A 57,671-nucleotide genomic window follows, 5' to 3' on the forward strand; every position below is an offset into this window, starting at 1 on the left:
TGCCACCAGAACCACTGCCACCAGAACCGTTGCCACCAGAACCACTGCCACCAGAACCATTGCCACCAGAACCGTTGCCACCAGAACCGTTGCCACCAGAACCATTGCCGTCAGAACCACTATCGTCCTGAGAACCATTGTTTCCTGGAGGTTTATTATTATCTTTTGAATTACCTTCTGCTAAATTATCGTTATTTTGTACAATAGCGTTTGTTATTGGATTGAAGTTTTCAGTTGCAGCATTACCAATATTTAAGCCGCTAAAAAAGGATAAAGAAAGTGTTGATGCTAAAATGAAGATTTTTGTCATTGTTTTCCTCCTGAAGAAAAAATTATTGTTCCATCTAAAATACACCCCTTTGTAATATTTCATAGGAAAAAGAGTTTTATGCAAAAAAACTATATATAGAAAAAGGGAGGGCACTGAACAAGTCCACTTCATAAGAAAAAGGAGGTGTATTTCTAAAGGGAGAAAAGAGTTAATGTGAATATAGTAGAGTGATGGAGAATTTACACTCATAATAGTAGAGGAAGTGGTAACGGATGAAAGAGTATATTGCATTTGATATTGGTGGTACGCAAATTAAATATGGAATTGTTTCAGAAATAGGGGTAGTACTAATACATAAAAAGGTCCCAACAGAAATTCACTTGGGCGGGGAACAAATTGTTCAAAAGCTTATATATTTATCAAAAAAGTTAATGACTGAACATACTATTTCCGGAATTGGTATTAGTACAGCGGGAATTGTTGATATTGATAAAGGAGTTATAACGGGAGGTGTGGATCATATTCCGCGTTATGCTAATATTTCTATTGTTGAGAGACTACAAGAAGTATTAAAAGTTCCTGTATCTATTGAAAATGATGTTAATTGTGCGGCCTTAGGCGAGAAATGGAAAGGTACAGGGAGGGGAGAAAACGATTTTATTATGCTTACGCTTGGAACGGGCATTGGTGGAGCAATTGTTATAAATGGGGAGTTATACCGTGGACATTCGTTTGGCGCTGGGGAATGGGGGAGCATGTTAATAGAAGGGAATACTTTTGAGGAGGTTGCCTCAATTTCGGGATTAATTCATCTCGTACGAAGATATAAAGGTGAAAAGGAGTGGGATGGTAAAACAATTTTCGAATTATATGATAAGGGTGATAGCAGTGTTATTCAAGCCGTGAAGATTTTCTTTAAACATTTGGCGATTGGAATTAGTAACCTTGCTTATATTTTTAATCCGAAAATGATTATTATTGGTGGGGGAATTACTGAAAGAGGAGATGATTTTTTAAATGAAGTGAAGGAAGAGATAGGAACATACTTAAATCAAGATATTTATAGTAATTGTGAGATTAAACTTGCGCAAAGCGGCAATTGTGCAGGAATGATTGGTTCTATTTACCACTTATTACATCAGTATAAATAAATATAGTATCTATTTTCATATAATTGAGAATTTATCCTTTTTCTCATTAGATAAATAATGCTACAATATAAGAGGAGAATACAATGTTTTCCGATTTGGAAAATGCTTTGTAGAAAGGAAGAAACTTCATGCCTATTATTTTAGAAAAAGGACAAAAGATTGATTTAACAAAAGGACAACCGAGAGTAGCGAAACTGCAGGTTGGCTTAGGCTGGGATCCAATTGGGCAATCAGGTGGGTTTCTGTCTTCTTTATTTGGAAGTAAACCAAGTGTAGATTGTGATGCATCTGTTGTTATGTTAGAAGGGGATCGTTTTTTAAACAAAAATGATCTAGTTTACTTCGGCAACAAACTTTCTACTTGTGGTAGTATCATTCATTCAGGAGATAATTTAACAGGTGAAGGCGCTGGTGACGACGAAACAATTTTCGTAGAATTACATAAAGTTCCGAGCCGTATTAATCGTTTAGTATTCGTTGTAAATATTTATGACTGTGTAAATCGTCGTCAAGATTTTGGGATGATTCGCAATGCATATATTCGTATTCAAAACCCACAAACAGGTGAAGAATTAGCACGTTATAACTTGTCAGATAATTACGCTGGCAAAATGACTTTAATTGCAGGGGAAATGTATCGAGACGGAAACGAATGGAAGTTTTCAGCAGTTGGAGAAGGAACACAAGATAAAAACTTAAGTGAGATTGTATCACGTTACCAATAAGATAAACCAAGGAGGAATTGTATATGGCATCAATTTCATTGAAAAAAGGACAAAAGGTAGACTTAACAAAAACAAATCCAGGTCTTTCGAAAGTTCTTGTAGGACTTGGTTGGGATACGAATCGTTATGACGGACAGAGCGATTTCGATTTAGATGTTAGTATCTTCTTAGTAGGTGCTAACGGTAAAGTTTCAGGAGCAGAGGATTTCGTTTTCTATAATAATCCAAAAGGTGCGAATGGTGCTGTAGAGCATTTAGGAGATAACCGTACAGGTGCAGGTGAAGGCGACGATGAAACAATTAAAATAGACTTAAAAAATGTTCCTGCACATATCGAGCGTATTTGCTTCACAATCACAATTTATGATGGAGAAGGCCGTAGCCAAAACTTCGGACAAGTTTCTAACTCTTTCGTACGCATTATGGATGAAGAAAAGAATGCAGAATTAATTCGTTACGATTTAGGAGAAGATTTCTCTATTGAAACTGCAGTAGTAGTAAGTGAATTATACCGTCACGCAGGTGAATGGAAATTCAATGCAATCGGAAGTGGATTCCAAGGTGGATTAGGTTCTCTATGTAATAACTTTGGTTTAGATGTAGAGTAATAGATTTATATATCCATCGGTGAAACGCGTATTTACTGATGGATATATTTTTTGAAATTAAAATATAGAGGTGAAAATATATGGTTATTCAATTGCAAAAAGGACAGAAAATAGATTTAGCTAAAACAAGCCCAGGTTTATCAAGAGCAGTAATTGGTCTTGGATGGGATATTAAATCTTATGATGGTGGATCTGATTTCGATTTAGATGCATCTGCCTTTTTATTAGATGCGAACGGGAAATGTACGAAGGAAACTGATTTTATTTTCTATAATAATTTACAGTCTCCTTGTGAATCAGTTTTACATACAGGAGATAACCGTACAGGTGCAGGTGACGGTGATGATGAGCAACTTGTTGTCGATTTGAAAAAGGTTCCAGCAGATGTTCATAAAATTGCTATTACAGTTACAATTTATGATGGAGAAGGCCGTAATCAAAACTTTGGACAGGTTGCAAATGCATTCGTGCGTTTAGCAAATGAAGAAACAAACGAAGAAGTTCTTCGTTTTGATTTAGGGGAAGATTTCTCCATTGAAACAGCAGTTGTCTTTTGTGAATTATATCGTCATAATGGACAGTGGAAGTTTAGTGCAGTAGGAAGTGGATTCCAAGGTGGATTAGGTGCGCTTGTAAGAGCGTATGGCTTGGATGCATAAGAAGGGAAACGGTATTCGTTTCCTTTTTTTGACCTTTCTATAAATCTAGCAAAGAATAGGGGATAAAGGTAAGATGAGTATTTTGCAAGGAATCCTTGATACGTATGCTCAGTTTTTCGACTTGGACATGTGGATTAAAGTGTTACAAGATCCAGTATCTTGGGGGTTAATAGGTACACTTGTTGTACTTGAAGGGTTATTATCTGCTGACAATGCACTTGTGTTAGCGGTAATGGTAAAACATCTTCCAGAAGAAAAACGAAAAAAAGCATTATTCTATGGACTTATTGGAGCTTATGTATTCCGTTTTATTGCAATTGGAATCGGAATGTTCTTAATTAAATTATGGTGGGTAAAAGTGTTAGGTGCACTTTACTTAGCTTGGCTTTCAGTTAAATACTTCATTGATAAAAGAAAAGGTAATGCAGAAGAAGAGGAAGCTCATGGTATGAACCAAAATGGTATTCTCTTCAGAATGTTCGGTGTCTTCTGGGGGACAGTTGCGATGGTTGAATTAATGGATATCGCATTCTCTGTAGATAGTGTACTTGCTGCATTTGGTGTATCGAATGAAGTTTGGATTTTACTATTAGGTGGAATGCTCGGTATTTTAATGATGCGCGGTATTGCTGGCGTATTCTTAAAATTGTTAGAGCGTATTCCAGAACTTGAAACGACAGCATATATTTTAATCTTAATTATTGCAGCAAAAATGCTACTGTCTGTCATTCATATTGAAGTAAGTCATACGCTGTTCTTTATTATTTTAGTTATAGCGTTTGGAGCAACATTTATACTTCACTACATGAAGAATTCTGGACAAGCTAAAGAAGAAGTTGCAGCTACTAAAAATGAACATAAATAATTGAAATGGGTTTGCTCGTTATGCGAGCGCCCATTTTTTATAACTAAAAATAGTTTATAATAGAAGAGAGACTTTATAAAAAACGTAAATGTTTTTGGAGGTGAACTGTTGTGTTTTCACGTTTTACACTTCAACCATGTGCATTAAAAGATGAATCAGATTTAAAGCAATTTGAAGCGCATTTAGAAAAACGCCCACAATATGAACTGACAGAGAATGAGATGAAATTTAGTTATATAGCAAGTCGCATTCTTGGTGTTCCGAATGATGTAGATGAATATTTCAATGAACTATTTGATTATAATGAAGCAAAAGGGATCGAGGTTTTGCATGAACAAAATTTAAATAAGGTGATTGATCCCGAAAAACTGCGCCATATTCAAGAAGTTTTTGCATTACATCAAGAAGCGCCGAATGGACTTACAGTAAATAGGCTTGTAGCACATTTGTCTGGAAAACAACTATTACCGCAAGTAGACAATCCTGATTTACAGCATTATATACATACGACGTTTATTTCTGTATTGAAATTGTATGAGAAACAACATAATCAATCTTTAAAAACAGAAGGATTCCGGCGTTTCTTAATCGATATGATTAAATTAAGTGAAAATTACGTAGCGAAGTGGTTCTCTACGATTAATTATAAGAAACAAATGCCGCGTATCGTTTGGTACGGTGATGCGACGGAGAGTCGTATATATTTCTTATACTTTCTTATTATGCTCGGCTGCGATGTGCTTTATTATCACCCAGAAGGAAAAGATGGATTTGAGAGTGTAGATGAGGAAGGAAAGACCTTTGTCGTATCTCATTCAGGCCGTATTTCATTGGAACCATTTCCTGATCGGCGTCGTGAACGCGTCGCAACGGTAGCTTATCAAGCTTCAAAAGAAATCGAGCAAGTACTTCACCACGATAATTCATTATTATACAAACCGTGGCAATTCCGTTCGTATACACCTGTAGCCCGTACGCTCAAAACGACGTACGATGAACTCTTTTTAATTACGAAAGAAAAGGCATTTGTACGTCCAACATTCTTTGTTGAAAATAAGCATATTTATATTCCTTCTTTATTTGCAAAAATATCAGGTGTTTCAAAGAATGATAAAGAATATTTTCAGCGATTAAAGGCTGTTACATCATTTGATAACAGTTTCTTGATTAATACATTCCCGTTTACGAAAGAACAAAAAGCGAATTTCCAATATCATTATCGAGATGCATTGGACCGCGCAGGGAAGTTACATCCAGATTTAATTATGAACAGCCATTGGTGGCCACATAAGCGATTACCAGAAGGATTACAACATGGTATTGCAGAAGCAATCATCCATACGTGTGAAAGTGAAATGTGTAAACCAATTGCGAAAGAGACGAAACAAGATGTAGCACTGTATGTTTTCGCACAACTCTCTCAAATACCACCGAACATTTTAGAGCAGCTTGAGAAATTTGATTATTCGCAAGAAGTACCGAAAATTGTTATATTTAATAATGAGAAGAGCGGAGAATTAAGTCGTTCTGATGCTGTGTTATTACTATTTTTAAATCAAATTGGAGTAGATGTATTCCACTTTAATCCAACGGGGAGAAACGATATTGAACCGTATATTGAATCAGGAGCATTTGATTCACATTGGCTTGAAGAAGTTAATTTCGATCTTGAATTTCATGGTTCATCAGCCTATAAAAATTTATCACAAACAATAAAAGGACTATTTCGTCCATTTTTATAAGGAAAGGGAGAATACCATATGAATAACCCAGTCGTACTAGATTCGAAAACAGAATTGAATGAGCAAACCGCACAAGATGTTCGCTTGCAACTTAGACAAGATGCAGAAGTGCAACGTATTTATAACGCAGTAGACATTAAAGATCAATTAGAATTAATTGAACTCGGAAAAGAACCTTCTATGGAAATTTCACGTTTCGCTGATCAAATTTTACATACAATGTCTTTATCGAAAGTAGAAGACTCTGGTGAATTATTAAAACAGCTTGGTAAAATTATGGACAGATTTGATAGTAAAGACTTTGCGGAAGAGAAAAGTGGTTTCTTCTCACGTATGTTCAAAAAAGCAGATAAAATGATTGAACAAATCTTTAGTAAGTATCAGACGATGGGTCGCGAAATGGATAAAGTATACGTAGAAATTACGAAGTATCAAGATGAAATGAAAAAATCAATTGGTACGTTAGATGGTTTATATGAGCAAAACTTAAAGTATTATTTAGACTTAGAAAAATACGTAGTAGCAGGGGAAATGTTATTAGAGCGTTTAAATACAGAGTTAGTTCCGATGTACGAAGAGCGCATACGTAATAATGATCAGTTAGCGGGTATTGAATTAGAATCGCTTAAAAACTCTGTTGAAATTTTAGAACAACGTATTGATGATTTAGAAAAAGCACGTATGGTTGCTCTATTAACGGCACCACAAATTCGTATGATTCAACGCGGTAACAATAAATTAATCGGTAAAATCAATACAGCATTTATTACAACGATTCCTATCTTTAAAAATGGTATCATTCAAGCGGTAAATGCGAAACGTCAAAAGCTTGTTGCGGACTCTATGGCTGAACTTGATCGCCGTACAAATGAATTACTTAAGAAAAATGCACAAAATATCGCAACTCAAAGTGTGGAAGTAGCGAGATTATCAGGTTCTTCTAGTATTAAGATGGAAACACTTGAGGAAACTTGGAACATTATTTCAAGAGGTATGCAAGAAACACAACAAATTGAAGAGCAAAATAAACGTGAGCGTGAAGAAAGCCGCAAGCGCATGGCTACATTAACAGAGAACATCAAAAAAGAATTACAAGGATAAAGAAAAGGCAATGAGGAACAGTCCTCATTGCCTTTTAGTTTCTCTTAACTAATTTAATGATTTCATTCACAACAAGCGGAATGATACTTAACAAGAGAACAAATCCCCAATCTCGCATTGTTAATGCATGCACACCAAATATATTGGCAAGATGTGGGATGGAGATAATACACACTTGCATAAGAACACCGATTAGAAGTGAGAAGACTAAATATTTATTTGTAAATATCCCAATTGAAAAAATTGATTTCGTTCTTGAACGTAAGTTAAATGAATGAACGAGTTGAGAGAAACTAAGAACGACAAATGCCATCGTTTGAGCGTGTAATAGCGCGTCTTCATCAATTTGCTCTGGGAAGAGAGGAAATAAATTTGTATCTCCTGTATAGAGCTTTGCCCCAACGATAAAGGCTGTTAAAGTAAGAAGTCCAATTACAACCCCATTGAAAATAAGAAAAGGAACGCTGCCGCTAAATAAGCTTTCTTTCGCATGTCGTGGTTTTTCCTTCATCACATCTGGATCTTCAGGATCAACACCGAGTGATAATGCAGGTAGTGTATCTGTAATTAAATTTACCCATAAAATGTGGATAGGGCGTAGTGGTGTTGCCCAGCCGAGTAAAATAGCTAAAAAGAGAGCTATAATTTCGCCGAAATTACAAGAAAGTAGGAAGAGAATAGACTTTTTAATATTACGATAAATATTTCTTCCTTCTTCAACAGCTTTCACAATAGATGAGAAGTTATCATCTGTTAAAACTACATCTGCTGCGCCTTTTGCGACATCTGTTCCTGTAATTCCCATTGCTACTCCAACATCTGCTTGCTTTAAAGAAGGAGCATCATTTACACCGTCACCAGTCATGGAAACGATATTTCCTTCAGCACGTAATGCTTTTACAATCTTCACTTTATGTTCTGGAGAGACCCTAGCGAATACATTTAAGTGATTAATTTTACTTGCTAGTTCTGTATCTGAAATGGTATCTAATTCAGTTCCAATCATAATTTCAGATTTTTCTTCAGCAATACCAAGTTCTTTGGCAATTGCAAAGGCGGTATCCTTATGATCACCAGTAATCATAACTGTGCGAATACCAGCTTTTTGACATTCTGTAATTGAATCTTTTACTTCTGTGCGTGGTGGATCAATCATACCGACAAGACCGATAAAGATAAGATTTTCTTCGAGGTGATTTATATTCACATCGTTTGAATCGTATCTTTTATATGCGAATGAAAGTACTCTTAAGGCTTCTTGTGACATTGACCCGGCAGCTTCTAATATTTGATTTTTATCAGAATCTGTTAAGATCTCAATTTTATTATTTATAAAGATATGGGTACAGTGAGGTAAAAGTTTATCAATTGCACCTTTCGTCATGCTATAGTAGCTTTCATCGTACGTATGTACAGTTGACATCATTTTACGATCAGACTCGAAAGGTAATTCGTTAACACGTTCATGTTTATTTTCTAAATGATCTTTTTGAATGTTAAAAGAGCTTCCGGCAACAAGAAGGGCAATTTCTGTAGGATCCCCTGTTTGTGAGTCGGTACTGTAAGAGGCATCGTTGCATAAAACCATATTTTCTAATAATAGACGGTGTACATCATTATTTATATTCAAATTTTCTAGCTGGTCGTATGTGCGATCACTATAAAAGTGAGTAACGGTCATTTTATTTTGAGTTAATGTACCTGTTTTATCTGAACAAATAATTGTGACAGAACCGAGAGCTTCAACAGCTGGTAGTTTACGAATGATAACGTTTTGTTTAATCATACGCTGAACACCAATGGCAAGAACGATGGAAACGATAGCTGGTAAGCCTTCTGGAATGGCTGCAACAGCTAAACTAATTGCAGTCATAAACATTTCCAAAGTATCTCGTCCTTGTAAAAAACCGATGAGAAACATAATAGCGCAAATAGCTACAGCGACAAAACCTAAATATTTTCCTACTTGTGCTAAGCTTTTTTGAAGTGGTGTCATATCATCGTCTGCTTCATGTAAAAGGGTAGCAATCTTGCCAATTTGTGAGTTCATCCCAGTTTCAACAGCAACACCAGCGCCACGTCCATACGTTACTAACGTCGACATAAATGCCATGTTTTTTTGATCGCCTAATGGTACTTGCTCATCACTTTGCATGGAAGGGTGGTAGACTGCATCTTTATCGACAGGGACGGATTCACCAGTTAGAGCAGATTCTTCAACTTTTAAATTTGCAGTTTCGATAAGGCGTAAATCGCAGGGGATATACCGCCCAGCATCAAGCATAACGATATCACCTGGAACGACGTGCTCAGATGGAATTTCTTTTAGTTCACCATCTCGCTTTACGATAGCTTTAGGTGTTGCCATCTTTTTCAATGCTTCTAAAGCCTGTTCTGCTTTCGATTCTTGGATTACACCGATAACGGCATTTAAAACTACAACGAGCGCGATAATACTTGCATCAGCCCATTCACCTACAAAGGCAGAAATAAGGGCAGCGATAATAAGGACATATACGAGGACGTCATTAATTTGGGCGAAAACGCGTTGCCATAAAGTACGTTTTTGTTTGGTAGCTAATTCATTATAACCATATTGCTTTAAACGTTCATTTACGATTTCATCTGTTAAACCGTGTTGTTCATTTGTTTCTAGGTCGATTAATGTTTGATTTTTCGTCTTACTGTACCAATTGCTCATAAGTAAGCACCCCCAGTAAAAACAGTTAGCAATGGTAGTGTGGCAATTTTTTTAGAGTAGTATGTATGGAGAAAAAATCTAAGGTGAGATTCTACTTTCATTGTACAGTATTTTAGAATGTGATGAGGAAAAGAGAAGAGTTGTCATGAATTTGTTGAAATTAAAAGAGCCTCGCATACGTGAGGCTCTTTGTTATTTTTTAATTAATGTACCTAGTTCCTCAGTAATAGCTTGCATTTCACTAATACTGAATGTTTCACGTTTCATAACATGCTCATAAATGTCACGTAAGTCCTCGTACATTTCTTCGTTAAAACTAGCAGCTCTCATTGCTCCAGCATTAACCATGCGTAATTTTTCTTTAATAGCTTCTACCATATATTCAACGTTTGCTTCTGATTTCACGGATAAATCCACCGAAGTGTCCCCCTTTAAAATAACATAAGGTTATCTTAACATTTTTTTATCATTTTCGTTAATGAAACTTTTCAATCCTATTAAATTAGTAGGGATTTCCTTTATAATTAATAATTGGTTGCTTATACTATAGATATATATTAAGAAATGCACCAAGAAGGGAAGAAACAAAAATATGGTCCGAGTATTGTTTGTTTGTCTTGGGAACATTTGTCGTTCTCCAATGGCAGAAGCAATTTTTCGAGATTTTGTCGTAAAAGAGGGACTCGAAGAGAAAATTGTCATTGATTCTGCAGGAACTGGAGATTGGCATATTGGTCATCCACCACATAAAGGAACACAAAAAATTTTAAAAGAAAATGAAGTCTCTTTTGAAGGAATTAAAGCACGGCAAGTAGAAAAAGAAGACTTAACAAAGTTTGATTATATTATTGCCATGGACAACAAGAATATAGCGGATTTAAAAAGTTTTGGTAAAACTGGAGGCTATATTGGTAGGCTGTCCGATTTTGTTCCAGACGGTGGCTGGACAGACGTTCCTGACCCTTACTTTACAGGGAACTTCCAAGAAGTGTATGACCTTGTAACAGAAGGGTGTGTAAAGCTATTAGCTTTCATTCGAAATGAACAAGGAATATGAGGAAGCTTAGAAAGTAATACTTTCTAATATAAGAAATGAAAGGGTGAAGGAATATGGCAAAGAAAAATAATATTGCTCGAAACATTGCGATTGGTGTAGCTGCAGGTGTAGCTGTATCTATGTTAAAGAAAGAAAACCGTGAAAAAGTAAAAAATACGGCAGAAAAAGCAAAAACAAAGATGATTGAGATTGGTGAAAATGCGAAGATAAAAGAAAAAGTGCAAACTGTTACAGATAAAGGACGCGAACTTGCTGATTTCAATGTAGTGAAAGCGAAAGTAGCAGAAATTAAAAAATTGACGCCGTCTGTTGTAGAAACGTTAAAAGAAACGAAAGAAATGTTTAGTAAGAAAAAGATTGTGCCAGTAGAAAAGCCGGAAACGATTGAAATTCAAGCTGTATCTCCAAAGGTAGATGAGCTTAAAGCAGAAGAAGAGCCAGTGGTAGCTGAAGATGGTGGTATGAAAGAAGCGCGTGAATTATTTATGAAGGACTCAAATGCAGAGGAAAAAAAAACTGAAGCATACATTGAGCTAAAGCAAAATAAAGAAGAGAAGAAAAGCGTCTAAAAAATATGAGAAAATTTCTAGAAAAAGCAAAAAGAAATCGCACTTTTTCGTTTGGGAAAGATTTATATGACCGGACGATGCGCGATGATGTAGCGGGCTTAGCAGCACAGCTCGCTTATTTCTTCTTGCTTGCGATTTTCCCTGGGCTTGTTTTCTTAATTACGCTTCTTGGCTTTATTCCCATTCAAACAGAGGATGTGCTTAGTTTATTAGAGGTTTATGTACCAGATGATGCGATGAACTTAATTGAGGTAAATGTAGATAAAGTTGTAAATCAGCAAAATGGTGGTTTATTATCATTTGGTCTATTATCGATGTTATGGTTTGCCTCAAATGGTGTTAATGCGGTTATGAATGCTTTTAACCGCGCGTATGATGTAACAGAAACACGCTCCTTTATTAAAACAAGAGCTTTATCTATCGTGTTCACGTTAGCAATAATTTTTATGATCGTGTTTGCACTAATCGTCCCAGTATTTGGACAAGTGATTGGGGCAGCCGTGTTTAAAGCAATTGGTTTATCGGATAGTTTTTCTTATGTTTGGAGCATTACACGTTTAGTAGCAAGTTTCTTCGTTTTAATCGCTTTGTTTAGCTTTTTATATACATTTGCGCCTGATCGTAAGTTAAAGAGAAGAGAAGTTGTTTCAGGGGCGTTATTTGCTACTATAGGATGGATTGTGGTATCGTACTCATTTGCCTATTATGTAGATAAATTTGCAAATTACGCTAATACATATGGTGGTCTCGGTGGTATTATTATTTTAATGTTATGGTTTTACTTAACTGGATGGGTAATTTTACTTGGCGGTGAAATTAATGGTTTACTCCATCATTATAGAACGGGTGACAATAATTCCCGTAATGAAAAATGAGCTCTTGTTCCATAATAAAAGGGAACAGGGGGGATATTTCATGAGTAATAATAAAAAGAACCACAATAATAAAAATAACAAACAAAAGAGCAGTTCGCATCCAAAGCATAAAACGAGCAGCAGTGCGAACGGTCACAATAGCTACCATTAAAAAAAGCGGGTCCTTTATGAGGGACCCGTTTTAATTATTTCCTTTTAATAATCGTAAGCCATTCAAAATTACAAGAATGGTACTTCCTTCATGTCCAATAACACCGAAGGGAAGCGCTAAAAACTGTAAAAAATTTGAACAAATCAGCATTGCAATGACAGCTAAAGAGAAGATAACGTTTTGCTTCACAATACGGTTCATTCGTTTTGATAAACGGATTGCTTGAGAGAGACGAGATAATTCGTTTTTCATAAGAACAACGTCTGCAGTCTCTAATGCCACGTCTGTTCCTTCACCCATTGCAACACCAATACTAGCAGTAGCGAGGGCAGGTGCATCGTTTATACCATCTCCAACCATGGCGACTATGCCGTACTTTTCTTTTAACTGCTTTATCGTTTCAACTTTTGTTTCCGGTAAACATGATGCGTAATATTCTTTTATATTACTTTCATTGGCAATTGCTTTTGCTGTTTCTTCATTATCACCAGTAATCATGATTGCTTCGACACCAATGCTTTGCAAATCACGAATAGCCGCTATCGTTTCTTGGCGAAGGGTATCTTTTAAAGCAATCAGTCCAAGAATACCATCCTCATCACTAATATAAACGACAGTTTTCCCCTCTTTTTCAAGTGAAGCAGAAATGCCATTATGAAATGTTTTTATTTCTTCTCCGATAAAATCAGCTTTACCAATTTTATAAGCTTTGTTTTCTAATATTCCTTTTAATCCAAAACCAGTTACATCTTCAACGTTTTCTGGTTTTTTTATCGTAATGTCGTAAGCATGTTTTGCATATTTAACAATCGCTTCTGCTAAAGGGTGTGTAGAGTGACTTTCAATCGCTGCTGTAATAGAAAGTACTTCACTTTCTGCTATGCCTTCTCGAACATATACATCTGTTACAGTAGGTTTTCCTTGTGTTAATGTTCCCGTTTTATCAAAGGCAATCGCCTTTACTGAAGCTAGACGTTCTAAATGAATACCACCTTTAAAGAGAATACCGTTTCTCGCTCCGTTTGAAATTGCTGATAAAGTTGCTGGTGTAATAGCTGCAACTAGAGCACAAGGAGAAGCGACTACAAGTAAGATCATAGCGCGATAAAACGTTTCATTCCAACTCCAATCAAGTAAGAAATGAGGAACGAACATCATAAGCGCAACAACGAGCAGCACACCTTTTACGTATGTTCCTTCAAATTTTTCGATGAATAGTTGTGATGGTGATTTTTCGCTTTGTGCACTTTGAACGAGACGAATAATCTTTTGGAATAATGTTTGATCGCTCGGCTTCGTAATTTTAACTTCGATAGCACCACGTAAATTTACAGTGCCGGCAAATACTTCATCGCCGAATTTTTTCTCATTCGGAATAGGTTCTCCTGTAATAGCTGCTTCATCAATATTTGTTTCACCATTATGAATTGTGCCATCAGCAGGAACACGCTCACCTGGCTTAATTAAAATAATATCGTTAATTTGTAATTGTCCAACTGGAATACGTTCCTCGGTTCCAGTTGAAATACGTAATGCTTCTTCCGGTTGTAGATTAAGAAGCGCTGAAATTTCTTTTTGGCTTTTACTTAATGTATAAGATTCCATTGCACCGCTTAATGCAAAGATGAAGATTAAAATAGCACCTTCTGCCCAGTAACCGATAACTGCGGCACCGATAGCTGCAAAAATCATGAGCATTTCAACATTTAGCTCTTTCTCTTCAATTGTGTCTTCAATACCTTCTTTCGCTTTTGCAAATCCTCCAATTACATAAGCAAGGATATAGAAAGTAATACCTGCACTTATTGCATCATTTTTTGTGAATAACCAACCAGCTAAAATAAAAATACCAGATGTGATTGCAAATATAAGTTCATAATGTTTCTTTAATGTATCCCATAAAGAGGGATGAGAAATATCTTTTTGTGCTTGTAATGTTTTTACTTCTGCGTTCATTAATACTCGCTCCTTCCGAATTCTTATTGAGAAAAAGAATCAAAATCGAAACCCCTATAAAACGACGAAAGCTGCCATCCATAATGGATAGCAGCATTTCTGTTGAATCTGATTTTAATAGTTATTATGTTGTAATTATTCTATAGTATAGCATATGTTTTTCTTAGATGATATGTTTTTGTTTTAGTATAAAGTGAAACTTTAATTAGTGGGGGTTTTGTTCATCCCACGATGATTATTAGCCCTCGCCAATCGGGCTTTTACTGCCCGGCGAATAGCGGGATAAACTGAAAACTTGTGTTTTCGCATTTCCTTTGGTATATATGAATATTGTTCATAAAAAGGTCGGAAAGGAAGACATCAAGTTGAAGACAGAGAAATTTTTTACCCATCCGATTGGCGTGTTTATTGCTGCAATAGTAGCAACATTTTTATGGGGAAGCGCATTTCCCTTTATTAAATTAAGCTATGCTGAACTTGGAATTCAGCCACAAGAAGTCGGGGAACAAATATTATTTGCTGGCTATCGCTTTTTCTTATCTGGTGTAATGCTCTTATTATTTTTTAAAGCGTTAGGCAAAGATATGAAGTTCAAAAAAGGAACAGGAAAGCAGTTAGTTCAAATTGGCTTGTTTCAAACTTTTCTTCAATATATATGTTTTTATATTGGAATGAGTTACAGCTCAGGAATTGAAGGAGCGATTATTTCAGGAACATCATCATTCTTTCAAATTTTACTCGCACACTTTTTATATAAAGATGATGCTCTAAATAGGCGAAAAGTAATTGGAGTAGCTATCGGTTTTTGCGGTGTGATTTTAGTGAATGTACCGAGTGATGGAAGTTTATCATTTCATTTTGGAATAGGTAGCTTATTACTTCTTGGGGCAGCCATGATGTATTCGTATGGAAACATATTAGCGAAAGAAGGTAGTAAAACATTAGATATTGGGTATATGACAGCATATCAGATGATTTTCGGATCAATTGGGTTGCTATGTATAGGTGCATTTCAAGTTGGAATGATGCCATTCACATTTAATCTACATGCAATACTTATGCTCTTATATTTATCGTTCTTATCAGCAGCCGGATTCTGTATATGGAATACAATTATGAAGTATAACAAAGTAGGGAAAGTCTCGATGTATATGTTCTTTATACCAGTGTTTGGTGTGCTACTATCAAGTCTAATTTTAGGGGAAGCAATCCATTCCTTTGTACTATTTGGTTTAGCATGTGTCGCAGCGGGAATTATTGTAGTAAATCGTAACCCGGTTAAAAAGAAAGTTGAGCAAGAAAAACAAGTAGCATAGAGAACAGAAAAACGATTAAAATGGAAGAACAGTATTGTTCTTCTTTTTTTACATAGAAAAAGGAGAACGTGATATATGTAACGAAAAAAGATAGAATAAAGCATTTATTGAGGAGAACATATTATGAATGTACTTTACATTGTGTTAGTCGGGCAAATTATTCTTTTTTTAATGGGAGCAATTTATGCAATAGGACAGACGAAGAGAACGAGAAATAATATGCCGTTACCTTTAGCAGTTCGTCTTATTCTTAGTTTTTCTTTAACAGGAAGTGCAATTTGGATATGGTTACAAGATCCATCGGCTGAGTACAGTACGTGGGTTGCACTCGGTATGACTTTATCAACTGTAGGGGATTTATTTATGGCAGGATTAATTCCAATTGGTCATCGATTAATTGGAGGAATGGTTACTTTCGCTCTTGCACATTGTTTCTATGTGAAAGCATTTTTACAAACAGGTATTTCATGGAATGGTTTTTGGATCGGTTTATTCGTATACGGACTCTTTCTAATTATAGGGTGGTTTTTCTTTATTCGAAATGAAAAACAAGACAAACTTTTTACAATAGGCGCTCTAATTTACGGTTTGTGGGTTGGAGGAATGGCATGTTTTGCATTCGCCTTATATTACGAGAATATAGGAATATGGTGGATACCAGCACTTGGTGGTTTACTGTTTGTGATTTCTGATTTTATTATCGGCGTGACAGATATCGGAGGGCGCAAACTGAAGTATGAACCGCTTTGGATTTGGTTTACATATGTCGCAGCGCAGATGTGTATTGTATATGTAGGATTATAAAAAGATACTCTCAAAAATAGTTGATAGACTATTTTGAGAGTATCTTTTTTATTGCTATGCTATTATATTTGTTTGTTTAATTTGTGCAGTATCTTATACTTTCTAAGCATAAATTTCATAGGAAAAGTCCTGTTTGATAGATGGAAAACATAGTATATAAAAATAGTGAATTTATAGGGATTATTATTTTTATATTTGTAATATTCTGATGTTATAATTCAGAATTTTGTGGAAATTAACCAGTCGGAGTACTTATAATAAAAATAAAAAGATGATGAGATGGTGGAATGATGCAAAAGAAAAAATGTTTGCGTGAATTCTTTGAAATAATTGCAATTGCATGTTTATTAGTGTTTTTGGCAAAAATCTTTTTGTTTTTCCCTACGACTGTAAAAGGAGCATCGATGAGGCCGACGTTACAAGATGGAGATAAAGTAATTATTAATAAACTTGCAAAGAGATTTGAAAGTTATGAGAGAGAGGATATTATTGTCGTGAAGACAGATAATTTCTATGTGAAGAGAGTTATTGGATTACCAGGAGATGTAATTGAGATGAAGAATGATCAATTATATGTTAATCATCAAGTGAAAAATGAAGAGTATTTAAAGAATAATAAAAAACAGGCAGAAAAATTACTTATCAATTTAACTGAAGATTTTGGACCGATTACAATTCCTAAAAATAAAATTTTTGTGATGGGAGATAATCGTTTAGTTAGTAGGGATAGTAGGAACGGTTTAGGGCTCATTGATAGAACAGAAGTATTAGGAAAGTTCATGGCGATATATTATCCATTTGAACATGTGAAAATTGTAGATTAAAAATAAGAAAAACCAAGCGAATTAGTTGCTTGGTTTTTCTTATTTAAACAGTTGGTGTTTTATTTATTGTTTCTTGTGAAGCAATATGTTCATTATTTTGGTCGATATTTAACATGAATTTTCGTTGTAACAATTGCAATTTAAAGAGTGTTAAAGGATCATGATAAGTTTCTGGGTTTGTTCTTAGCTTTGTTAATGTTTGCTCATCTTCTTGTATTTCAAGTTGGGCCGCTTCTACGGTTTGTTTCAATATGCTAAGAGGGTCTTTAAAGAACATCATGATATCCCGTTCTAGCGCACCTTCAAATACTTCAAATTGAAGGAAGAATTGTTTTGAAATCATCTGAGCAACTTCTGTATAATCTTCTGTTTCAATATATTGTTTATATTTATTTGATAGCATAGATTGATTTTTTTGCATATTACCGAATAATTTCCCTGCACTCTTTAAGAAAAATTGTGTCGGTGTAAAGCGTAATAAAATATTGATGTTAGCTACTGTAATTCTATTCGTCATTCTTGCAACATCTCTATCCCAGTCATCTAGTAATTTGAAATCACAAGGAAGTTTAATACGCTCTTCCTCATAGAGCTTATTAAAGGTATCGCTCATTTCATCTAAATAAGCTTGAGCTTGAATGAATTCATTATGAGCAGTTTCAATCCATTCTTGAATAGACCCAGTAAATTTAGGAAGAAGCACTTGCTGTACATGTTTTTGAATTCTTTCATTCATTGCTACATTTAGTTCTTCATGGACCAGTTTGAAATCACTATCTTCTTGAACGAGGTCAGAGCAACTCTGCAACAATTCAGGAATTTGAGAATGTATATCCTGCGTAATCTCTTCTTTCGTTAAGAGATAAGATTCTGTAATAGAACGAATTTTATCTTTTTGAATGGCAGTAAGATTATTAATAAAACCATCAAGTTTTACTAAAATATGTTTATTCCAGCGAACGGATTTCACTAACGTATTTTCTAATTCCACACGTTCATTTACAAGGTATGCAATTGTTTTTTGGATAAACCATAATAATTTTTCAATGCGTTCTTTTTCCACGTTACGCTTAGTAAGGTTAGAAAGAATAGAGTCTGTTACGTTACCTAGCTGTTCACTACTCTCTTGTGAAGGAGAGTAAGGGAAAAAGTGTGCTTCTGGGAAATGTACGAGTATTTTCTTTTTAATGCTGTTCGTGATATTTTCACTAGTATTCGTATCAATTGTTTGTAAGACGAATTTAATTTGTAAATTTGGTACTTGCTCACGAATATATAATAATGTATCGAGCTCTTCATCATGTAATGGTGAAGCTGAATTTAGGACATAGATGAGACTATCTGCTGCCTGTAAGTATTCAAAGTGAGAGCTGTTTTTGTCAAGTTGTCCATGCACAGTAGGTGTGACAAGGAATGAAAACTTATTTTTTCGTAAAAATCTACTTGGTAATTTAACTTCAATACATTTTCTTTCTAGTTTTGACTGAGAAGGTACCGCTAGTATGTTATGAAGTTCGTCAAAGTTTGGTATATTTCGTATATCTAGTTCTGTAAGCTCAGTTATTTCAGTTTGACTATCATCTTTAAATGTAATTGAAGTTGTTATAGCCTCATTTAATATATTTTCTCCTAGTATAGAGTTAATAAAGGCTGATTTATCATAATCGCTAGCTCCTGCTACTAGAAGTTGTGTAACAGTTAAATCGTATAACTCACGAACAAGTAGTGTGAATTGATGACCTAAATCTACATCATTCTTCTCAGCCCATACAGCAATCGTTTCAAATAATGCTGATACGTCTGCCATATCAACATTTGCATGAGCTGATGTATTTGAAAGTAAGGCACCTGCGCTTTTTACGAGTAATGATTCTAGAGTTGTCGGTGAAACTTCATTCCATGCTAATACTGCTGCGGATACAAGTAAAGAATCTTCCGCTCTCATTAAACTAAACCAATTTGTTAATAAATCTGGTACAAGTCCTTGTAATTCGTGCATGAAATGTTGTCCAGTAATCAATTCGAAGTACGTCTCTTGATAGCGAGTAGAAATTTCATTCCAATCGTCATGAGCATCTACTTCAACATGTAAGAATAGGTGATTTATTGTTTGAATCCAAGGGAGATGGAATGATTCATTTTCATAGCTGTTCCAAAGTGAGATAACAAGCTCTTTAAATTGAACTTGATCAATTGTATATAAGGCTTTTAAAGATTCATAGAAATACTCAGGTTTAATTTTTTTAGTAAAGCCTCTGTTCACATAATTGATTAAAGTATCGAACCAGTGTAATGATTTTGTTCGAATTCCTTCTTGAACAGCGAGTTCAATAGCATTATTCCAATCTTCTTGTTTTTCATAGAACGATCGAGCGATTGCAGTAATATTTGGATAGTCTGGTTGAAATGCAACAGCCTCGCTAATCGTCTTAAATGCTAGTCCTAAACGATTTTGCTCTATATAAAGGGAAAGAAGTTGTAGGGAAACTTCCATTGTAAGGGTTGTATCTTCTGTTTGGATAGATGTATAAATTTCTTCTGCTTTTGGCAAGAAATCTAATTCGAAATAAGCATCTGCAATATTCTTCATAGCCCAGAGAGCAAGTTCATTATTTACTTTCTCCCATTTGAATATAGCGGCTTCAAAGTCGTTAGTTTGAAAATAAACTTCACCTTGTGCAAAGCGAATATTAGATATATTGGAGAATTCATTTTTTGATTCATTTATATATGCTTCACCGAGTACTTCCGCTACCGGAATGGAAGAGTCTTCTGTTAAAAATGTTTTATAGTAAATCTTTTGGATAAATTGTTTTTCAATGGTCATGTTCGTTCCCCCTGTATAATTTAGAAAAATGATGTTGTATGTAAAAGGGTGCATGTTACTCTAATAGGTAGAAGTTGCATTATATAGACCAAACTATGTTTTTGCTAGATATATCATTTTTCTTGAGAGTTAAACCGTTGCAAAAAGTAACTTCCCTTTATTGTAACAAAAAAATAAGCCTATGAATTTTTATTTTTTTATCTCGCTATTTATAGGCAGTAGGACTCCTACTCCAAAATTGAGCGAATGCAAGGAAGTTAAGTGGGAGACCTGCTGCCCGTAAAATCCCGATTGGTTCAGGCCAATAATCAGTAGGGATGGATAAAAAACCACCGATTAAATCTCTATTTAAGGAATGGAATAGAAGTAGAGTTCATTATAAAAACAATGTATAGTGAATATGTATACCATGTTTGTCTTAAAGATAGAATGGGCACAATATGGGATAACGATCGTGTATAGGATGTGTCTTCCGAATGGAACAACATATTGGCGAGTTAATCGCACATTATGGATATTTTGGAATTATTATAGCTTTAGCTGGCGGGATTGTTGGATTACCTATACCGGATGAGTTTTTATTGACTTTTATTGGATATAACATTTCAAAAGGAGTTATGTCAGGAACAGCTGCTTTTTTAAGTGGAATGGCAGGTGCAATGCTTGGCATTACATTAAGTTACATATTAGGTTTAAAACTTGGGCTCCCTGTTTTAAAAAAATATGGTCCGAAAGTTAGAATTAAGGAACATCATATTGAAAAAACACATATTTTATTTGAAAAATACGGTCCATTTCTTTTAATGATTGGCTACTTTATACCGGGAGTACGTCATTTAACAGCATATTTTGCTGGAGTTTCAAATTTAACATTGTGGCGATTTTGTTTGTATGCTTACGGTGGTGCACTAATTTGGATAAGTGTTTTTATTGGCTTAGGTTGGAAACTGGGAGAAAAGTGGCGCTTTGTTGAATATAGTTTACATCATTATGGAATATGGATTTTATTAGTTTCGGCAATTGTAATATTGATTGTGTGGATTTACATAAGGAAAAGAAAAAACCGCTAATAATAGCGGTTTTTTTAGCTGAAAGCAATAAATAATACACCAGCTGTAATAAAGACTACACCAATACCGGTCATAAAGTTTAACTTTTCACCTAATATAATCATCGCGAGAATAATGGAAAATACTACACTTAATTTATCGATAGGTGCTACTTGTGAAACTTTTCCTGTTTTTAACGCAAGAAAATAAAATAGCCATGACGAAGCACCAGCGATTCCACTTAATGTGATAAATAGCAGTGCTTTTTTATTTAGGAGGACATCACCGATATTTTGAAATTTACCTTGTATAATAATAACTCCTACCATAAATAATGCCATAATAATAGAGCGAACCGTTGTTGCGACGTTGGCATCGATTCCATCTAAGCCAATCTTTCCGAAAATAGATACGAGGGCAGCAGCAATTGCTGATAATAGTGCGAATAATAGCCATGAACTCATAGTGAAACTCCTCCAATCTTACATTATTATACATGAAAATCATTCTCATGTATAAAAACGAAATAAACCCCCGCCCTATATTTTTAATAAGGTGGGGGTTTATTATACTACTCTGCTATTTCTTCATATAAAAAGTACGTTACATTATAAATATGCTCTACTTCATCATCCGTCATAAATAATAATTCTTCACGTTCAATCCCTTTTTTCTTTTCAATAAACTCAATCATGTTTTTTCGTTCTTCTCTTTTCATCAATTTTAATTTCTCCCCTCAATCTGTTTTAATACAGTTTATTTAAGTTACTGCTATTATATAACAGAATCTTTAGAAAGTTCCACCTATTTTATTGTTTTTTTCAGAAGAACCTTTCGACAAAACAAGCCCACCTAAGGGGGGCTTGTTTTTATTTTATAGTCGTAAAAACTCAGGCTCGGTCGTACCAGCACTATCGATGTAATAAATTGTATCGGGATTGATTTTTATTAGTACGTAATTAGGGTCTTCCGCACCGAGTAACCAGCGTTTTAAGCTATTAGTCCAAAATTTGTTTTTTAATGTTTGATCTTCTTCGATGGAAGCTATACCTTCAACTTCAATGTAATCCTCATCTAATTTCTTTCCTTCACGTCCAAGTAGTACATGTACATTGGGATTTTTTTCAATATCTGTTATCTTTTTTGAATTTCGATCTGTTGCAACATATAGTACAAAATCTTCGTGGAAAAACATCATAAAGGCGCTATGTGGCTTATCGTTACGTACAGTAGATAATACACCAGTGCGTTGACCTTGAATAATAGTTGCGATTTTTTCTTTTAAGTGCATATTTTTAGCCTCTTTTCATAATTCATAATTTTTTCTGTCTGGACAAGATAATTTAAATATCTTTCATACTGTTTTCTTCAATCCGATTTTTTAAACGTAATTGTGATGAAATCGGACAAGTTAGGAGATGAATAATAATAATATCGAGGAGAAATACATACGATGGAAGGATGAAAAGCATGTTTAATAAAATATTTCTCATAGTAGCGCTTATAGGTGTACCACTTTCTGTAATCGGAAAAACACTTCATTGGCCACAAACTATTATGTTTGCTGTATACTGCATTACTATTATTGCATTAGCTGGTTTTATGGGGAGGGCGACAGAAAGTTTAGCAATTGTTTCTGGGCCTCGGATAGGTGGTTTATTAAATGCAACTTTCGGTAATGCCGTGGAACTTATCATTTCAATTTTTGCACTCCAGGCAGGATTAACAGAAGTTGTTTTAGCTTCCTTAACTGGTTCTGTACTTGGAAACTTATTACTGGTAGGAGGGTTATCCTTCTTTATAGGTGGCCTTAAGTATAAAAGACAAAGTTTCAATGTTTATGATGCAAGACATAATTCAGCTTTATTAATATTTGCTGTTGTCGTAGCCTTTGTTATTCCAGAGATTTTTTCAATGAAGATGGATGCTGGAAAGACGTATCAATTAAGTATTGGTGTTTCTATTATCATGATCATTATGTACCTTGCTGCATTGCTATTTAAGTTAGTTACGCACCGCGGTGTATATCAACATAAGAGCGATGAAGAAGTACATGAGGAGGAGCCTGAGTGGTCGAAAGGTAAAGCGCTACTCGTTTTAGCGATAGCAACAATTGCGGTAGCTTATGTTTCAGAGGCACTCGTACATACTTTTGAAACGGTTGCAAAGTCATTTGGCTGGTCAGAGTTATTTATAGGGGTTATCATCGTTGCGATTGTTGGTAATGCAGCAGAACATGCATCTGCGATTATTATGGCATATAAAAATAAAGTAAATATCGCAGTAGAAATTGCAGTAGGTTCTACATTACAAATCGCCATGTTTGTTGCTCCTGTGTTAGTAATTCTTTCGATGCTTTTTGCACAAAAGATGCCTCTAGTATTTACAATACCAGAACTTGTTTCTATGATTACAGCTGTTTTCTTAACTATCGCCATTTCAAATGATGGGGATACAAACTGGTTTGAAGGAGGCACTTTATTAGCTGCGTATGTCATTATGGGAATTGGTTTTTATTTATTATGAAAAATAGGGATAACAATGCTTCAGAGGGAAAACACTAAATACAGTAATTTATATACCTTTACGTAGGAAGGAGCCAGACAGGTGAAACGAGTATACAGCATATGTCTTTCAACCATGGTCTCGTTTATTTTATTATTTCCTAACAGTAGTTTTGCAAAGACAACGGTAGAAGTAAAAATGCCTTCATCTGTTTTAAATATTTCAAAGGATAATACATTTCCAAATGACGCACAAGATTTACCGCGTTTACAGCCAAGTAAGTTTGCGCAAGAACTATTGAAAACAGCAAATATTAAAATTGAAAACCCAGATTTAATTCGAATGTTTAATGAAACGACAATTTCGAATGCACCGCTTGCAGTAGGGTACCGAGCGAAAATTTATTTAGGACAATGGGCATTAAATTATGAGTCAATAGACACATCGATTAATTGGGAATATAAGCAAGTAAATCGAAATGTATATGATAATCGCGGAGGGGATCGCTTATACCCACTTCGCTATAAGCAAGAAACCCAAAAGACAATCGAAGGTGATTTAACAGCAGATATGAAAGATACTACAGATGTGAAAAAAATGATGCTTCTAAAAGCGCTTGAAAAAGTACAATTGCCACTTTCATTTAAAACAACCATTGGTTATGGTACCGGACATGAGCGTGTTTATAATATTAGTCCAAGTCAACTTGGATATTTATATGCGTATACACCAGCAGTAAATGAAAAAGGAAAAGTAACATTTGGAGAAGTCTACCTTGTGTTAAAAGGGAATCAAAAAAAGCTTGTCGTGAAAAATATTACATCTCAAGGAATCGGAGCCGCTATTCCAATTCATGATCATTTATTTTTTAAATTTGTTTCTTCATCGCATGCACAATGAAATAAAAAACGTCAGCCTATAAGCTGACGTTTTTTATTTATAACATAATGTTTGATGTTTTTGATAAGAAATCTTCTTTTGGATAGTAGCTATTTTTTACAAGAACATTCGGTCCAAGGCATTTCACAGCAGGACAATGGCAACTTAATGATTTTGCTGTTTTTGAGTCACACCATTTGTCGTAAGCTTCTTGTAGTGTATTTGTTTGTACATTACCTAGAAGCGGGACATCACCGAAGTCGGTCACGATAATATTTCCATCGAAAATATTTACGTTCAAACGAGAACGACCATCTGGATCATTGCGGACAGTTACATTTTTACTTTCATGTAATTTCTTTAGTGTAGCTAAATCGTGTTCATTATCACTACATGCATAGAAAGGTAATGTTCCGAATAACATCCACACATTTTCATCACGGATCTCTAATAAATGTTCAACTGCATTTCGAATTTCTTCTTTTGTTAAAATTTCAAGTGTGCTAGCGAAGTCACTCGGATACATCGGGTGAACTTCATGACGTTTACAGCCCATTTCTTCAACGATTTGACGGTGAATATGTTCAATATGTGGTAGAGTTCGTTTGTTTAACATAGTTTCGGCTGATACGAGTACACCTGCCTCTGATAGAGCTTTACTATTTGTAATCATTCTTTCAAATAATTTAGCGCGCTGTTCATAAGTAGGCTTACGCTCCATCATTGCAAATCCGCCTTCAACGAAGTCATCGATTGTTCCCCAGTTATGTGAAATGTGCAATACATCTAAGTAGGGAATAATTTGTTCGTAACGTGCTAAATCTATAGTTAAGTTTGAGTTGATTTGAGTGCGAACGCCTCGTTCATGGGCGTATTTTAAGAGTGGTGTTACATAGTTGTCGACGGATTTTTTTGAAAGCATAGGTTCTCCGCCTGTAATACTTAAAGAACGTAAATGAGGAATCTCATCTAATCGTTTTAATAAAAGCTCCATCGGAAGCGGGTTTGGATCTTTCGGCTGTAATGTGTAACCAACAGCGCAATGCTCGCAACGCATATTGCATAACGTCGTCGTTGTAAACTCAACGTTTGTTAATAGTAGTTTGCCGTACTCTTCAAGGTCCATATACGCTTCCCATGGATCGTAAGAAGGAGTAATCGGCTTCATTATTTGTGATATCGTCATATGAAATACTCCTTTGACTATTGAAATAACAATTTGTCCATTCTCTATAATAGAAGAATATGTGCTTTTTATAAAGTGAAACTTTTTGTGAAAAAAGAGAGAGGGCTTACATTATAATGAATTACTGTGACGAAATTGATGAAATTACATGCCCATAGCAATCATTTTTGCGGTATAATAAAAGCAACTCGAATTAAAAGGAGAGTGCCTTCATGGGAAAAGCAATTCAAGGTAAAGATTCACAACTAGTATATTTGAAAGAACGTTTAAATATGTTCATTGAAGTAATTGATACGATTGAACCAGAAGAGGTAGAATTAGAGGATGTAGATCGTCTTCTTGCAATGTTAGATGAATTAGAACTGAAATGTGAGCAATTTAAAAAAGACGAATAATATATTAAAAAGGCTGCCACTACAAAATTGGCAGCCTTTTTCTGTACGGATAATAGAAGGAATATAGAAAAAAAGGTATAATCAAATTGTGAAAAATTTCATTTAACCTTTAATGGCGTGAAATAAATAAACAGCTGAAGAGTATAACAATGGAATTTTCATTTCATAACGTTTTGGTAGCGTTCACAATTGAGGGGGAAGTAACAATGGAAAAGCTTCAAGAAAGCATGTATCAACTAATTGTTGAAACGTCAACGAACTTACCGAAAGATGTTCGTCGCGCAATTCAACAAGCGAAAGAACGAGAAAATGCAGGAACTCGTTCGGCGATGGCACTTGGCACAATTACGAATAACATTAAAATGGCAGATGATAATATCTCGCCAATTTGCCAAGATACAGGGATGCCAACGTTTAAAATTTATACACCAGTTGGTGTGAATCAATTAAAACTGAAGGAAGCTATCTATAGTGCGCTTGAGCGGGCGACAAAAGATGGTAAACTTCGTCCAAACTCTGTTGATTCTCTTTTTGGAGACAATAGCGGAAACAATTTAGGACCAGGTACACCTGTTATTAAGTTTGAACAATGGGAAAAAGATTACATTGATGCACGTTTAATTTTAAAGGGCGGCGGTTGTGAGAATAAAAATATTCAATATAGCCTGCCTTGTGAAATAGAAGGACTTGGACGAGCTGGGCGTGATTTAGAAGGAATTCGTAAATGCCTTCTTCATGCAGTATATCAAGCGCAAGGTCAAGGGTGTAGCGCAGGAGTAATCGGCGTCGGTATCGGGGGAGACCGCACATCAGGTTACGAATTAGCAAAAAATCAATTATTCCGTACATTAGATGATGTAAATCCAGTTCCAGAATTACACAAGCTTGAAGAGTATGTATTAGAGAATGCGAATAAGCTTGGCATTGGTACGATGGGATTTGGCGGAGAAACAACTTTATTAGGTTGCAAAATTGGAGTATATAATCGTTTGCCAGCGAGCTTCTACGTATCTGTTGCGTATAATTGTTGGGCATATCGTCGTCTTGGTGTAACAATTCGTCCTAAAACAGGTGAAATTATGGATTGGTTGTACCAGGAAGGTGAAGATACACTTCAACAAGAAACTGCGCAAGAACAAACAGAGCAGCGTGAAATCGTATTACAAGCTCCAATTACAGAAGAGCAAATTCGTGAACTTCGTGTTGGTGATGTTGTTACAATTAACGGCATGATGTATACAGGACGTGATGCGATTCATAAACATTTAATGGATAACGATTGTCCAGTAGATTTAAAGGGACAAATTATTTATCATTGTGGTCCAGTTGTAGTGAAAGATGAAAATGATAATTGGCAAATTAAAGCGGCAGGTCCAACGACAAGTATTCGTGAAGAGCCATATCAAGGCGATATTATGAAAAAGTTCGGTATTCGTGCTGTAATTGGTAAAGGTGGTATGGGTGCTAAAACATTAGCAGCTTTAGAAGAACACGGTGGTGTGTACTTAAATGCAATTGGTGGTGCAGCGCAATATTATGCTGAATGTATTAAAGAAGTGAAAGATGTTGATTTCTTACAATTCGGTATCCCAGAGGCAATGTGGCATTTACGTATCGATGGTTTTAAAGCAGTTGTAACGATGGATTCTCATGGTAAAAGTCTACATGCTGATGTTGATAAAACATCACTTGAAAAATTGGCGAGCTTTAAAGAACCTGTATTTAAGTAAAGAGAAGTGCATCTCGAATTATTCGAGGTGCATTTTTTTGGTATATATAGAAAAACATGTTCAGCATGAAAGAAAGCAGGGAAACAGAAACTACAGGTACGATTATATATGGAAAGGAGACTATTTATGAAATATAAATGGTTATATATAGGTCTCATTTTTTCAATTATGATGGCACTTGTTCCAGTTTCAACATTTGCTTATACGAATACACCACATAACTGGGGAATCCCACGTCCTAAAAATGAAACGGTGCCAGATGCAGGGAAACTATATACAGAATTACTACAAAAAAATGGTGGGTTTTATTTAGGAGATACGAAGAAAAAAGATATTTATTTAACATTTGATAATGGATACGAAAATGGATATACAGGAAAGATTTTAGATGTACTGAAGGAGAAAAAAGTACCAGCAACTTTCTTTGTGACGGGACATTATATAAAAACACAAAAAGATTTATTATTAAGAATGAAAAATGAAGGACATATTATTGGTAATCATTCTTGGAGTCATCCAGATTTTACAACAGTAAATGATGCAAAACTTCGTGAAGAATTAACGAGCGTAACGGAAGAGATTAAAAAAGTTACTGGGCAAAAAGAAGTGAAATATGTACGCCCTCCGCGAGGCGTGTTTAGTGAAAGAACGCTAGCGCTTACGAAAGACATGGGATATTATAACGTGTTTTGGTCGCTTGCATTTCTTGATTGGAAAGTAGATCAGCAAAGAGGATGGCAATACGCTCATAATAATGTAATGACTATGATTCATCCAGGATCTGTTTTGTTACTTCATGCAATATCAAAAGATAATGCAGAAGCACTTGCGAAAATCATTGATGATTTGCGCGAGAAAGGGTATCATTTTAAAAGCCTAGATGATTTAGTAAAAAGCAATCAACCGTAAGCATGTATGCTTGCGGTTTTCTCATGCTATAATGATGTGTAAAAAGGATGGGGAAACGTATGTGGAGCGAACATGTTACGTTAGAATATCCGTACCATTTTGAGGAAGTACTAAAGCGTTTATCTTTCGACCCGTTAAACGTTATTCAATTAGACGAGAAAGTAATTTATGTCCCGCTTTTTATAGACGAAGAACAGATTGTTGTTCGTTTGCAAGGGATTGGTACTGTTCAAAATCCACAGTTTTGGATCTCTAGTCAGGCAGGAGATCAAGAGAAAGTAATGAAACGAATGAAATCCATTTTTCACTGGAATGAACCGTTTCAAAATATACAAAATCATTTTTTAAACACATCATTACGTCCACTATTTGAAACATATGCTTATACTCCAATTATTTTAGAATTTGATTATTTCGCTTGTCTTCTTCGCTGTATTATTCATCAACAAATAAATTTGAAATTTGCTACTGTGCTAACAGATCAATTTGTAAAACGATATGGGACAGAGAAGAACGGCGTTTTCTTTTTCCCAACACCAGAAAGAGTAGCAAACATTTCAATAGAAGAATTGAGAGAGCAGAAGTTTAGTCAGCGAAAAGCCGAATATATAGTAGGATTAGCAAAACATATTGTAGGCGGTAAATTAGATTTAGCAAGGATACAAAACGAAACAGAAGAAGAAGTATCGGCACAATTGTTACCAATAAGGGGTATTGGAGCATGGACAGTGCAAAACTTTTTAATGTTTGGGCTTGGTCGGAAAAATATGTTTCCAAAAGCAGACATTGGAATTCAGCGCGCAGTGCAAGGTGTATTTCAATTAGATAATAAGCCTGATGATGCATTTTTAGAAAAAGTGAAACAAGAGTGTGAACCATATTGCAGTTATGCAGCGTTATATTTATGGAAAAGTATAGAGTAGAGGTGTAATAATGATACAAAAGCAACAAGAGAGTAAGTTGGAAGTTGGTCAAACGTTTCCTGTGACAATTAAACGTCTTGGGATTAACGGAGAAGGCGTTGGTTATTTTAAGAGACAAGTTGTTTTCATTCCAGGGGCATTACCAGGAGAAGAAGTTGTTGCTGAAGCAACGAAAATTCAGCGTGGCTTCGCTGAAGCGAAAGTGAAAAAAGTTCGTAAATCCTCACCACATCGTGTGAAAGCACCATGTTCAGTATATGAGGAGTGTGGTGGCTGTCAATTGCAGCATTTAGATTATAAAGAACAATTAAATCAAAAGCGTGATATCGTTGTACAAGCATTTGAGAAGTACATGAATAACAGTCTGGAAGAGAAAATTCGTCCGACGCTTGGTATGGAAAATCCATGGCATTATCGTAATAAAAGTCAATTGCAAGTGGGGCGTAAAGACGAAAAGGTTATTACAGGGTTATATAAGCAAAACTCACATCAGTTAATTGATATTTCTCATTGCATGATTCAGCATAAAGCAACGAATGAAGCGACAAAAGTTGTAAGACGTATATTAGAAAAATTAAATGTTTCTATTTACAATGAGAAAAAACAAAAAGGTTTAGTACGCACAATTGTGACACGTACTGCAGTTCAAACAGGGGAAGTGCAAGTCACACTTATTACAACAAAAGAAGAATTACCAAATAAAGATCAATTTATCGCAGAAGTGCAAAAACAAATGCCAAGTGTTAAATCAATTATGCAAAACGTAAACTGGCGTAAAACATCTGTTATTTTCGGTGATAAAACATTTAAATTAGCTGGAAAAGAAGTAATTCAAGAAACACTAGGTGATTTATCATTTGAATTATCAGCACGCGCATTCTTCCAATTAAATCCAGAACAAACAGTTGTTTTATACGATGAAGCGAAAAAAGCAGCTGCTTTAACAGGAAACGAGAAGATTGTGGATGCGTATTGTGGTGTCGGTACGATTGGACTTTGGCTTGCGAATGATGCAGCGGAAGTACGTGGTATGGATGTAATTCCAGAAGCGATTGAAGATGCAAAGAAAAATGCAAAACGCCACGGATTCACAAATGCAAAGTATGAAGCTGGTAAAGCGGAACAATGGTTACCAAAGTGGGTAAAAGAAGGCTGGCGTCCAGATGTCATTGTTGTCGACCCACCGCGTACAGGTTGTGATGATAAATTACTTGAAACGATTTTAAAAGTGAAACCGAAACAAGTTGTTTACGTGTCTTGTAACCCTTCCTCATTAGCACGTGATGTGGAAACATTAATGGAGAGCTATGAAGTGGAGTATGTACAACCAGTTGATATGTTCCCGCATACTGCGCATGTAGAAAATGTAGTGAAACTTGTTAGAAAGTAACATTCAATAAGGATATGTCCCTCACAAAGCAGGAGCTATGTGAGGGTATATTTTATTTAGCGAATGGAAGTAAGGAGAATATAATGAACAATTATAAATTGACGATTCAATATGATGGTGCGCGTTATAAAGGGTGGCAACGTCTTGGTAATAATGACAATACGATTCAGGGGAAAATCGAAAGTATAATATCTGAAATGGTCGGAAAAGAAATTGAAATTATCGGCTGTAGTAGAACGGATGCTGGTGTACACGCTTTGAATCAAGTAGCTAACTTTCAAAGTGATGAGAAGTTAGTAGAACATAAAGTAAAAAAGTATTTAAATCAATATTTACCAAATGATATTAGTATTACGAGTGTAGAAGAAGTACCAGATCGTTTCCATGCTCGTTACAATTCTAAAGCAAAAACATATCTTTATAAAATTTGGAATGAAGAGCATACGAACCCATTTATGCGTAAATACAGCATGCACGTGAATAAACAATTAAATGTGAAAAGCATGAAAGAAGCTGCGAAACATTTAGTTGGTTCACATGACTTCACTGCCTTTTCAAATGCAAAGTCTAAGAAAAAATCTATGGTTCGAGAAGTGTATACACTTGATGTTTCCGAAGAATCAGGATTTGTACAAATTAGAGTAAGTGGTAACGGATTCCTTCATAACATGGTGCGGAAAATTGTTGGAGCATTAATTGAAGTTGGATTAGGGCAATTAGAGGCGGACGCAATTCCAAACATTTTAGAGGAAAAACAACGTAATCAAATTAATTGTCTTGCTGAGGCGAGTGGATTGTATTTGGAGAATGTTGAATTTTAATAATAAGTAAAAAAATCGAGCTGATAAGGCTCGATTTTTTTGCACTCTGAAATTAAGAAGATTCCTCTTTCTTCATACGTAGCTTCAAATTCCAAAAAGCAGCAAGCATAATAGCTGCAAAGGAGCCGCTAATTGTGCCTAAGAGCTTTGCATGAGGAAAGCTGCTCATATCAATGAATAGCATTATACATAGAATGGTAGGGAAAAGACCTAAGTAGTGTAATAACTTCAACTTCTTATCATTACTCATATACATTGCCCCTTTCTAGCATATTATACGTTTATTATAACATATTTTACCAGTTTCTTTGCACTTGGAGAAAGATTCATTTCATATGTGTAAGTGCAATTTTTTAATTCGATATTGTAAGTTTTGTCTACTCAATCCTAAAAATTTTGCGGCTTGTGAGATATTACCTTTATTTTCTTTAAGAATTTGATGGATATATTTCTTTTCCACTTCTTCGATTATACGTTTTAAAGTTTGTGGCGTATCAGTATTGTGACTAGTTAGCGGAGTCTGCATATTCAGTTCCTTTTTTGCTAGTTCGCGAAAGTGCGTTGGCATATGGAACGCTGTAATGATATCTTCATCTTCTATTAAGTTCATGGAGCCTTCAATTATATGTTCTAGTTCTCTCACATTACCAGGCCAATCGTATTTATAGAAGAAGTTATTTACGTTTAAATCTACATCTTTTACGCTAAGATCAAATTGGATATTGTATTTTTCAATAAAGTGTTGAACAAGATATGCAATATCTTCTTTTCGTTCCCGTAAAGGTGGAAGACATAAAGTAACAACGCTTAATCGGTAATATAAGTCTTGTCTTAATCGATTGTGTGCTATGGCTTCAAGAGGATCTTCATTAATAGTTGCTATAATACGAACATCAATTTCTTTTTCTTGTGTGCCTCCGATTCTTCGTATTGTTTTTTCTTGTATAGCCCGTAGCAATTTAGCTTGAAGTGCTGGGCTTAATGAGTTGATTTCATCTAATAACAAAGTTCCCCCATTTGCCTCTTCAAATAAACCAGGTTTATCTATTGCTCCTGTAAAAGCACCTCGATTTGTACCAAATAGTAAACTTTCCATTAAGGTTTCTGGTATAGCGGCACAGTTTTGCGAAATAAATGGTTTTGTTGAACGCTGGCTTTCATTATGGATGCTTTGCGCAAATAGCTCTTTACCGGTCCCTGTTTCCCCGATGATAAGTATGGAGGATGGCGTACGTATTACTCTCTTTGCTTCTGTAATGACCGATTGAATAGCTCTAGAATCACCAATTATGTGATCAAAGGTAAACTTAGTATTTTGTTTTCGAGAAAGGTTCGTTTTCATTGTTTGCTTTAAATGACTAATCTCTTTTGAAATTTCAATAGCGCCTTTAATTTTTCCATTTTCTATTATAGGAAAAGTATCGTTAATCGTCGTAATCTCTTGTCCTTTATTGTTAAAATACGTTTGTTTTATATTTTTGTTTGTTTTTCCAAGTTTTAAAGCCTCTATAAGAGTACTATTTTTATTTTCTTCAAATGCAAATACTTCTAAAGGATTTTTATCTAGCACATCTAAGCGATCCATTGATTCAATTTCCATCATTTTACGGTTATAGATAATCGTTTTACTTTCCTCATTAATAATATGGATCCCAATATCTAGTTCATTGAGTAAAGTTTCGTATAGCACATTCATTTCAATAATCTTTTTAAAATTGATTTCTTCTGTATGCATGTATTATCTTCTCCTCGTTATACCCTATGAAGACTGACTTTTTATAATTTTATTAAAATTCTCATAAAATCGCAAAATTTTTTTGCTATTTTCTCTTAAAAATTTTCAAATGATAGAAAATTTTTGCGGTTATGCAGATTTTTTTCGTAAGAAATACTAATTTTACATAGGTATTGAGGTTGGTACGTATTTTGCATGAATAGTAGTTAAGATCTCTAAATTTAAAGAGTAGGGGGATTATGAATCTTTATAGTGTATGCAACGTTTCAGTTTCAATTAATAAGAGGGAGGAATTTATAAAGTGAAGACGGTTATAGAAGGCGTGTATAGTCCTTGTTACGGGAAAGTAGAGAAATTATTTGTTACTGAAAGTTCTTACGTATATGAGTGGGAAAAATTAGCGTTAATTGAAACAATAGATAAGCAGCAGGTGGAAATTAAAGTGGGAATCAGTGGTTATATCGAATCATTAGAAGTGGTAGAAGGACAAGCTATCGCTGATCAAAAACTATTAATAACAGTGAGGGATGACCTTTTAATAACAGGTAGTGATTAATATAAGTAGTATGTATTTTTGCTCTTTTAAATAATTATTTTTACTATGAAGAATTTTAAAAACGCTTACATTAAATGGGTTTGCAAAGTGAAAAGGGGGGATTTATATGATGGATCAAAACCAGGGATTAAAAAGAGAATTGAAAAGTCGGCACATATTTATGATTGCACTCGGAGGGGTTATTGGTACTGGGCTTTTTTTAGGATCCAGTTATACAATTCATGAAGCTGGACCTGGAGGAGCGATTGTAGCGTATCTTGTCGGTGGATTTGTTATGTATTTAACGATGCTCTGTCTTGGAGAGTTAGCGGTTGCGATGCCTGATGCAGGATCGTATCAAACATATGCTACAAAACATATTTCACCTGCAGCGGGTTATGTAGTGGGATGGATGTCGTGGCTAAACTGGACGGCTACGATAGGCATTGAATTAATTGCAGTTAGTATATTAATGAAACGTTGGTTTCCAGATGTATCATCATGGATTTGGTGCGTAGTGTTTGCCGTATTGCTCTTTGTTATTAATGCGTTATCTTCAAGAAGTTTTGCGGAGGTTGAATTCTGGTTTGCAAGTATTAAAGTAATTACAATTATTGCATTTATCATTTTGGGCGGGGCAGCAATGTTTGGTTTTTTAGATATGAAAGGAAATGAACCAGCGCCGATGTTTTCTAGCTTTACTGATTATGGTGGATTGTTCCCAAATGGGTTATCAGCCATTTTAATTACGATGATTGCAGTTAATTTTTCCTTCCAAGGAACAGAACTAGTTGGTATTGCAGCTGGTGAGAGTGAAAATCCAGAGAAAACTATCCCGAAGGCAATTAATAATACAGTTTGGCGCATACTTATTTTCTTTGTACTATCTATTTTTATTCTTGCGGGACTATTTCCTTGGCAGCAAGCAGGAGTGATAGAAAGTCCATTCGTAGTTGTATTTGATAAAATTGGTATTCCTTATGCGGCTGATATTATAAATTTCGTTATTATTACAGCTGTACTATCAGTTGCGAATTCAGGATTATATGCAACTTCCCGTATGCTATGGTCTATGTCTAATCAAGGAATGATTAGCCCGATTTTTGGTAAGTTATCTAAAAACGGTGTTCCTATTTATGCATTGATTGTAAGTACGTTTGTAGGGTGTCTCTCATTACTATCAGGTATTTATGCGGAAGATACAGTTTATTTATGGCTTCTTTCTATTGCTGGGTTTGGAGCGATATTAGTTTGGGCATCTATTGCTTTATCTAACCTATTAGCTAGAAGGACATACGTGAAGCAAGGGGGAGATATTAAGGATTTGAAATTTAAAACACCACTGTATCCATTTGTTCCAATTCTTGCTTTAGTGTTAAATTTAACAGTAATTGTAGCTATGGCTTTTATTCCAGAACAAAGAATGGCATTGTATTGTGGTATTCCATTTATGATTGTTTGTTTACTGTTTTATCGTGCTACTAGAAATAAGAGAAGTAAAGTAGAACATACTGAAAAGACAAATACAACCGAATTAGAAAGTTTATAATAGTGATTAATTTGGAGACTGTAAGATTGTAAACAGTCTCTTTTTTTGTAAAAATAAAGCTGGAAACATACTACGTATGCAAAGGGGAATTAGCAATGAATCGAGAAGTTTCACAGCTATTAGAACAGATTGATTTACGAAAAGAGGAGCTACTAGAACTTACAAAAACTTTAATTCGTTTTGAAACACCAGCACCACCAGCAAGAAATACAAATGGGGCGCAAGAATTTGTTGCGGAGTTTCTAAAAAAACGAAATTTTAGTATTGATAAATGGGATGTATATCCAAATGATCCGAATGTTGTTGGAGTGAAAAAGGGGACAGCAAGTGAGTCACATAAAAGTCTCATTATTAATGGACATATAGATGTTGCAGAAGTATCAAAGGACGAACCGTGGGAAACAAAGCCGTTTGAGCCGTTTATAAAAGATGGTTGGTTAGTTGGGAGAGGCGCGGCAGATATGAAAGGTGGACTAGCTGGAGCCTTATTTGCTATTCAGCTTTTAGAAGAAGTGGGGATTGAATTACCTGGAGATTTAATTTTTCAATCGGTAATTGGCGAAGAAGTAGGAGAAGCAGGGACACTTCAATGTTGTAAGCGTGGTTATGATGCTGATTTTGCAGTAGTAGTTGATACAAGTAATTTACATATGCAAGGGCAGGGCGGCGTAATTACTGGATGGATTACAGTGAAAAGCCCGCAAACGTTTCATGATGCAACACGTAGACAAATGATCCATGCTGGAGGACGTCTATTTGGAGCGAGTGCGATTGAGAAAATGATGAAGATTGTCCAAAGCTTACAAGAATTAGAGCGTCATTGGGCAGTCATGAAAACATATGAAGGCTATCCATCTGGAACAACAACAATTAATCCAGCTGTTATTGAAGGAGGACGTCATGCGGCATTTATTGCGGATGAGTGCCGATTGTGGATAACCGTACATTTTTATCCAAATGAAACGCATGAACAAATAATAGAAGAAATAGAAGAGTATTTAGGAAAAGTGGCAGCAGCAGATCCATGGTTAAGAGAGAACCCACCACAATTTAAGTGGGGCGGAGAATCAATGATTGTGGATCGTGGCGAAATTTTTCCTTCTTTAGAAGTAGATAGCGAACATGTTGCTGTCAAAACGCTAAGTTCAGTACATGAATCTATTTTATCTAAAAATGCAATTTTAGATATGTCAGCAACGGTAACTGATGGCGGATGGTTTAGTGAGTTTAACATTCCAGCTGTTATTTACGGACCAGGTACATTAGAAGAAGCTCATTCAATAAATGAGAAAGTTGAAGTTGAGCAGTTAATTGAATTTACAAAAGTAATAACAGCGTTCATATATGAATGGTGTCATACAAAAAAATAGATTAGTATATTGAAATTGTACAGGTATGTACTTGTACGCTTTTTTAGTGAACTATTTCAGAGTTGAAAATAAACAACTGAAATAGTTCTTTATTTTTCTATGTTTTTCGTTTTATTTCAATTAATTTCTCTTTAGCTAATTCAACGGCAATCGCATCATCTAAATAGCCGATTGGAAAAAGATAATCGGGGATAATGTCTGTTGATAAAATGAAATATAGTAAGGCACCGCCAATAATTGCACGCTCTTCGGTTGAAATGGTTTCTGTACAAAATTGTTGGTACATATTTGTTAATTGCTCAATGAAAGGACCAGCACTATCAATTTGTTCTATTTTACTTTTGAAACTCTCGTGAATACGTTTTTCGCCTTCAGTAGTTTGAGCATAGCGCTCGTAATTTTCAAGTTCTTGTTTTACACGAGTTGTTGTGTATTCGAAGTCGAATAGGTTAGAGGATTGTAATGTTTGTTGAATTGTATCGAGAGATGTGTACATATCTGCTTTTTCCTTATTTATGTGTGGAGAGTTAGGGTACATTTCATCAAGTAATAATTGCGGTGGAACTTGTAGACAGTTTGCGAATTTTTGTAAATGGTTTTGCTTCGGTTGTTGTTTGCCATTAATTATTCTTGAAATTGTTGCAGGATCAATATTTGTAAGTGTTCCTAGTTGGCGCATAGATAGAGCACGCTCCTTTAACAGTTTCTTTATTAATTTACCGAGCCGCTCATTTGGATTTCCATTGGGCATAATGTAGGCACTCCTTTTCTATTGTCTATCGTTGAAAAAATGTTGAGCATTTATTACAAGTATATGAAACAGACAGGCACAGTTGCTCAACATTTTCATAATATGCAACGAAAAGTGAGAAAAGGGGTGACTGTACGATGAGTACGGCAGGTTTATTTTCAATTTTTTTAATCGGGATTGCGTCTAATTTAGATAATGCAGGTGTTGGGATTGCATATGGCATTCGTAAAATTCGAATTTCGTGGCTTAACAATTTTATCATCGCATTTTTTGGATTTTTATTTACTTTACTAGCTGGATTTTTTGGGAATTGGATCGCATTATTTATTTCAGAGTTCACAGCAAACATTATTGGAGCAGTCGTTTTAGGAATAATTGGGGTGTTTATTTTATGTCAGCCTTTCTTGAGTCAAAAAGATACCGTAGAATCTAAAGATAGTAGTGTACTTATGGGGGTTTTACGTGATCCAGAAAAAGCAGATTTTGATGGTTCTAAAACAATTAGTTTTTCTGAAGCAATTGTTTTAGGAGTTGCATTGTCCATAAACAATATTGCAGGTGGATTTGATGCTGGAGTAACAAATTTAAATCTTTGGCTTACGGCATGTATTTCTGGAGTTTTTAGTTTTATTTGTATTAGTGGTTTTACGTATGTTGGTAAAAGATTTTTAGCTGAATACTTAGGGAAATGGGCAACTATAATTGCAGGTGTGTTATTAATTCTTATTGGAATTGATCAATTGTTGTAAGAAGGATAGGGAAAACAGTATTCGAGTATTTCCTTGGAAATACACTAAAAAATTGCATATATCGACGTGAAATCTTTTCACGGTAATGAAAGATTGTAAGTATTATACAAATCTTTGGTGTAAAAAGGTTTAAAAAAGTAAAAGCACCTGCATAGGTGCTTTTTAGCGTATATCTTCAATTAGTTGTGCACATTCTTCATCATGCATACTGTACTCACTTAAAACTTGAATACAAAGCCATTTCAGTTCTTCAATACTATGCTCAAGTTCTTCGGGAAGTACATGGTAAATGTCTTCAAGTCCCATTCCGAAATGAATAAGTTCTAATACTTGATCATCGATATTCCGATCCATTAATAGTTCAAGCACTTCTAAATTGAATATGTATCGGTGAGATTCATCGAGTGAAACAACTTTTAGTTTCAAACTTTCTACAATACTCAATATAAAAAGAAGAATTGTTTTTTCGAGAACAGGTTGTTTCTCCATTTGAAATATGAGTTTCATCTTTTACACCTCCACATACAGCGCTAGGTTGTACTATATTATTCAGGAGGGGGGAGCAAATATGCATAATAAAGAGAACTTTTATTACTGTTTTTTTGAATTGTGTTGATGCCTAGTAGAACGGATTTTTTGTGAAATAAAAAATCCTGCCAATATAGCAGGATAACTTCTAAATTAAAACATACTCCAACCTTCTTGGGCAGAAAGTAATTCAAGAATTTTAAAACCAGCGATACTATTTCCGTTTGCATCTAAAGCTGGTCCGAAAATACCGATTCCCATTTCGCCTTTTACGCAGCCGAAAATGCCGCCCGCTACACCACTTTTTGCAGGGATTCCAACACGAATTGCAAATTCACCAGATTCATTATACATCCCGCAAGTAACCATAAATGTTTTACAAATTTTCGTAATATGTTTAGGGATGATCTGTTTCTTTTTATAAGGATCATATCCATCCATTGCAAAGATTAAACCAATACGTGCTAGGTCGATACAGTTAACCTCAATTGCACATTGACGCGTATATAAATCCATAAGTTCTTCAATATCGTTATCGATGATGCCATTTTGTTTCATATAGTAACAAAGAGAACGGTTTAAGTAAGCTGTTTCTAATTCAGAAGTGGCAACTTTAGAAGAATAACTAATAGTAGGATTGTCTGTTATATCACGCACAAATTGAAGAATGCGTTCCATCTTCTCCTCGTTATCATTACCAGCTAGCATACTTGTAATAGCTAATGCACCCGCATTAATCATTGGATTAAGAGGCTTGGAAGAACTTGTTGTTTCAAGCTTAATAATAGAATTAAATGGGTCACCAGTTGGTTCCATTCCAACTTTAGAAAATACATATTCTTCACCACGGTCTAAAAGGGCAAGAGCAAGTGTAATTACTTTAGAAATACTTTGAAGAGTAAATAGTGTTTGTGAGTTACCAGCATGGATATATTCTGTTTCTTTATGGAAAATGGCAATCCCTAGATCATTTGGATTTGCATTTCCTAGTTCGGGGATATAAGTAGCAAGTTTTCCTTTTTTCGTATATGGTTTTACTTGTTCTAACAACTGCTGTAAGTTGTTTGTTTCAATGCACTGCATAGTACCAACGCTCCTATTTAGAATTAGCTAAGTTTACTTTTCCCGATATGCTCGGAAATAAATAATAACATGAAAAAGTGGAATGATAAAACGAAAGTTGAATGTTCTATAGTGAGTCTTCAGTTTCGATTATTCCGTGTTATAAAAGGAAAATTTTCCTTTTATATAACAGTTTGGAAATAGGAGATTTATCCATAAAAAGTTCGGAAATAAAAACTACACATCTATACAACTATATGTTATTATGGTTATGTAAATAGAAAGCGTTTTCTAAAGCGTACTTATAATGATAACGATTTCATAAATTTGATAGGGGGAATTAAGATGTTGCAGTTTTTACAACGTATTGGTAAAGCGTTAATGCTTCCAATCGCCGTACTACCAGCAGCAGGATTATTGCTTCGTTTAGGGCAACCAGATGTATTTAATATTCCTGTTATGGCACAGGCCGGCGCAGCGGTTTTTGATAATTTAGCACTTATTTTTGCAATTGGTATTGCAATCGGTCTTTCAGTTGATGGTAGTGGTGCAGCAGGTCTTGCAGGTGCAATTGGTTATCTAGTTATGAAAAACAGTATTGATGCACTTAGTAAGGGATATTCTACTGCAGAATTACAAGATAAATTAGGTAAAGTCCAAGATTTAATAGGAAATAGCGCAAATGTAGATCCATCTAAGCTTGCAGATACAATGACACAAGTATCTAAGGCAGCCGAATTATCGACTAAAGTGGATATGAAAGTTTTAGGTGGTATTATTGTCGGTGTTATAGCAGGATTCCTTTATAATAAATTCCATAAAATTAAACTTCCAGAATGGTTAGGTTTCTTTGCTGGAAAACGTTTTGTTCCGATTGTTACATCGGTTGTAATGCTAATATTAGGAATTCTATTCGCACAAATTTGGCCAGCAATTCAAAATGGTATCGATGCATTAGCTCATGGAATTGTTAATTTAGGTGCAGTTGGTTCAGGTCTATTTGGTTTATTAAACCGTCTATTAATCCCAATCGGTTTACACCATGTAATGAACACATATTTCTGGTTCGTATTTGGTGACTTTACAAATGCAGCAGGTAATGTTGTAAATGGTGATATCGCTCGCTTCCTTGCAGGGGATAAAACAGCAGGTATGTTTATGACTGGTTTCTTCCCAGTTATGATGTTCGGTTTACCAGCAGCATGTTTTGCAATGATTGCAGCTGCTAAACCAGAAAAACGTAAAATGGTTACAGGTATGTTAGGTGGCCTAGCATTAACTTCATTCTTAACTGGTATTACAGAACCTATTGAATTCTCATTCATGTTCTTATCACCATTATTATATGGTATTCATGCCGTGTTAACAGGTATATCTTTATTCGTAACAACATCACTTGGCATTCACGATGGTTTCACATTTAGTGCCGGTGCAATTGATTACTTCTTAAACTTTGGTATTGCAACAAAACCAGTGTTACTAGCAGGAATCGGTTTAATTTACGCAGCAATTTACTTCGTAGTATTCTACTTCTTAATTAAGAAGTTCGACTTAAAAACTCCTGGTCGTGAAGATGACGATGAGTTAGCTGAAGAGGGTGATGCACCAGTTGCAGGTTCAATTGGTGAAACTTACGTAGCAGCTTTAGGCGGAAAAGAAAACTTAACAGTTATTGATAACTGTGCAACGCGTTTACGCTTACAAGTGAAAGATGCAGGTTTAGTAAATGAACCAGCATTAAAACGCGCAGGTGCAAAAGGCGTTATGAAATTAAGTAACACAAGTGTACAAGTTATCGTAGGTACAAATGTTGAATCTGTTGCCGATGATATGAAAAAACACGTATAAATAGTTAGATAAGAGGATATCCAAAAAGATTGATAACACCAGTCTTTTACAGGATATCCTCTTTTATTATGTTGAAATTTTAAAGGGAATCTTACTTTTGTAAATTTTCTTTTTCTTTTTTATACATATAGGTTGGTAATATGTTCAGCGCGTGATAAAGTAGGGATGACATAGAATGGAATGTCTATAATCTATTGAAATGATTTGGAGAAAGTCTTGTGTAGATGAATTAAATTATCGGTAAATAAGGGGAAAAAGGTAATCATGGATCAGGAAAAAAATACTGTTAATGGGAAAGTACGTCGTCCGATTGTATACATAAAAAGAACAATCATTCTCGTCCTACTATTTTCACTTGTATATTTCATGTATACAAAAATTGTTGCGCATAATAAAAAAGAGGAAACTTTAAAAGCAGCAGCAGAAATGAAGAAGCAAGAAGAGATAAAAAAGATAGAAGAAGTGAAAAGGCAAGAAGCTGAAAAACAAAGAAAACAAAAAGAACAGGAAGAACAGATAAAACAGGCGCAAGTTATAGAGAAACCTGCTGAGGGACCGCCTCAAGAAATTAATGAAAACGCTCAATTGGATCAATATTTACAGAGCATGGGATTTAGTGGGACAGCTGTTATTGTGAAGAATGGGAAAGTTCTTGTGAATAAAGGATACGGCATGGCTAATAAAGAGAAGCAAGTGCCGAATAATTCAGAGACGACCTTTTATATTGGCTCTATTTCAAAGGCATTTGTAGCGACGGCTATTATGCAACTCAAAGATCAAAATAAGTTGCAAGTAGAGGATACGGTTGCAAAGTATATTCCAGATTTTCCGCAAGGTAATAGCATTCAGCTAAAACATTTATTAACACATACATCAGGGATTCCAGAGTATGAGCAGGGAAAAGAAGATATTTCTCATGAAGAGTTGATAAAACGAATAGGAAACCAAAAGCGTATTGCAGGACCAGGAGAGAAATGGAAGTATTCAGATTCGAACTACTCTATACTTGCTTACATTGCTGAGAAGGTAAGTGGACAGTCGCTCGAAGAATATATAAAACAACATATTTTTGCGACTGCGGGTATGAAACATTCTGGTTTCGGTACAGCGTTGGAACAAACAAGATTCCCATCAACGGGTTATAAAATAGTGAATAACAATATGACAACACCTAATATTCCGAGCATGTCACAACTATATGGTTGTGGTGATATATATACGAGCGCGCATGATTTATATTTATTTAATGAAGCACTCTTTTCTGGAAAATTAATTTCAAAAGAGAGTTATAATCAAATGTTTACAGCCGTGAAAAAGGATTATGGATTTGGCTGGTATGTAGATCCAGGAAGCTATTCAAATCACGGTGTAATGCCAGGTTGGAATTGCTTAAATGGTTTTAGTAAAAATGGTAGTGTATATGTGGTTTTATTATCTAACATTCAAAATAACATTAAATCATTTGGTAAAGTGAATAACGACATTTATACGATGTTACGAAATATAGAAGTGTAAAAGACTGTCCTTTTGGATAGTTTTTTTTGCATTGAGGAAATATATGTGCGGTGCGATAATGAAATAAATGGAAAAGGGGGAGGTTTATGAGTATACATAAGCATCATGCACGCAATGCGAAACGAACTTTGTTTATAGCTATCATTGTATGGATTATCGTTGTAATTGGATTAGTTATGGAATATAAAAAAGGAACAATATTCACTTCAGATAAAGAAATTCTGAAATTAATAGGTATTTTGCTACCAGCGTTTGGATTACTAATATATAGTTTTATAGAAAAACGAAGAGCAAAAATGCTTAGACAGGATAATTGTAATATAGGGAGCTCTAGATTATTTGAACAACAAAAGTTCGTTGTTCGTAGAGAGGTAGGGGTATTTCAAGTAATAACGTACTTTGGATTAGATGGCAGTGCAGTAGGGTTTTTAAAAGAAGAGTATAATTCCGTTATTCAAAGTATATGGAAAGGTGCACTTTCTTTTCTTTTTAAGGGACTACATAAGCAACAATTTTATTTATATAATCAATCGGGAGAAAGGTTGCTGCGTGTTCAAAAGAAGATGGGCGTGCGTAACTTCTATATATTTTATAGTGTAAATGGAAAGAAAATTGGAGAGTTGAAACAAGTACTAAGTTTAACAAAATGGGAATGGATATTTTTAGAGATGAATGGTAAGGAAATTGGTAAAGTGACTGGGGACTTTTCAGCAACAATGCAGAAAATAGACTGGCAAGATGGAACACATATTGATGTGAAAGAAGATGGTATTCCGTTAGAAGCTGCAAAATATTTTTCGGCAAGTGGTGGATCCCTTGTTACAGCTTCTATATCCGGACAAGCAGAATTATCAAGAGCGGTATATTACGGCGTAGCTGCCATTGTGACAATTAAAAATTAAAGATTAACAAAGAGATAGATGGGAAACCATCTATCTTTTTTTATGCTCTGAAACAATTATTTCTTTTAGAAAATGTATGTCTTACCTATCACAAAAAAAGCCTGTTTTGTATAGATTAAGATGTATGGATGTATTTTTTATAATTTAAAAATAATAGGAGGAGAAGTGTATGTGTCTGTTCGGTAAGTATTGGAAAAAGTTATCGAGATTGTTTAATAGACAATTAGATTATTTTTTAGATAATAAGTTACTGCCTGCTGTGGAACGACTTTTATTTTCACAAAACTTTGCGAGATTTATTCAAAGAAATTCTAAGCAAGCTACGGAAGAGTTTATAGAATCAAGTCAATTTCAATCTATTATTTGTAACATTTTAAAAGAATGCAATACATCACCTTTTAAGGAAATTGCAAAGCAATATTTAGGTAAAAACGTAGAAATTACTGTGACAGTTGGACAGTTAATAGGTGTTATTGTAGCAGTTGGTGACGATTTCTTAACGCTGCAAGAAGGAATAGGAACTGAAGTTTTATTACCATTTACAAGTATTATATCAATGAAAGAAGTGTAAGAAAGGAGACTTATATATGTTATTTACTGATGAATTGCGTAACCATGTTGGTGAATTAGTGCAAGTTGTGACAGCTGTTGAAATTGTTGCAGGTATTCTTTTATCTGTTACGGACGGGGCAGTAAGTGTTCGTACATCTCCTTCTTATGGACCACCTGAAGATGTACTTGTGCGTATTCCTATTATTGCTTATGTTCGCTTGGAAGGGTAAGAGTGATACAAGTATGAGAATATCAGTTGTTATTCCAGCGCATAATGAAGCAAGTACTTTATCACAAGTTTTAGTAGAAGTGGAGAAGCTGAAGCCGTATGAAATTATTGTAGTAGATAATGGATCGACAGATGGAACGAATGAAGTCGCATTACAGCATAGTTGCCATGTGATTTATTATAAACATTCTCTTGGTAATGATGTAGGAAGGGCAATTGGAGCTAGAGAAGCAAAAGGTGAAATTGTATTGTTTTTAGATGGTGACATCGTTATTGAGAGTAAAGAGCTACAACGTTTCGTGAAAGGAGTTCAGCAAGGGCACCAAATTGTTGTGAATAATTTAACATGGTCTGTTTATTTAAAGATGAGACCACACTATACGACAGTTGGAAAATTCATGTTGAATCGTTATTTGAATAAAAAAGAGCTTGTTGTTGGTTCTTTAATCGCAATTCCACATGCGATGAGTAGGGAAATTATTCAGAATCTTGGGTGGTGGAACTTAGCAGATCCAGCGCTATTTCAAGCGATGGCGATGTCTAGAGGAGTAGATATTGTCGATATGGCTTCGGTTGATGTAATTCATACAAATAAAGTTCGTCCTGTGCATACTGGTACATCACCTGGTTCTCCTTATCCGAAAGCGACTAGTCGCATTATGGGCGATCATTTACGTGCTTTGCAATACGTAATCGAAACATATGGTAAACGTGGCGGTTTTTCGGAGGGAAACAGGGATAGAGAGTTTATAGGGAAGTATAAACCAGTTTTATTACAAAAGGAAAAAGCGAAATACAGTGCTATTATACCCGTATCAGAAGAAAAAATGACTATAAGATCTGTCATACAGGAAGTGAAAAAAGCAGGTGTAGATGAAATTATAGTTGTTGCGAATGGAGCAGATGCCGAGACAATTAAACAAGCAAAGCTAGAGAATGTTATTGTAGTTGAATTCGCGAAGGCACTTGGACATAATGTAGCACGAGCGATAGGGGCTATGCATGCTACGGCAGATATTTGTTTATTTGTTGATGGTGATTTTGCTATACCGGCAAAAAAGCTAATTCCATTTTTGCATGCTATTGAAGACGGAAATGATGTGGCGTTAAATGATTTGCAATGTTTGTTAGATATGTTTCACCCGGCAGATCCAATTAGTATGGGGAAATATTTCGTGAATTTGGTAGCGAAACGACCAGATTTATGGAACAATTCATTAACGGCAGTGCCACATGCTATGCATAAAAAGGTAATAGAGAAAATTGGATATGATTCTCTTATCATTCCACCACTAGCTCAAATGAAAGCTATTTTAGAAGAATGCTCTATTACAGCAGTGGAATTTGTAGATGTTATAAAAACAAATCGAGTACGTCCAGAGCAGCATGGGTTTGTAAATGGACGAATTCCTGCATTCGATCGTATTTTCGGTGATCAGCTTGAGGCGATTGCTTATTTATTACAACATACGAATGAGCGCGGGAGTTTTACAGACGGAGAAAGGGATAGAGATATAATACTACAATTGAGAAGGGAAGAAGAGAATATAGATGAATGCTAGTAGTAAAGTAACCATTATTGGATTAGGATATGTTGGCCTTCCTTTAGCGGTCCTTTTTGCAGAAAGAGGACATGCTGTACTGGGATTAGATAAAGATACTAGGAAGATAGAATCAATAATTAAAGGAGAAAGTTATATTCCTGATGTTTCTTCTAAAGTATTACAAGGCTTAATAAACGAAAGAAGATTAATAGTGAATACACCAGATAAAGGTGTTGCGGATTTTAAGCGTAGCGATTATGTTATTGTGACCGTGCCAACCCCAATTAATGAGCAGAAAGAACCAGATTTAAGTGCCCTCATTTCAGCCTCCCATTATATACAACAAAACCTTCAAAAAGGACAAACCTTCATTTTTGAAAGCTCCACATATCCAGGTACACTGGAGGAAGTTATCATTCCGATTATTTCTCAAACAGGTAAAAAGGTAGGAGAAGATTATTATATTGGGTATTCTCCAGAGCGAATTGATCCAGCGAATAGCCAGTATTCAGTTGAAACAATTCCAAAAGTTATTAGTGGACAAACCGAGCAGTGTAAACAAAAAGTACAGGATTTGTATAGCACTATATTTGATGTAGTCGTTCCAGTTAGCTCTCCGAAAGTGGCCGAGATGTGTAAGCTATTTGAAAATATTCAGCGCTTAGTTAATATTTCATTAGTAAATGAGTTAAATATACTTTGTGAAAGTTTGAATATTAATTTTTATGAGGTGCTTGAAGCGGCATCTACAAAACCGTTTGGATTTACTCCGTATTGGCCAGGACCAGGAATAGGAGGACACTGTATTCCGGTAGATCCTTTATATTTTCAATGGAGAATAAGAAAGGCTGGAGCAATTAGTCAATTAATTGAGGCAGCACATGTAATTAATGAAGAAATGCCAGCGAAAATAATCGGGAAAGTAAAAGGTGTGGTGCAATCACCCGCAACGGTTTTAATAGTAGGGATTGCATATAAGAAAGATGTAAATGATTTGAGAGAATCACCGGCGTTGCCAATTATTCAATTATTAATAAAAGAAGGATACAAGATAGAATATCATGATCCGTATATTTCTACAGCGAAAATTGGAGATACACTATATCAATCTGTTCCATTAGATGAACAAAGAATTAAACAAGCAGATTGTATTTTAATTGTAACGGATCACTCTAGTATCGATTGGAATCTTTTTAAAGGGATTGAGCGATTAATAGATACACGTGGAATCGTAAAGAAGGTGAGTGTATGAGTGAAAAATGTTTAATTACAGGTGGAGCAGGATTTATTGGTTCGCATTTAGCTGAAGAGTTGGTGAAAAGAGGTTATGAAGTTACTATTGTGGATAACTTCTATAAAGGAAAAAATAAATATCATAATGAGTTAATGAAAGAGCTCCGGGTTATTCCAATAAGCGTTTTAGATAAAAATTCAATTTATGAATTAGTGAATCAACATGATGTGGTGTTTCATTTAGCTGCAATTTTGGGAGTCAAAACTACAATGGAAAAAAGTGTAGAGCTTATTGAAACAAATTTCGATGGAACGAGAAATATTTTACAAGCAGCGTTAAAAGGGAAGAAGAAAGTAGTATTTGCATCTACTTCTGAAGTATATGGAAAGGGAGAGCCGCCATTCTCTGAAGAAGGAGATCGTTTATACGGTGCAACTTCCAAAATACGTTGGAGTTATGCAATTTGTAAAACGTTAGAGGAAACATTATGTTTAGGGTACGCATTAGAAGGTTTACCTGTAACGATTGTTCGTTATTTTAATATTTATGGTCCAAGAGCGAAAGATGGTCCGTACGCAGGAGTAATTCCACGATTTATTCGTGCGGCTTTGCAAGGTGACGATATTCTCGTGTATGGAGATGGAAAGCAGACACGCTGCTTTACGTATGTAAGTGATGCGGTCGAGGCAACAATTCGTGCAATGGATGAGAAGGTAAATGGTGAAATTATTAATATAGGTTCTGAGAATGAAAAAAATATAAGGGTAGTAGCGGAAGATATAAAAAAATTAACGAAGTCTATTTCCAAAATTGTGCACGTTCCATTTGAGGAAGTATATCCACATGGATTTGAAGAGATTCCAAATAGAAGACCAGACGTAACGAAATTAAGAGAACTCGTTCAGTTTCAAGCGAAAGTAACGTGGGAACAAGGATTGAAAGAAACTATTAAATGGTTTCGTGAAGAAAACAATGGCTAAGTCGTTATCAGTTATTATTCCCGTATGTAATGAAGTGGATACGATTTCAGATGTGGTTCAATCGGTAAAACCATTGAATCCAGTAGAGATTATTGTAGTAGCAAATGGTTGTAATGATGGTACAGAAGCGATTGCTGAGAGCTTAGGATGTACAGTAATCCAGCATAAAGAGTCACTTGGTAACGACGTTGGACGCGCAGTTGGTGCAAAACATGCGATAGGTGATGTATTACTGTTTGTAGATGGAGATTTTGCTATTCAAACTTCAAAATTACAATTATTCCTTAATCCGATTTTACATGATCAGGCGGATATCGTTTTAAATAATTTGGACGCATTATTTTTAAAGAAACAAAAACCGCACTCCGTGACAGTATGGCGCCAAATATTAAATGCAATGTTAGAGCGTGAAGAATTAAAAATTGATTCTTTATTATCTGTACCTCATGCGCTGACGAAGGAAGTTGTGCAAAGTATTGGAGACGAATGCTTTGTTAATCCTATTGTGGCTCATCTACGCCTAGCACAAAGTAAATGGAGAATTAGTCGTCATTGTGCAATTGACGTTATTACGCCAAATAAATTTCGTCCATTCGAGCATGCTGCATATGGCACGGATCTTTCTCAATCTGAAAAACGAATGATAGGTGATCATATAGAAGCTGTAGCAGAGCGGATATTAGGCAGCGATGGGCGCGGAGGATATTATGATGGAAATAGGAAAAGAGAGAGTGTCTATCATACTCTAAATTTTGAAGATTTTTATCAAGGATGGGGCGTTACATCTAATTTGTATAAAGGAGAGCAATTATCGGTAATTATTCCTGTGCAAAATGAAGAGAAAACAATTGGAAACGTTATAGAAGAGCTTCGCAAAATTGAACCTTTTGAAATCATCGTTGTTGTAAATGGTTCGTCCGATAAAACGGCAACAATTGCAAAAGACAAGGGAGCAACAACAATTGTGTATAAAGAAGCACTTGGAAACGATGTGGGGCGTTCGCTTGGAACTTATTTTGCAAAAGGAGAAATTGTTTTATTTATAGACGGTGACTTTGTTATTCCAGCTAGTGAGCTATATCCCTTTGCAAAAGCTATTGCAGATGGAACGGATGTCGCATTAAATGATTTAAATCATTATTTAGATTTGAGAGTACCACTTCATCTTGTAACAGCATTTAAATATGCATTAAATTTAGCTTGTGATAGAAAAGATTTAGGAGTAGGCTCTCTTATTGCTGTACCTAATGCGTTTAGTCGTACTTGTTTGAAGGAAATAGGGTATAAATCATTATTGTCACCTTGTGTAGCACAAGTGAAAGCTGTACTTTCAGGTTTTGAAATCGCTTGTGTAAGTCGTGTCGATGTTGATAAGATGAACCGTATTCGTCCCAGTGAACATTTCGCAAAAATAGGTCATCCTCCAGCTGTCCTTCGAATTATTGGTGATCATATAGAAGGATTAGAGCAATTAATTGCATTAACAAACAGTCGTGGTGGATTTTACGATGGAAATAGAAAAAGAGATGTTTTATAGTGGTAACAAAAAAAGTGTACAACGTATGTACACTTTTTTGATCTGTTATAAAAACTATAACAGATTAGGAGATAAGAGTATTACAGCTCTACAATGGGTATCGTTCTTATATTACAAAATAGGACTCGTATATAAGAATACCAAAAAAATACAATTAAAGAAAGGGTTAATTCTAAAGAGTTTTATATGAGGTTAACACTATGTATGTAGTAGTTTGCTCAATATTTCACAAACATGTCACAACTATTTCGTCCACTTCCGAAAAAAAGTAGTATTCTAAGTGTGTAAGCTGTTATATAAAAAAACGTAGTCCTGTACTAATCAAAAATGGAGGAGATTAGGATGACTCAAGTATTAGAAAATGTAAAAAGCGCGTGGGAAAACTTTAAAGGTGAAAAATGGAAAGCAGAGATTGATGTTCGCGATTTCATTTTAAATAATGTAAACGTTTACGAGGGAGAAGACTCTTTCTTAGCGGAAGCAACTGAAGCAACGAAACAACTTTGGGATCAAGTAATGGATTTAACAACAAAGGAACGTGAAAACGGTGGCGTTCTTGATATGGATACAAAAATTGTTTCTTCTATTACATCACATGAACCAGGATATTTAAATAAAGATATTGAAAAAGTGGTCGGTTTCCAAACTGATAAACCATTTAAACGTTCTTTACAACCATATGGTGGTATTCGTATGGCAGAACAAGCTTGTGAAGCGTATGGATATGAAATGGATAAAGAACTTAGCAAGATTTTCAGAGACTGGCGTAAAACTCATAATCAAGGTGTATTTGATGCATACACACCAGAAATGAAAGCGGCTCGTAAATCAGGTGTTATTACTGGTCTTCCAGATGCGTATGGACGTGGACGTATTATCGGTGACTATCGCCGCGTAGCGCTATATGGTATAGATCATTTAATTGAAGCGAAAAAAGCTGATTATAATTTAACTGGCGGTGTAATGAGCGAAGATACAATGCGTTTACGTGAAGAATTATCTGAGCAAATGCGTGCACTTCAAGAGTTAAAACAGATGGCTGCTTCTCATGGATTCGATATTTCTAAGCCAGCTACAAATGCACAAGAGGCCTTCCAATGGTTATACTTTGCTTATCTTGCAGCAATTAAAGAGCAAAACGGGGCAGCAATGAGCCTTGGACGTACCTCTACATTCTTAGATGTTTACATTGAAAGAGATTTAGCAAATGGTACTTTAACAGAAGAAAAAGCACAAGAAATTGTTGACCATTTCATTATGAAATTACGTCTTGTGAAATTTGCAAGAACACCTGATTATAATGAACTATTCTCTGGAGATCCAACTTGGGTAACTGAATCTATCGGTGGTATGGCGTTAGACGGTCGTCCGTTAGTAACAAAAAACTCATTCCGTTTCTTGCATACATTAGATAATTTAGGACCAGCACCAGAACCAAACTTAACAGTTCTTTGGTCTAAACAATTACCAGAGAACTTTAAAAACTACTGTGCAAAAATGTCTATTAAAACATCAGCAATTCAATACGAAAATGATGACATTATGCGTGCTGACTACGGTGATGACTACGGTATTGCTTGTTGTGTATCAGCAATGAGAATTGGTAAACAAATGCAGTTCTTCGGAGCACGTGCAAACTTAGCGAAAGCATTACTATATGCGGTTAACGGTGGTAAAGATGAAAAGTCAAAAGCACAAGTTGGTCCTGAATACGCACCAATTACTTCTGAAGTATTAGATTATGAAGAAGTTATGCGTAAATTCGATATGACAATGGAATGGTTAGCTGGTCTATACTTAAATACATTAAATGTAATTCACTATATGCACGATAAATATAGCTATGAACGTATTGAAATGGCACTTCACGATACAAATGTTCTTCGTACAATGGCAACAGGTATCGCTGGATTATCTGTAGTAGCAGACTCTTTAAGTGCAATTAAATATGCACAAGTAAAACCAATTCGTGATGAAAATGGTATTGCAGTTGATTTCGAAATTGAGGGAGATTTCCCTAAATACGGTAACAATGATGATCGTGTAGATGAAATCGCAGTAAATCTTGTGAAAACATTTATGAACAAGATTCGCAAACATAAAACATACCGTAATTCTGTTCATACAATGTCAATCTTAACAATCACATCTAACGTTGTATACGGTAAGAAAACTGGTAACACTCCAGATGGACGTCGTACTGGAGAACCATTTGCACCGGGCGCAAACCCAATGCATGGCCGTGATACAAAAGGTGCATTAGCATCATTATTATCTGTAGCTAAATTACCATATGAAGATGCACAAGATGGTATTTCAAATACATTCTCTATTATTCCAAAAGCACTTGGTAAAGAAGATGATGTACAAGTACGCAACTTAGTATCTATGCTTGATGGATATGCAATAAAAGAAGGACACCACTTAAATATTAACGTATTTAACCGTGAAACATTAATGGATGCAATGGAGCATCCTGAAAAATATCCACAATTAACAATTCGTGTATCTGGTTACGCTGTTAACTTTATTAAATTAACTCGTGAACAACAAATTGATGTAATAAACCGTACAATGCATGAAAGCATGTAAGTGAAAAAAGTGTCCCTCCGCTTTTAATATATAGCGGAGGGAGGCTGTTTCAATAAAGGAGGAAGTAACATGGTAAAAGGAAGAATACATTCTGTAGAGTCTTGTGGTACTGTTGATGGCCCAGGGATTCGTTATGTCATATTTACACAAGGGTGTTTATTACGTTGTCAATATTGTCATAATGCTGATACATGGGAAATCGGTAAAGGTAAAGAAATAACAGTTGAAGAAGTGATGCAGGATGTGACATGTTACCTTCCATTTATTGAAGCTTCTGGAGGTGGTATAACAGTTAGCGGTGGAGAGCCACTATTACAGCTAGACTTCTTAACCCAGTTGTTTAAAAAGTGCAAAGAAGCTGGTATCCATACAACAATCGATTCTTCTGGCGGTTGTTATTCTGAAGAACCAGAATTCCAAAATAAGCTAGATATTTTAATGGAGTATACAGATTTAGTTTTATTGGATTTGAAGCATATTGATTCAAAGAAACATCGTAAATTAACAGGGAAACCAAATGAACACATTTTACAATTTGCTCGTTATTTATCGGATAGAAAGAAACCAATTTGGGTAAGACATGTATTGGTTCCCGGCGTTACCGATGGTGAAGAGGATTTGCAAAAATTATCAAACTTTATTCAAAGTCTATCTAATGTTAAGAAAGTGGAAGTGCTGCCATATCATAAGCTCGGTGTTTATAAATGGGAGGCACTTGGACATAAGTATCCACTTGCGGATGTGAATCCACCGACAGAAGAAAATGTTGAACATGCAAAACATATTTTACAAGCAGTCTAACCTAAACATTTGGTTAGGCTTTTTGTTTCTTCATAATAAAATCTAGAGTATATATTTAGAAAAGAGTATACTGAAAAGGGAATATCCATATTTTTGTAAAGAATAAGCGGAGAAATTTACATAATTGTAAAGGGAAATCAAAATAGTAAAAAGAATTAAGAAGTAAAAGAGTGAGTATTATGGAATATAGAACATTTGTAAGTTATTGCGAAAGCTCTTATAGGAAAGTATAATGTAAAGATATGAGCACAGATAGGATTAAGGGGTCAATCTTATATGCTTTGCATATCCACGACAGATACATAGCTAACAGGAAAGTATTAGAATCCGAGTATGTAGTTTTTAAGGAAAATGTTTTTCCTATTGTCGTATATGCAATATGGAGAAACAAAAAGCTAGGAGTGGATTTGTTTGATAAAAAACCCCAAGGTTTTAATATTAACTGCACATTACGGTAACGGTCATGTGCAAGTGGCAAAAACATTAGAACAAACATTTCGTCAAAAAGGAATCGAAGATGTAATTGTATGCGACTTGTTTGGAGAATCACATCCAGTTATAACCGATATTACAAAATATTTATATTTAAAAAGCTATACGGTAGGAAAAGAATTATATCGTTTGTTTTATTATGGTGTAGAGAAAATTTATGATAAAAAAATAGCATCTTGGTATGCGAATTTTGGGAGAAAGCGTTTGAAGACGCTATTACAGGTGGAGAAACCGGATATTGTTATTAATACCTTTCCAATCATCGCTGTACCAGAATTGAAAAAGCAAATAGGTATTTCTATTCCTGTTTATAACGTATTAACGGATTTTTGCGTGCATAAAATATGGATCCATCGAGAAGTAGATCGTTATTTTGTAGCAACCGATCATGTGAAAAAAGTGATGGTTGATATCGGTGTACCTGCAGAACAAATTGTTGAAACAGGGATTCCGATTCGTAGCAGTTTTGAGCTAAAGATAAATCCAGCAATTATATATAATAAATATCAGTTATGTAAGGATAAAAAGATGTTACTAATTGTAGCAGGTGCTCATGGTGTGCTAGGGAGTGTAAAAGAGCTATGCCAGTCATTTATGTCAGTACCAAACTTACAAGTAGTTGTCGTTTGTGGGAAAAACGAAGCTTTAAAGCAGGATTTAATGGAACTACAGGAACAAGGTTCTGATGCTTTAAAAGTATTTGGTTATGTTGAAAACATTGATGAATTGTTCCGTGTTACTTCTTGTATGATTACGAAGCCAGGTGGTATTACATTAAGCGAAGCAGCTGCATTACAAGTACCTGTCATTTTATATAAACCTGTCCCAGGACAAGAGAATGAAAATGCGTTGTATTTTGAAAAAAAAGGGGCTGCAGTTGTAATTCGTGATGATAGTGAAGTTTTTGCAAAAACAGAGGCGTTATTACAAGATGATATGAAGCTTCTTCAGATGAAAGAAGCAATGAAAAGTATTTATCGTCCTGAGCCAGCTGGTCATATTGTGGATACAATTTTGGCAGAAAATCATGCAGAGCCGAATCATATACCTATTAAATCACCAGTTCTTGCCGAATCTTTTACTTAATATGAAACCCTCTTTTAAGCATTTAAAGAGGGTTTTTTTTATTGTTGTAAAAAAAATAAACGTGAATTATTAACTTATCCCGCTATTTGTGGGCAGTAAGACCCCTACCTCAAAATTCAGCGAAAGCAAAGAAGTTAGGTGGGGATTAACTGCCCGCAAAAGCCCGATTGGTGAGGGCTAATAATCAGTGGGGATAAACAAAACTCCCACTGATTAAAGTTTCACTTTATCCACAAAGGATTACGCTTTCATTAGACAGTAAAATCGGAATATTAACAGCTATATCCACATAATCCACAATTTTTAGAAAATTATCCACAATTCTCACGTTTAGAATTCATTTAAATAAATGAATTCGTAAAATACTTTTGTAATTTATGCACAATTCTACGGTTTTTGTGGATAAGGTTGTCCACAAAAAAGGTTCCTTATAAATAAGGAACCTTTTTTGCTAATTCATTGGAAAATCTTATGTAATGAAACTGAATAATTAGGGGGGAAACCTTCTAATTATTCAGTTTCACTTTAAATACTTTTTGAGCGATAGCCCGCTGCACGATCTGCTTTTCGAAATTCTCGCTGATAGAGAACTTCTTGTGTACTAGATAATGTGTTTTTTGCTTTATCATGTTTCTTTTTATCCATTACAAATCACCTCGTGTCCTAAAGTCACTATCTATCGTTTCCAAAGACATGGGGTGATATACATATATGTCAAACTAGTAATGATTGATTATTATTTCTGAATTTTTAGATTACGCTTCTTTTAATTGGTGTGCTTCTTGGAATGTTGTATCTCGCATTGTTGCAAGTGTATACTGATCTTTTGGAATTTCATATAAATTATATACTTCTTCATGCGCGTTAATTTCATCATAAACGGCTTTTCTTGTTTCGTTTGCTAGATTTACATATTGTAGTTTTTCGGCAGCTTTAATAGACCGAATATTTATTTTACGAATACGCATAAAAATCGTTTCAATATCTAATTCATAGAAAAGTTCGCTAAAAAATGAATCTTTCGCCAATTTATTATATCCTTTACCATGATATGGTTTGCCAAGCCAAGTTCCGAGGAATCCAGCTTTTTCTTGCACATCAAATAAAGTAATTGTGCCGATGGGGTTACCCCATTCATCTAAAATTGTGCGTGAGATTAATTCTCCACGCTCTTCGGCTTCGATTGTTTGTTTCGTTAAAAATAAATATTCTTCATAAGAATAGGCCTTTTGACGCACAAAAGGGAAGACAGCAGGATCCACCATTAATTCGTATAGAACGTGGCTGTCGTGTAAGTCGCGTTTTTTCAACACACTAACTCCTCCTCACACGAGGGTAGCATGACGAAAAAGCACCCACCCTCGAAATTTTTATATCAATCTTTAAAAAATTTCGGGGTGGGAATCGAACCCACTAGAACCAGTTTCTAACGCTGGTGGCGCACCATTTGCCTTCCCCATTCATCAATTTGAAAATGATAATCACGACACAAATTGATTATGGTTTCATTCAGTTTATAATCGTATAATACTGTATCTAGTCAAAAAAATAAACTAGTTTTTTTTATTTTTTTTGTAAATTATTTTTCCGTCAATCATAGTGAGTACAGGCTTGGCTAAATAATGGAAAGGATGATGTGTCCATAACACGAGGTCAGCATCTTTTCCAACATCAATGCTTCCAATTCTATCCTCCAAACGTAAATTTCGAGCTGGGAAAATAGTGATTCCTTCCAACGCTGTTTTCTCATCTAATCCTTCTCTTACTGCAATGGCAGCGCAAACATTTAAATATTGAATTGGTGTATAAGGGTGGTCGGTTGTAATAGAAACTTCTACTCCATTTTTCGATAAAATATGATAAGTATCCCACGTTTTGTTTTTAAGTTCGATTTTCGAACGTCGCGTAAGAGTAGGTCCAACTGAAACTTTTAAATTGTGTTTCGAAAGCTCTTCAACAATAAAGTGTCCTTCTGTACAATGTTCAATACGTAAATCAAGATTGAATTCTGTCGCAAAGCGTAAAGCTGAAGTGATATCATCTGCGCGGTGAGCGTGGATACGTACCGGTATTTCTCGGCGGAGTGCTTTT

Annotated in this window: 55 protein-coding genes and 1 pseudogene (1 of these 56 running past the window's edge); 39 read left to right on the forward strand and 17 right to left on the reverse strand. The window is 35.2% G+C overall.

All coding sequences use genetic code 11. From position 1 onward, the window contains the following. Window positions 1-310: pseudogene (locus tag DN408_RS20690) on the reverse strand (cell wall anchor protein); the annotation flags it as partial. Window positions 311-543: 233 nt separating this feature from the next. On the opposite strand from DN408_RS20690, the gene DN408_RS20695 reads away from it, so the two are divergent. The 7 genes from DN408_RS20695 to DN408_RS20725 all read left to right on the forward strand — a co-directional run bounded on the left by DN408_RS20695 (window position 544) and on the right by DN408_RS20725 (window position 7,122). Beyond that, the gene (locus DN408_RS20695) at window positions 544-1,422 is read left to right on the forward strand and encodes an ROK family protein (RefSeq protein WP_078178185.1); all 879 of its coding nucleotides are present in this window, start codon (window positions 544-546) and stop codon (window positions 1,420-1,422) included. A 128-nt stretch (window positions 1,423-1,550) separates the two neighbouring features. Continuing rightward, window positions 1,551-2,147 carry a TerD family protein gene (locus DN408_RS20700; RefSeq protein ID WP_002029589.1) on the forward strand — a complete coding sequence of 199 codons (597 nt, stop codon included), beginning with the start codon at window positions 1,551-1,553 and terminating at the stop codon, window positions 2,145-2,147. A gap of 23 nt (window positions 2,148-2,170) precedes the next feature. Further along, the gene (locus tag DN408_RS20705; RefSeq protein ID WP_002124998.1) at window positions 2,171-2,755 is read left to right on the forward strand and encodes a TerD family protein; all 585 of its coding nucleotides are present in this window, start codon (window positions 2,171-2,173) and stop codon (window positions 2,753-2,755) included. A gap of 80 nt (window positions 2,756-2,835) precedes the next feature. Continuing rightward, on the forward strand, window positions 2,836-3,414 hold the full coding sequence (locus DN408_RS20710) for a TerD family protein (protein ID WP_002010227.1): 579 nt from the start codon (window positions 2,836-2,838) through the stop codon (window positions 3,412-3,414). Between the two features lie 73 nt (window positions 3,415-3,487). Next, entirely contained in the window at window positions 3,488-4,279 is a 792-nt protein-coding gene (locus DN408_RS20715) for a TerC family protein (RefSeq protein WP_059037950.1), read from the forward strand. A gap of 110 nt (window positions 4,280-4,389) precedes the next feature. Beyond that, window positions 4,390-6,021, forward strand: a complete 1,632-nt coding sequence (locus DN408_RS20720; protein ID WP_016121411.1) for a YceG family protein — start codon at window positions 4,390-4,392, stop codon at window positions 6,019-6,021. An 18-nt stretch (window positions 6,022-6,039) separates the two neighbouring features. After that, on the forward strand, window positions 6,040-7,122 hold the full coding sequence (locus tag DN408_RS20725) for a toxic anion resistance protein (RefSeq protein ID WP_002029585.1): 1,083 nt from the start codon (window positions 6,040-6,042) through the stop codon (window positions 7,120-7,122). A gap of 34 nt (window positions 7,123-7,156) precedes the next feature. Here the strand turns inward: DN408_RS20725 and DN408_RS20730 are convergent, their stop codons facing one another. Together DN408_RS20730 and DN408_RS20735 are read right to left on the reverse strand one after the other, a co-directional pair. Then, the gene (locus DN408_RS20730; protein WP_078178184.1) at window positions 7,157-9,823 is read right to left on the reverse strand and encodes a cation-translocating P-type ATPase; all 2,667 of its coding nucleotides are present in this window, start codon (window positions 9,821-9,823) and stop codon (window positions 7,157-7,159) included. Between the two features lie 192 nt (window positions 9,824-10,015). Then, on the reverse strand, window positions 10,016-10,240 hold the full coding sequence (locus DN408_RS20735) for a DUF1128 domain-containing protein (protein ID WP_002010236.1): 225 nt from the start codon (window positions 10,238-10,240) through the stop codon (window positions 10,016-10,018). 175 nt (window positions 10,241-10,415) lie between these two features. Between DN408_RS20735 and DN408_RS20740 the strand changes: the two genes are divergently transcribed. From DN408_RS20740 to DN408_RS20750, 3 genes are read left to right on the forward strand one after another with little or no spacing between them, the layout of a single operon-like run. Further along, complete coding sequence (locus DN408_RS20740) at window positions 10,416-10,880, forward strand: low molecular weight protein-tyrosine-phosphatase (protein WP_002125006.1); 465 nt, start codon at window positions 10,416-10,418, stop codon at window positions 10,878-10,880. Window positions 10,881-10,933: 53 nt separating this feature from the next. Continuing rightward, a complete protein-coding gene (locus DN408_RS20745; RefSeq protein ID WP_002125007.1) occupies window positions 10,934-11,449 on the forward strand; it encodes a DUF4075 domain-containing protein in 516 nt (171 codons plus the stop codon). 5 nt (window positions 11,450-11,454) lie between these two features. Further along, window positions 11,455-12,324 (forward strand): YihY/virulence factor BrkB family protein, encoded by an 870-nt coding sequence (locus DN408_RS20750; RefSeq protein ID WP_002125008.1) that lies wholly within the window; start codon window positions 11,455-11,457, stop codon window positions 12,322-12,324. Window positions 12,325-12,505: 181 nt separating this feature from the next. Here the strand turns inward: DN408_RS20750 and DN408_RS20755 are convergent, their stop codons facing one another. Next, complete coding sequence (locus DN408_RS20755) at window positions 12,506-14,431, reverse strand: heavy metal translocating P-type ATPase (RefSeq protein ID WP_002169232.1); 1,926 nt, start codon at window positions 14,429-14,431, stop codon at window positions 12,506-12,508. 365 nt (window positions 14,432-14,796) lie between these two features. On the opposite strand from DN408_RS20755, the gene DN408_RS20760 reads away from it, so the two are divergent. From DN408_RS20760 to lepB, 3 genes are all read left to right on the forward strand, one after another. Further along, a complete protein-coding gene (locus DN408_RS20760; protein ID WP_002186856.1) occupies window positions 14,797-15,747 on the forward strand; it encodes a DMT family transporter in 951 nt (316 codons plus the stop codon). A gap of 123 nt (window positions 15,748-15,870) precedes the next feature. Next, window positions 15,871-16,551, forward strand: coding sequence for a lysoplasmalogenase (locus DN408_RS20765; RefSeq protein WP_002029577.1), 681 nt, complete (start codon window positions 15,871-15,873; stop codon window positions 16,549-16,551). A gap of 287 nt (window positions 16,552-16,838) precedes the next feature. Then, window positions 16,839-17,375, forward strand: a complete 537-nt coding sequence (gene lepB / locus DN408_RS20770) for a signal peptidase I (protein ID WP_002029576.1) — start codon at window positions 16,839-16,841, stop codon at window positions 17,373-17,375. A 43-nt stretch (window positions 17,376-17,418) separates the two neighbouring features. Here lepB and DN408_RS20775 read toward each other — a convergent pair whose 3' ends face one another. Next, window positions 17,419-20,202 (reverse strand): tetratricopeptide repeat protein, encoded by a 2,784-nt coding sequence (locus tag DN408_RS20775; protein ID WP_050000835.1) that lies wholly within the window; start codon window positions 20,200-20,202, stop codon window positions 17,419-17,421. A 476-nt stretch (window positions 20,203-20,678) separates the two neighbouring features. Here DN408_RS20775 and DN408_RS20780 point away from each other — a divergent pair, with 476 nt between their 5' ends. Then, the gene (locus tag DN408_RS20780; protein ID WP_002029574.1) at window positions 20,679-21,272 is read left to right on the forward strand and encodes a DedA family protein; all 594 of its coding nucleotides are present in this window, start codon (window positions 20,679-20,681) and stop codon (window positions 21,270-21,272) included. A gap of 14 nt (window positions 21,273-21,286) precedes the next feature. Here DN408_RS20780 and DN408_RS20785 read toward each other — a convergent pair whose 3' ends face one another. The 3 genes from DN408_RS20785 to DN408_RS20795 all read right to left on the reverse strand — a co-directional run bounded on the left by DN408_RS20785 (window position 21,287) and on the right by DN408_RS20795 (window position 22,542). Next, on the reverse strand, window positions 21,287-21,715 hold the full coding sequence (locus tag DN408_RS20785; protein ID WP_002029573.1) for an EamA family transporter: 429 nt from the start codon (window positions 21,713-21,715) through the stop codon (window positions 21,287-21,289). A 107-nt stretch (window positions 21,716-21,822) separates the two neighbouring features. After that, complete coding sequence (locus DN408_RS20790; RefSeq protein ID WP_026008701.1) at window positions 21,823-21,969, reverse strand: BH0509 family protein; 147 nt, start codon at window positions 21,967-21,969, stop codon at window positions 21,823-21,825. Window positions 21,970-22,125: 156 nt separating this feature from the next. Then, window positions 22,126-22,542, reverse strand: coding sequence for a pyridoxamine 5'-phosphate oxidase family protein (locus DN408_RS20795; RefSeq protein ID WP_002140268.1), 417 nt, complete (start codon window positions 22,540-22,542; stop codon window positions 22,126-22,128). Window positions 22,543-22,721: 179 nt separating this feature from the next. Here DN408_RS20795 and cax point away from each other — a divergent pair, with 179 nt between their 5' ends. Together cax and DN408_RS20805 are read left to right on the forward strand one after the other, a co-directional pair. After that, window positions 22,722-23,777, forward strand: a complete 1,056-nt coding sequence (gene cax, locus DN408_RS20800; RefSeq protein ID WP_078178182.1) for a calcium/proton exchanger — start codon at window positions 22,722-22,724, stop codon at window positions 23,775-23,777. 81 nt (window positions 23,778-23,858) lie between these two features. Continuing rightward, a complete protein-coding gene (locus DN408_RS20805; RefSeq protein ID WP_002125017.1) occupies window positions 23,859-24,656 on the forward strand; it encodes a YfkD famly protein in 798 nt (265 codons plus the stop codon). A gap of 37 nt (window positions 24,657-24,693) precedes the next feature. On the opposite strand, the gene yfkAB is transcribed toward DN408_RS20805, so the two are convergent. Continuing rightward, window positions 24,694-25,821, reverse strand: coding sequence for a radical SAM/CxCxxxxC motif protein YfkAB (yfkAB, locus tag DN408_RS20810; protein ID WP_002125019.1), 1,128 nt, complete (start codon window positions 25,819-25,821; stop codon window positions 24,694-24,696). A 212-nt stretch (window positions 25,822-26,033) separates the two neighbouring features. Between yfkAB and DN408_RS20815 the strand changes: the two genes are divergently transcribed. The 6 genes from DN408_RS20815 to truA all read left to right on the forward strand — a co-directional run bounded on the left by DN408_RS20815 (window position 26,034) and on the right by truA (window position 31,989). Continuing rightward, window positions 26,034-26,216, forward strand: a complete 183-nt coding sequence (locus DN408_RS20815; protein ID WP_002010264.1) for an SE1561 family protein — start codon at window positions 26,034-26,036, stop codon at window positions 26,214-26,216. A gap of 206 nt (window positions 26,217-26,422) precedes the next feature. Then, window positions 26,423-27,946, forward strand: coding sequence for a class I fumarate hydratase (gene fumA, locus DN408_RS20820; RefSeq protein WP_179957911.1), 1,524 nt, complete (start codon window positions 26,423-26,425; stop codon window positions 27,944-27,946). A 126-nt stretch (window positions 27,947-28,072) separates the two neighbouring features. Continuing rightward, window positions 28,073-28,855, forward strand: a complete 783-nt coding sequence (pdaA, locus tag DN408_RS20825; protein ID WP_002029593.1) for a delta-lactam-biosynthetic de-N-acetylase — start codon at window positions 28,073-28,075, stop codon at window positions 28,853-28,855. 59 nt (window positions 28,856-28,914) lie between these two features. Further along, window positions 28,915-29,778, forward strand: a complete 864-nt coding sequence (locus tag DN408_RS20830; RefSeq protein ID WP_050000837.1) for a DNA-3-methyladenine glycosylase family protein — start codon at window positions 28,915-28,917, stop codon at window positions 29,776-29,778. Window positions 29,779-29,788: 10 nt separating this feature from the next. Then, window positions 29,789-31,168, forward strand: coding sequence for a 23S rRNA (uracil(1939)-C(5))-methyltransferase RlmD (gene rlmD, locus DN408_RS20835; RefSeq protein WP_002029595.1), 1,380 nt, complete (start codon window positions 29,789-29,791; stop codon window positions 31,166-31,168). 83 nt (window positions 31,169-31,251) lie between these two features. After that, window positions 31,252-31,989 (forward strand): tRNA pseudouridine(38-40) synthase TruA, encoded by a 738-nt coding sequence (truA, locus tag DN408_RS20840; protein ID WP_002125027.1) that lies wholly within the window; start codon window positions 31,252-31,254, stop codon window positions 31,987-31,989. A 52-nt stretch (window positions 31,990-32,041) separates the two neighbouring features. Here truA and DN408_RS20845 read toward each other — a convergent pair whose 3' ends face one another. Both DN408_RS20845 and DN408_RS20850 read right to left on the reverse strand, forming a co-directional pair. Next, on the reverse strand, window positions 32,042-32,239 hold the full coding sequence (locus DN408_RS20845) for a hypothetical protein (protein WP_147740386.1): 198 nt from the start codon (window positions 32,237-32,239) through the stop codon (window positions 32,042-32,044). A gap of 81 nt (window positions 32,240-32,320) precedes the next feature. Continuing rightward, window positions 32,321-33,724, reverse strand: coding sequence for a sigma-54 interaction domain-containing protein (locus DN408_RS20850; protein WP_002186862.1), 1,404 nt, complete (start codon window positions 33,722-33,724; stop codon window positions 32,321-32,323). A 301-nt stretch (window positions 33,725-34,025) separates the two neighbouring features. Between DN408_RS20850 and DN408_RS20855 the strand changes: the two genes are divergently transcribed. The 3 genes from DN408_RS20855 to DN408_RS20865 all read left to right on the forward strand — a co-directional run bounded on the left by DN408_RS20855 (window position 34,026) and on the right by DN408_RS20865 (window position 37,178). Beyond that, a complete protein-coding gene (locus DN408_RS20855; protein WP_002010281.1) occupies window positions 34,026-34,280 on the forward strand; it encodes a biotin/lipoyl attachment domain-containing protein in 255 nt (84 codons plus the stop codon). Window positions 34,281-34,386: 106 nt separating this feature from the next. Next, window positions 34,387-35,808: an amino acid permease gene (locus tag DN408_RS20860; RefSeq protein ID WP_002125032.1), complete on the forward strand. Its 1,422-nt coding sequence runs from the start codon at window positions 34,387-34,389 to the stop codon at window positions 35,806-35,808. A 95-nt stretch (window positions 35,809-35,903) separates the two neighbouring features. After that, window positions 35,904-37,178 carry an acetylornithine deacetylase gene (locus DN408_RS20865; protein WP_002169222.1) on the forward strand — a complete coding sequence of 425 codons (1,275 nt, stop codon included), beginning with the start codon at window positions 35,904-35,906 and terminating at the stop codon, window positions 37,176-37,178. A gap of 97 nt (window positions 37,179-37,275) precedes the next feature. On the opposite strand, the gene DN408_RS20870 is transcribed toward DN408_RS20865, so the two are convergent. Next, window positions 37,276-37,929 carry a helix-turn-helix domain-containing protein gene (locus tag DN408_RS20870; protein WP_002029602.1) on the reverse strand — a complete coding sequence of 218 codons (654 nt, stop codon included), beginning with the start codon at window positions 37,927-37,929 and terminating at the stop codon, window positions 37,276-37,278. Window positions 37,930-38,066: 137 nt separating this feature from the next. On the opposite strand from DN408_RS20870, the gene ytaF reads away from it, so the two are divergent. Continuing rightward, window positions 38,067-38,678: a sporulation membrane protein YtaF gene (ytaF, locus tag DN408_RS20875; protein WP_002125037.1), complete on the forward strand. Its 612-nt coding sequence runs from the start codon at window positions 38,067-38,069 to the stop codon at window positions 38,676-38,678. 162 nt (window positions 38,679-38,840) lie between these two features. On the opposite strand, the gene DN408_RS20880 is transcribed toward ytaF, so the two are convergent. Continuing rightward, window positions 38,841-39,185 (reverse strand): DUF3969 family protein, encoded by a 345-nt coding sequence (locus tag DN408_RS20880; protein WP_002125038.1) that lies wholly within the window; start codon window positions 39,183-39,185, stop codon window positions 38,841-38,843. 174 nt (window positions 39,186-39,359) lie between these two features. Continuing rightward, complete coding sequence (gene glsA, locus DN408_RS20885; RefSeq protein ID WP_002029606.1) at window positions 39,360-40,289, reverse strand: glutaminase A; 930 nt, start codon at window positions 40,287-40,289, stop codon at window positions 39,360-39,362. Between the two features lie 324 nt (window positions 40,290-40,613). On the opposite strand from glsA, the gene nagE reads away from it, so the two are divergent. The 13 genes from nagE (at window position 40,614) to DN408_RS20955 (ending at window position 55,580) form a co-directional block, all read left to right on the forward strand. Then, on the forward strand, window positions 40,614-42,116 hold the full coding sequence (gene nagE / locus DN408_RS20895; RefSeq protein ID WP_003187209.1) for an N-acetylglucosamine-specific PTS transporter subunit IIBC: 1,503 nt from the start codon (window positions 40,614-40,616) through the stop codon (window positions 42,114-42,116). Between the two features lie 264 nt (window positions 42,117-42,380). Further along, entirely contained in the window at window positions 42,381-43,631 is a 1,251-nt protein-coding gene (locus DN408_RS20900; protein WP_002010295.1) for a serine hydrolase domain-containing protein, read from the forward strand. 86 nt (window positions 43,632-43,717) lie between these two features. After that, a complete protein-coding gene (locus DN408_RS20905) occupies window positions 43,718-44,533 on the forward strand; it encodes a hypothetical protein (protein WP_002029609.1) in 816 nt (271 codons plus the stop codon). 169 nt (window positions 44,534-44,702) lie between these two features. Further along, window positions 44,703-45,104 carry an LSm family protein gene (locus DN408_RS20910; protein ID WP_050000840.1) on the forward strand — a complete coding sequence of 134 codons (402 nt, stop codon included), beginning with the start codon at window positions 44,703-44,705 and terminating at the stop codon, window positions 45,102-45,104. Window positions 45,105-45,120: 16 nt separating this feature from the next. Then, the gene (locus DN408_RS20915) at window positions 45,121-45,315 is read left to right on the forward strand and encodes an LSm family protein (protein WP_002029614.1); all 195 of its coding nucleotides are present in this window, start codon (window positions 45,121-45,123) and stop codon (window positions 45,313-45,315) included. Beyond that, a complete protein-coding gene (locus tag DN408_RS20920; RefSeq protein ID WP_235712302.1) occupies window positions 45,296-46,876 on the forward strand; it encodes a glycosyltransferase family 2 protein in 1,581 nt (526 codons plus the stop codon). The genes DN408_RS20915 and DN408_RS20920 overlap by 20 nt, the downstream gene beginning before the upstream one ends. Then, window positions 46,866-48,110, forward strand: coding sequence for a nucleotide sugar dehydrogenase (locus tag DN408_RS20925; protein WP_050000842.1), 1,245 nt, complete (start codon window positions 46,866-46,868; stop codon window positions 48,108-48,110). Before DN408_RS20920 ends, DN408_RS20925 begins: the two co-directional genes overlap by 11 nt. Next, entirely contained in the window at window positions 48,107-49,072 is a 966-nt protein-coding gene (locus DN408_RS20930) for an NAD-dependent epimerase/dehydratase family protein (protein ID WP_002140285.1), read from the forward strand. The genes DN408_RS20925 and DN408_RS20930 overlap by 4 nt, the downstream gene beginning before the upstream one ends. Then, complete coding sequence (locus tag DN408_RS20935; RefSeq protein ID WP_002166984.1) at window positions 49,065-50,609, forward strand: glycosyltransferase family 2 protein; 1,545 nt, start codon at window positions 49,065-49,067, stop codon at window positions 50,607-50,609. Before DN408_RS20930 ends, DN408_RS20935 begins: the two co-directional genes overlap by 8 nt. Beyond that, window positions 50,581-50,799 carry a hypothetical protein gene (locus tag DN408_RS20940; RefSeq protein ID WP_078178180.1) on the forward strand — a complete coding sequence of 73 codons (219 nt, stop codon included), beginning with the start codon at window positions 50,581-50,583 and terminating at the stop codon, window positions 50,797-50,799. The genes DN408_RS20935 and DN408_RS20940 overlap by 29 nt, the downstream gene beginning before the upstream one ends. Before the next feature lie 152 nt (window positions 50,800-50,951). Then, on the forward strand, window positions 50,952-53,201 hold the full coding sequence (gene pflB / locus DN408_RS20945; RefSeq protein ID WP_002029623.1) for a formate C-acetyltransferase: 2,250 nt from the start codon (window positions 50,952-50,954) through the stop codon (window positions 53,199-53,201). A gap of 69 nt (window positions 53,202-53,270) precedes the next feature. Next, complete coding sequence (gene pflA, locus DN408_RS20950) at window positions 53,271-54,002, forward strand: pyruvate formate-lyase-activating protein (RefSeq protein ID WP_002010313.1); 732 nt, start codon at window positions 53,271-53,273, stop codon at window positions 54,000-54,002. Window positions 54,003-54,413: 411 nt separating this feature from the next. Further along, on the forward strand, window positions 54,414-55,580 hold the full coding sequence (locus DN408_RS20955; RefSeq protein WP_002125051.1) for a diglucosyl diacylglycerol synthase: 1,167 nt from the start codon (window positions 54,414-54,416) through the stop codon (window positions 55,578-55,580). 525 nt (window positions 55,581-56,105) lie between these two features. Here the strand turns inward: DN408_RS20955 and DN408_RS20960 are convergent. The 3 genes from DN408_RS20960 to DN408_RS20970 all read right to left on the reverse strand — a co-directional run. After that, on the reverse strand, window positions 56,106-56,225 hold the full coding sequence (locus DN408_RS20960) for a YfhE family protein (protein WP_078178179.1): 120 nt from the start codon (window positions 56,223-56,225) through the stop codon (window positions 56,106-56,108). 110 nt (window positions 56,226-56,335) lie between these two features. Then, window positions 56,336-56,893 (reverse strand): GNAT family N-acetyltransferase, encoded by a 558-nt coding sequence (locus tag DN408_RS20965; protein ID WP_002091129.1) that lies wholly within the window; start codon window positions 56,891-56,893, stop codon window positions 56,336-56,338. Between the two features lie 240 nt (window positions 56,894-57,133). After that, window positions 57,134-57,671 carry the 3' portion of an amidohydrolase gene (locus DN408_RS20970; protein WP_002010318.1) on the reverse strand. 593 nt of this gene lie beyond the right edge of the window, so only the last 538 of its 1,131 coding nucleotides appear in the window; the start codon falls outside the window, past its right edge — the gene reads right to left on this strand; its stop codon occupies window positions 57,134-57,136.

Origin of the sequence: Bacillus sp. AR13-1, from assembly GCF_008042285.1 — a bacterium.
Taxonomy (GTDB): domain Bacteria; phylum Bacillota; class Bacilli; order Bacillales; family Bacillaceae_G; genus Bacillus_A; species Bacillus_A mycoides.

What these genes read in the sequence shown, in the direction of transcription:
- DN408_RS20695 (WP_078178185.1), top strand. Translation starts at nt 544, where the DNA reads ATGAAAGAGTATATTGCATTTGATATTGGTGGTACGCAAATTAAATAT.
- DN408_RS20700 (WP_002029589.1), top strand. Translation starts at nt 1,551, where the DNA reads ATGCCTATTATTTTAGAAAAAGGACAAAAGATTGATTTAACAAAAGGA.
- DN408_RS20705 (WP_002124998.1), top strand. Translation starts at nt 2,171, where the DNA reads ATGGCATCAATTTCATTGAAAAAAGGACAAAAGGTAGACTTAACAAAA.
- DN408_RS20710 (WP_002010227.1), top strand. Translation starts at nt 2,836, where the DNA reads ATGGTTATTCAATTGCAAAAAGGACAGAAAATAGATTTAGCTAAAACA.
- DN408_RS20715 (WP_059037950.1), top strand. Translation starts at nt 3,488, where the DNA reads ATGAGTATTTTGCAAGGAATCCTTGATACGTATGCTCAGTTTTTCGAC.
- DN408_RS20725 (WP_002029585.1), top strand. Translation starts at nt 6,040, where the DNA reads ATGAATAACCCAGTCGTACTAGATTCGAAAACAGAATTGAATGAGCAA.
- DN408_RS20730 (WP_078178184.1), bottom strand. Translation starts at nt 9,823, where the DNA reads ATGAGCAATTGGTACAGTAAGACGAAAAATCAAACATTAATCGACCTA.
- DN408_RS20740 (WP_002125006.1), top strand. Translation starts at nt 10,416, where the DNA reads ATGGTCCGAGTATTGTTTGTTTGTCTTGGGAACATTTGTCGTTCTCCA.
- DN408_RS20745 (WP_002125007.1), top strand. Translation starts at nt 10,934, where the DNA reads ATGGCAAAGAAAAATAATATTGCTCGAAACATTGCGATTGGTGTAGCT.
- DN408_RS20750 (WP_002125008.1), top strand. Translation starts at nt 11,455, where the DNA reads ATGAGAAAATTTCTAGAAAAAGCAAAAAGAAATCGCACTTTTTCGTTT.
- DN408_RS20755 (WP_002169232.1), bottom strand. Translation starts at nt 14,431, where the DNA reads ATGAACGCAGAAGTAAAAACATTACAAGCACAAAAAGATATTTCTCAT.
- DN408_RS20765 (WP_002029577.1), top strand. Translation starts at nt 15,871, where the DNA reads ATGAATGTACTTTACATTGTGTTAGTCGGGCAAATTATTCTTTTTTTA.
- lepB (WP_002029576.1), top strand. Translation starts at nt 16,839, where the DNA reads ATGATGCAAAAGAAAAAATGTTTGCGTGAATTCTTTGAAATAATTGCA.
- DN408_RS20775 (WP_050000835.1), bottom strand. Translation starts at nt 20,202, where the DNA reads ATGACCATTGAAAAACAATTTATCCAAAAGATTTACTATAAAACATTT.
- DN408_RS20780 (WP_002029574.1), top strand. Translation starts at nt 20,679, where the DNA reads ATGGAACAACATATTGGCGAGTTAATCGCACATTATGGATATTTTGGA.
- DN408_RS20785 (WP_002029573.1), bottom strand. Translation starts at nt 21,715, where the DNA reads ATGAGTTCATGGCTATTATTCGCACTATTATCAGCAATTGCTGCTGCC.
- DN408_RS20790 (WP_026008701.1), bottom strand. Translation starts at nt 21,969, where the DNA reads ATGAAAAGAGAAGAACGAAAAAACATGATTGAGTTTATTGAAAAGAAA.
- DN408_RS20795 (WP_002140268.1), bottom strand. Translation starts at nt 22,542, where the DNA reads ATGCACTTAAAAGAAAAAATCGCAACTATTATTCAAGGTCAACGCACT.
- cax (WP_078178182.1), top strand. Translation starts at nt 22,722, where the DNA reads ATGTTTAATAAAATATTTCTCATAGTAGCGCTTATAGGTGTACCACTT.
- yfkAB (WP_002125019.1), bottom strand. Translation starts at nt 25,821, where the DNA reads ATGACGATATCACAAATAATGAAGCCGATTACTCCTTCTTACGATCCA.
- DN408_RS20815 (WP_002010264.1), top strand. Translation starts at nt 26,034, where the DNA reads ATGGGAAAAGCAATTCAAGGTAAAGATTCACAACTAGTATATTTGAAA.
- fumA (WP_179957911.1), top strand. Translation starts at nt 26,423, where the DNA reads ATGGAAAAGCTTCAAGAAAGCATGTATCAACTAATTGTTGAAACGTCA.
- pdaA (WP_002029593.1), top strand. Translation starts at nt 28,073, where the DNA reads ATGAAATATAAATGGTTATATATAGGTCTCATTTTTTCAATTATGATG.
- DN408_RS20830 (WP_050000837.1), top strand. Translation starts at nt 28,915, where the DNA reads ATGTGGAGCGAACATGTTACGTTAGAATATCCGTACCATTTTGAGGAA.
- rlmD (WP_002029595.1), top strand. Translation starts at nt 29,789, where the DNA reads ATGATACAAAAGCAACAAGAGAGTAAGTTGGAAGTTGGTCAAACGTTT.
- truA (WP_002125027.1), top strand. Translation starts at nt 31,252, where the DNA reads ATGAACAATTATAAATTGACGATTCAATATGATGGTGCGCGTTATAAA.
- DN408_RS20845 (WP_147740386.1), bottom strand. Translation starts at nt 32,239, where the DNA reads ATGAGTAATGATAAGAAGTTGAAGTTATTACACTACTTAGGTCTTTTC.
- DN408_RS20850 (WP_002186862.1), bottom strand. Translation starts at nt 33,724, where the DNA reads ATGCATACAGAAGAAATCAATTTTAAAAAGATTATTGAAATGAATGTG.
- DN408_RS20860 (WP_002125032.1), top strand. Translation starts at nt 34,387, where the DNA reads ATGATGGATCAAAACCAGGGATTAAAAAGAGAATTGAAAAGTCGGCAC.
- DN408_RS20865 (WP_002169222.1), top strand. Translation starts at nt 35,904, where the DNA reads ATGAATCGAGAAGTTTCACAGCTATTAGAACAGATTGATTTACGAAAA.
- DN408_RS20870 (WP_002029602.1), bottom strand. Translation starts at nt 37,929, where the DNA reads ATGCCCAATGGAAATCCAAATGAGCGGCTCGGTAAATTAATAAAGAAA.
- ytaF (WP_002125037.1), top strand. Translation starts at nt 38,067, where the DNA reads ATGAGTACGGCAGGTTTATTTTCAATTTTTTTAATCGGGATTGCGTCT.
- DN408_RS20880 (WP_002125038.1), bottom strand. Translation starts at nt 39,185, where the DNA reads ATGAAACTCATATTTCAAATGGAGAAACAACCTGTTCTCGAAAAAACA.
- glsA (WP_002029606.1), bottom strand. Translation starts at nt 40,289, where the DNA reads ATGCAGTGCATTGAAACAAACAACTTACAGCAGTTGTTAGAACAAGTA.
- nagE (WP_003187209.1), top strand. Translation starts at nt 40,614, where the DNA reads ATGTTGCAGTTTTTACAACGTATTGGTAAAGCGTTAATGCTTCCAATC.
- DN408_RS20900 (WP_002010295.1), top strand. Translation starts at nt 42,381, where the DNA reads ATGGATCAGGAAAAAAATACTGTTAATGGGAAAGTACGTCGTCCGATT.
- DN408_RS20905 (WP_002029609.1), top strand. Translation starts at nt 43,718, where the DNA reads ATGAGTATACATAAGCATCATGCACGCAATGCGAAACGAACTTTGTTT.
- DN408_RS20910 (WP_050000840.1), top strand. Translation starts at nt 44,703, where the DNA reads ATGTGTCTGTTCGGTAAGTATTGGAAAAAGTTATCGAGATTGTTTAAT.
- DN408_RS20915 (WP_002029614.1), top strand. Translation starts at nt 45,121, where the DNA reads ATGTTATTTACTGATGAATTGCGTAACCATGTTGGTGAATTAGTGCAA.
- DN408_RS20920 (WP_235712302.1), top strand. Translation starts at nt 45,296, where the DNA reads ATGTTCGCTTGGAAGGGTAAGAGTGATACAAGTATGAGAATATCAGTT.
- DN408_RS20925 (WP_050000842.1), top strand. Translation starts at nt 46,866, where the DNA reads ATGAATGCTAGTAGTAAAGTAACCATTATTGGATTAGGATATGTTGGC.
- DN408_RS20930 (WP_002140285.1), top strand. Translation starts at nt 48,107, where the DNA reads ATGAGTGAAAAATGTTTAATTACAGGTGGAGCAGGATTTATTGGTTCG.
- DN408_RS20935 (WP_002166984.1), top strand. Translation starts at nt 49,065, where the DNA reads ATGGCTAAGTCGTTATCAGTTATTATTCCCGTATGTAATGAAGTGGAT.
- DN408_RS20940 (WP_078178180.1), top strand. Translation starts at nt 50,581, where the DNA reads ATGGAAATAGAAAAAGAGATGTTTTATAGTGGTAACAAAAAAAGTGTA.
- pflB (WP_002029623.1), top strand. Translation starts at nt 50,952, where the DNA reads ATGACTCAAGTATTAGAAAATGTAAAAAGCGCGTGGGAAAACTTTAAA.
- pflA (WP_002010313.1), top strand. Translation starts at nt 53,271, where the DNA reads ATGGTAAAAGGAAGAATACATTCTGTAGAGTCTTGTGGTACTGTTGAT.
- DN408_RS20960 (WP_078178179.1), bottom strand. Translation starts at nt 56,225, where the DNA reads ATGGATAAAAAGAAACATGATAAAGCAAAAAACACATTATCTAGTACA.